The sequence below is a fragment of the Lysinibacillus odysseyi 34hs-1 = NBRC 100172 genome (genome assembly GCF_001591965.1).
GTDB lineage: Bacteria > Bacillota > Bacilli > Bacillales_A > Planococcaceae > Lysinibacillus_B > Lysinibacillus_B odysseyi.
In genome coordinates this window covers 1-53,246 of record NZ_BCVX01000013.1, presented here as the reverse complement: position 1 = coordinate 53,246, position 53,246 = coordinate 1, and the positions used below count along the sequence as shown (strand labels likewise).

Genomic DNA, 53,246 nt, shown 5'->3' with positions numbered 1-53,246 from the left:
TTCTATTTTCATGCTATTATAAATTGTGATTTTTTGTCCTCAATAGCGATAGATCTCATGGACGCAAACATACCGTTTCGTCTTTTTTGTTTGTACATTACTATGTAGGATAATGAGAACTTTCTATTTCGAGAAATAACTAGGCCTTCATGTTGATTAAAAAGTAGTTAGATGAACTTGCTTTGGCAGTCATGAATGCACTTTTCGGATTATGTAAGGAGTTTTTTAATGGAATTATCTGATGCTTATATCGAAACCTTTATTCAGCCTCGAAGTGAATTGCTGCTGGAAATGGAACAGTTTGCCGCGGAGCATCATGTACCTATTATGCAGCTTTCTGGAATCGAAGCATTAAATCAATTATTACGAATCCAAAAACCGACAAGAATTTTGGAAATAGGAACAGCAATCGGCTATTCAGCTATGCGTATGGCACTGGCGCTGCCGGATGCAAAAATTGTTACAATTGAGCGGGATGCCGAACGCGTGGCACATGCACGTGCTTTTATCGAGCGTTCCGAGGTAGCTGACCGCATTACTATTGTAGAAGGCGATGCATTAGAGGTAGAAGTCGGACAGTTTCATGCAGCGTATGACGCTGTGTTTATTGATGCGGCAAAAGGCCAGTATCAAAAGTTTTTTGAGAAATATTCGCCGCTCGTACCGTCAGGCGGAGTACTGTACATTGATAATATGTACATGCATGGATTATCAGATTTAGATATTAAAGAAGTGCCAAGAAGAAAAAGAACGATGATTCGAAACTTAAAGACGTTTACGGATTGGGTCATGCAGCATCCGGATTATACGAGTGCTTTTTTCCCGGTTGGTGACGGCTTGTTAATTTGTTTGAAGAGGTGACAAGGGTGAAGAAACCAGAACTATTAGTAACACCGCAAACGGTCGCACATATACAAGATTTGCTTGAAGCCGGTGCAGATGCGTTTGTAATAGGGGAACAGAAATTTGGCCTGCGCTTGGCAGGAGAGTTTACTGTCGGACAGGTAGAAGAGGCGACAAAACTAATTCATGCTGCAGGGAAAAAGGTATACGTAGCGGTGAATGCACTATTCCACAATGACCGGCTGGATGATTTAGAACTATACTTAAAAGAAATGCAGCGAATTGGCGTGGATGCCTTACTTTTCGGTGACCCGGCTGTTGTAGTGGCTGTACGAGAATTAGGAATTACGATACCGCTGCATTGGAATCCCGAAACGATTGCTACGAACTGGTTCCAAGTGAACTATTGGGGTCAGCGCGGCAGTAAGCGTGCTGTTTTAGCGCGTGAGCTATCCTTGGATGAGGTGCTTGAAATCAAGGAAAACGCAAAAACAGAAATTGAAGTGCAAGTCCATGGCATGACGTGCATGTTCCAGTCGAAACGTTCTCTATTAGGGAACTACTTCCTGTACCGTGATCAAGTAATGGAAGTAGAAAACCGCAAAGAAAACAAAAATATGTTCCTTCATGATAAAGAACGTAAAAATAAATACCCGATTTACGAAGATGTAAACGGAACGCATATTTTTTCACCAAATGATATGTGCATTATCGACGAGTTAGGTGAGCTGTTCGAGGCGGGGATTGACTCGTTAAAATTTGATGGTATCCTTCATTCTTATGAATACATCGTCAAGGTAACAGGACTTTACCGTCAAGCAATCGATGCATACTTCGATCAAGGTGAAGAGGCATATGAGGATATTAAAGATGATTTACTTGCACAAATTGAAGAAATTCAACCAGCATTGCGCCCGCTCGATACTGGCTTCATCTTTAAGGAAACAGTTTACTAGAAGGGAGCAGCTTATATGCTACAGTTAATTCAAAACGAAAAAATTCGTGAAATAAAAGATGGCCGGCGTGTCATTGTGAAAAAACCTGAGCTGCTTGCTCCAGCCGGCAGCTTGGAAAAATTAAAAATAGCTGTTCATTATGGGGCGGATGCAGTGTTTATCGGCGGCCAGGAATTTGGTCTGCGTTCGAATGCTGATAACTTCACGATTGAAGAAATGCGTGAAGGGGTAGAGTTTGCAAAGAAATATGGTGCTGTTGTATACGTTACAACAAACATTTTTGCCCACAATGAAAATATGGACGGGCTGGAAGAATATTTGGAAGCAATTGAGGGAGCCGGCGTTACAGGCATTATCGTGGCAGATCCATTGATTATTGAAACATGCCGCCGCGTTGCACCAAAGCTTGAGATTCACCTTTCCACACAGCAGTCCTTATCCAATTGGAAAGCAGTGAAGTATTGGAAGGAAGAAGGTCTTCACCGTGTCGTATTAGCACGGGAAGTAGGCGCGGAAGAAATGCGGAAGATGAAAGAAGAAGTGGACATCGAGATCGAAGCATTTGTTCACGGAGCAATGTGTATTGCCTATTCAGGCCGATGCGTTCTATCCAACCATATGACTGCCCGCGACTCAAACCGCGGCGGCTGCTGTCAGTCTTGCCGCTGGGACTATGATTTGTATGAAAATAAAGATGGTGAAGAAGTGCCGCTGTTTGAAGAAGGCGATGCACCATTTGCTATGAGTCCAAAAGACTTGAAATTAATCGAATCTATTCCGCATATGATTGAGCTTGGTATTGATTCATTAAAAGTGGAAGGCCGGATGAAATCAATTCACTATGTAGCGACAGTTATTTCTGTTTACCGTAAAGTAATTGATGCCTATTGTGCTGATCCGGAACATTTCCAAATTAAAAAAGAGTGGCTGGAAGAGCTATCCCGCTGTGCCATCCGTGCAACAGCTTCCTCATTCTTCGAGTCTGAACCAACATACAAGCAGCAAATGTTCGGATTCCACGCTTCAAAACCAAAATGGGACTTTGCCGGTCTTGTGCTTGATTATGATGCAGAGACACAAATGGTGACGCTTGAACAGCGCAACTACTTCAAGCCTGGTGATACGGTTGAATTTTTTGGTCCGGATATTGAAACATTCCAAATGGTTGTAGAGCAAATATGGGATGAAGAAGGCAATGAACTAGATGTTGCCCGCCATCCTCTGCAAATTATTAAATTTAAAGTAGATCAGCCGCTTCATGCATATAACATGATGCGAAAGGAGAACAAAAAGTAATGAATAAGCGTCCAGTAGTCATCGGGATCGCCGGTGGGTCATGTTCAGGTAAAACAAGTGTGACGCGCTCCATCTATGAAGTTTTCCGCGAACATTCTGTAGTGGTTATCGAGCAGGATTATTATTATAAAGATCAAAGCCATATGACATTTGAGGAGCGGCTGGAGACAAACTATGACCACCCGCTGGCTTTTGATACAGACTTGTTGATCGACCATGTAAACAAACTTTTGAACCGTCAGGCAATTGACAAGCCGGTATATGATTATGTACATCATACACGTGCTGAAGAAGTCATTCATGTCGAGCCAAAAGATGTGATTATTGTGGAGGGTATTCTTGTATTAGAAGACGAACGTCTACGTGAATTGATGGATATAAAATTATTTGTCGATACTGATCCGGATCTTCGCATCATTCGAAGAATCCAGCGCGATATTAAAGAACGCGGACGTACAGCGGATTCAGTCATTGAACAATATTTGACGGCAGTTCGCCCAATGCATAATATGTTTATCGAGCCGACAAAGCGGTATGCCGATGTCATTATCCCGGAAGGTGGAGATAATGGGGTTGCAATCGATTTGATGGTTACAAAAATTAAAACAATTCTTGAAACTGACTCGATTGTATAATATGATGTATTGGTATTGACAATATTTACATTCATTATATTGGAATAAAGACCAAATAATGATTCATAAGCATACTCATAAAATTCGACTATAAGTATCGGTGGCAGCGCATGTCTTTTTGGACGTGCGTTGTCATATACATAGCTAATAGTCGGGTTTTATGTTATGTATAACTATTTCTAAAAGAAAACGGTTGCATTTTAAACTTTAAGGTGTATAGTAATGTTTTCAAGGAAGATGAAGGAGTGAGCATTTTGTCAAATGAAAAACAATACCCAATGACATTGGACGGAAAAGCGAAGTTAGAGGAAGAATTAGAATACTTAAAAACGGTGAAACGTAAAGAAGTGGTAGAGCGTATCAAAACTGCCCGCTCGTTTGGCGATCTTTCCGAGAACTCTGAGTATGATTCCGCTAAAGAAGAGCAAGGCTTTGTAGAAGGTCGTATTTCTACAATTGAATCTATGCTGCGCAATGCCCTAATTATTACAGATGAGCAGGATGATACTACAGAGCTTTTAGTATCGCTTGGCCGCACGGTAACATTCGATTTGCTTGAAGATGGAGAACCGGAGGGTGAGCCGGAATCCTATAAAATCGTCGGCTCTGCAGAAGCGGACCCTTCAGAAGGCCGTATCTCAAACGATTCACCGATGGCTAAAGCATTAATGGGCCATAAATTAAATGATAAAGTAAAAATTTCGACGCCGGGTGGAGAAATGGAAGTCGTAATTTTAGAAATTAAATAATAGAATAAGTTGTTTCCGTTTATTTGCGGGAACAACTTTTTTTATTGTCAGTCCTATGATAAGGAAGGTTTTTTGAAACGCTTCATCCAAGTTGATAAATGTCATTTGGATAAAAGGCCAGGTATGCTGCGAGTAGGCATAGACTATTAAGTATTGGTAAAATAGCATCAGGAAGGGGGACTATATATGAGTAAAAAAGAGAAGGAACGTCTAGATCCTTCACAGCCTGCTACACGGACAAATCGACGTAAAGAAAAAATGGACCGTACATTGAATTATTTAATAGGGATTGTATCTGTATTGATTGTTATTAGTGTAATCGTCATTTTTACAGGGAACGAAGATGAGGAAGCAGCAAAAGAGCCTGCAGAGGAAACGCCGGTTGAATCCCAGCCTATAGAAGAAGAGGAGAATGCGGTGGAGGAAGATGAGGAAGTAGAATCAGAGCCGGCTCCACAAGATGAAGAAGAAGCCGAAGAGCCGACAGAAAGTGAAACTAATGCCCCAAAGGTTTCATCTTCCGATCAACCGGCAGTGGATGAAGTATGGACAAATGACGCATGGAAGCCATATGCTACAGCTCAGACTGGCGAACATACTTCCACATTTACAGAAGGCGATATTGATTATGAGGAGAAGTTAAAAGCTATTTACTCAGTCATCCCGCTTGACCAACAGGAGAGCATTCTTTGGTCTATCAGAAACAATGGCAATGCTAAATCGGCCGTAGCTGTCCTCTCTTCAAAAGATAAAGCGCAAAAGTACCGGGTAGCAATCGAATGGATAGATGACCAAGGGTGGAAGCCGCAGCAAGTAGAAGTGTTAAATACACTAGAAGGGGCATATTAGCTTGACATATATCTATCTGATTGATTATTTTAAGTAGAGTGTCTTGAAATGGAGGAATTATGAATGAAAATTGCTGTAATCGGAGCAATGGAGCAGGAAGTGGAGCAGCTCCGTGCCACGTTGGAAAACCCAAAAACAGAAACTATCGCAAACAGTGAGTACACAACAGGAATGTATAAGGGAAAAGAAGTTATTCTACTAAAGTCAGGAATTGGCAAGGTAAATGCGGCAATGACTACAACAGTGCTGCTACATACATTCAAACCGGATGTTGTCATTAATACCGGATCGGCAGGCGGATATGACCCGTCACTTGAGGTAGGGGCAGTCGTTATTTCTGACGAAGTGCGCCACCATGATGTTGATGTAACGATTTTTGGCTATGAAATGGGACAGGTGCCGCAAATGCCGGCAGCATTTAAATCGGATATGAAATTGAGGGAAGCTGCACGCGAAGCAGTAACAGAAGTAGGCGAGCATCAGTATGGCATCGGGCTGATCTGTTCAGGGGATGCTTTTATGAATGATCCGGAACGCGTAGAAAAGGTTCGTGCCTATTTCCCTCAAATGAAGGCTGTAGAAATGGAAGCGGCAGCCGTGGCACAAGTATGCCATCAGTTTGATACGCCGTTTGTTGTCATTCGTGCACTGTCAGATATCGCGGGGAAAGAATCGAATGTCAGTTTCGATGAGTTCCTGCCGGTAGCAGCAAAGCATTCAACTGCTGTTGTTTTAAAAGCAATCGAAAAATTATAAGCTATCTAGCTTTGATAATTAATAGAACGAAAAGAATGCAAACGGTAAGAGGAAAACTATTCTACCGAAAAATTCCTGATGGAAATACCGGAGAGTGTTAAAAAAATCACAGCCATTTTTGCCTCTGCATGGTACGATGTAGGAAAATCAACCTGGGGAGGTAAGGGTATGGTCTTTTTCATGACGGTGGCAATGGCAATCACAGCAGTTTTAATGCTGTTTATAACAGCAGATGTAGCAGAATACAAAAATTAATACAATGCGCATTGAAACGGTCGGTTTCAATGCGCATTTTTATTGGCTATAAAAGAGAAAAGCCGGGGAGAGGCCGGTGCAGATCTGCAAGGGGTGTATACGAAGACTTCAAAGAATGCCTAAGTTTGGTGTTTAAATTGCTGATACAGCTTCACAAGAGCCCTTTTTTCGATGCGGGATACATAGCTTCTGGATATATCCAATTGCTTGGCAATTTCCTTTTGCGTTAATGGCTTTACATTATTTAACCCGTAACGCAGCGTGATAATTTCCAGCTCCCGAGCATCAAGCACTTTTAAATATTGATAGAGCTGCTGATGCCGTTCTCTTTCCTCGATTTGATCGATTGTAGGCTTTTCATCAAATTGAAGTAAATCTCGTATTTGCAAAGCCTGCCCGTCTTTATCGACACCGATCGGCTCAAATAATGAGACATCCTTTTGGACTTTTTTCTGGGCCCGCAGATGCATCAGAATTTCATTTTCAATACAGCGCGCAGCATACGTGGCAAGCCGTGTTTTTTTATTTGGGGTAAAACTTGCCACAGCCTTCATTAAGCCGATTGTGCCGATGGAAATATAGTCATCGAGCTGCTCGTGTGGCGGATGAAATTTTTTCACGACATGTGCAACAAGCCGCATATTGCGTTCGATTAAATCGAGCCTAGCCTGCTCGTCACCGGCTAAAAAACGATCGAGTACTTGCTTTTCTTCTTCACGCGTAAATGGTTTGGAAAAAGCCTGCCCCTTTAAATAGCCAACTAATGAAGGGAAGTCTAGCCATAGCTGAAGAAGTGATACCATGATGCCCACGAAGCCATCCTTTCCTTTTTCGCAGTATATGTCGAAAAAGCATGGAAAATGAAAAAAAGGTCACGCATAAATCCTTGCGCAACCTTTTTGTTAAATTTTCTTTAATGTAACGGTACTGATCATCAATACTGCCAGGATGGGAAATAAGAACATATAAAAGACCGGTGATAATGCATGGGTAAAGAAAAAAGAGAATGTCAACAGTGTACCTGCAGCTGTAATCGGCAGCCCTACAAAGTAGCCGTTCGAATCCGTTACATTAAAGCGGGCAAGTCGAAAGGCCCCGCATGAAATATAAAGAATCGTCATAAACATACCAGCTCCGCCAAAATCCTTCAATGCAATTTCATACATCAATAATGCCGGTGCCATACCAAACGAAATAATATCCCCCATGGAATCAAGCTGTTTTCCTAATTCGGACTCCTGATTGAATTTCCTCGCCACTTTACCGTCATAGCGATCAAGGAATGCCGCAATAAATATAAATAACACACTATAACTATAAAATTCGTTTAAGCTGGCCATAATGGCCGCTCCGCCAAACGACATGTTAAGTACTGTAATTAAATTAGCAGCGTTCGCTTTTATTTTCTTCAAGGTCATGTCTACCTTATGAAGAAGAAACATTAGAAACACTCCTTTGCACTTTACTATTGTTTTATTATACTCTGAAATGGGTAGGTAAGAAAGGTTGTTCTCCTATCAATTATATGAAAATTACTTTTCAATGTTCCTACAAACTATTATAATAACCTTTTACCTTCTCTCGGCACAAGTCTCCCGCTTTTTAGAGACAGCAGGATGAGTACTAGTTTCAGTCATTTTTCTATGGTACATTCATACCGTGAGAAAAAAGAAAATAATGCCTCCGGCGAGTCATGCGATTCAGATTTGTACCTGCACTAGGACGAATCCAAACCCAATTACGCCGAGGTGTAATTGATTTATAGTTGGAGGAATACCGATGAAAGAGAAAATCTATCGATCCATGATTGAGCTCACTAATGGAAAACAAAGCTCGCTGTTACTGAAGAAGCTTGCAACTTCAGCACTTAGTAAAAAGTTTATTCAAAGCTACACTAAAGTATACGAGATTAACATAGAAGAAGTTTCAAAAAACATGGAGAATTATAAGAGTTTACATGAATTTTTCACCCGGTCGTTAAAAGAAGGTGTACGGCCGGTTGCCCAAGGAGAAAAGGTATTCACCAGCCCAGTGGACGCAAAAATTGAGGCATTCGGCGATATTCGGGATAGTATGACCCTCACGGTGAAAAATAAACCATATTCCTTGGAAGATCTATTTGGCAGCAAGGAGCGTGCAGCGAGATATCGAAACGGAAAATATATTGTGTTTTATTTAAGCCCTGCTGATTACCACCGTATCCATAGCCCGATTGACGGCGATGTAGTCCGCCAATATGTACTTGGCCAAAAATCCTATCCTGTTAACCAGCTAGGTTTGACGTATGGCAAGAAACCAATCAGCCATAATTATCGTATGATTAGTGAGCTTGCATATGCGCAGAATCGCCAGACTGCACTTATAAAAGTAGGGGCGATGTTTGTCAATTCCATTGAGCTGACGAATATAACAACAGTCTGGTCCAAAGGAGAAGAGGTAGGCTATTTTACATTTGGCTCAACAGTAGTCATGCTATTTGAAAAAGATGCAATCGAATTTTGCGAGAATGTCGGAGCCGGCACTACCATTCGGATGGGTCAAGCATTCGCAAATATGCTATAATCAATAATTATGAACGTGAGGGAGATTTAGGCTTGTATAATCATTTATTGCCAGATAAATTTGTATCGACTGTATTCGATATAACACCGGAAAATTTAAAAGAAATGGGCTTTCGTGGAATTATCACGGATTTGGATAATACGCTGATTGAGTGGGACCGGGCAGATGCAACAGAAGAGCTTGCTGCTTGGTTTAAACGGATGCAGGATGCGGGTATCCGCATTGTCATTGCATCCAATAATAATGAAGAACGGGTAAAGAGGTTTGCGGAGCCTTTAAGCATCCCTTATATTTCGCGTGCGCGAAAGCCGTTAGGAAAAGGCTTCTACCAGGCACTTGTCCGCTTGAAACTAAAGCGCGAGGAAGTGGCGATGGTAGGAGACCAATTACTGACAGACGTCATGGGGGCAAAGCGCCAAAAGCTCTATACAATTTTAGTTCGTCCGGTTGCCCAATCGGATGGTTTTGTGACGCGCTTCAATCGCTTTGTCGAGCGCCGTGTGTTTAATGAGTTAAAACGAAAAGGTATTAAGACTTGGGAGGATTTATAAGAATGAATGAAATGCCAAACTGTATTGGCTGTGGAGCAGTGATCCAGACAGAAGACAAAAGTGAGCTTGGATATGCACCACCATCGTCTCTAGAAAAAGAGACGATTATTTGCCAGCGCTGCTTCCGCCTGAAAAACTATAATGAAATCCAGCCGGTAAGCTTAACCGATGATGATTTTTTGCGTATATTAAACGGACTTGGAGAACAGCAAGGGCTGATCGTAAAAATTGTTGATATATTTGATTTCAATGGAAGCTGGCTGCCTGGGCTGCATCGATTCGTCGGGAAAAATCCTGTATTGCTCGTAGCTAATAAAGCGGACTTGCTCCCTAAATCAGTCAAGGCAAACAAAGTAATCAATTGGCTAAAACGAGAAGCGAAGGCACTTGGGCTAAACCCGGTAGATGTCATGCTTGTTTCTGCCCATAAAGGAAACGGGATGACTGAGGTAACCGAGGCGATTGACCATTATCGTAACGGGCAGGACGTGTTTGTTGTTGGCTGTACGAATGTTGGCAAGTCAACCTTTATTAACCGGATTATTAAACAGGCAACCGGTGAGGGAGAAGTAATTACAACTTCCCACTTCCCAGGAACAACGCTGGATATGATTGAAATCCCACTTGACGATGGTTCTGCGCTTTATGATACACCTGGGATTATTAATCACCATCAGATGGCACATTATTTAGACGCAACTGAGTTAAAATATATTATGCCGAAAAAAGAAATCAAGCCAAAGGTGTATCAACAAAATGAGGGACAGACATTGTTCATTGGGGCTTTGGCACGCTTTGATTTCATAAAAGGAGAGCGCTCGGCATTTACCGTGCATGTAGCGAATGATTTGCCAATCCATCGCACAAAGCTTGAAAATGCTGATCAACTATATGCTGAGCATAAAGGTGAGCTTCTGGCTCCTCCGACAGCAGCACATATCGGCCAGCTGCCTGAGCTCGTCCGGCATGAGTTTTCGATCAAGGATGGAAAAACGGATGTTGTATTCTCAGGACTCGGCTGGATTACAGTACAGCACCCGAATGTAGTCGTGGCTGCCTATGCGCCAAAAGGGGTACAAGTATTTATCCGTCCTTCGCTCATTTAATGAGCTGATAGACGTTTTCATAAAAGATAGGCAGCTCCTGCAAGCATTTACTTGTTGGATATAGCCGTCTATATAAACAAAAGCAAAGGTATTGTTGCACATAGTCTTTTGAAAAGGATGAGTTGAGATGAAAAAGTGGTTCGCGGTCATTGGAGATCCAATTGCACAGTCCAAATCTCCAAATATGCATCATATATGGTATGAGGAAGCTGGAGAGGATGCAGCCTATATTCCGATTCATGTAAAAGCAGAGGAGTTGGAGCAGGCAGTCCGGTCGTTAAAACTGCTGGGTGCAAGCGGATGGAATGTGACGATTCCACATAAACAATCGATCATTCCATTTTTAGACGAGTTAGATGAGCTGGCACAGAAAATGGGAGCAGTTAATACCGTGGTCAGGCTGGAAGATGGGAGACTGAAAGGTTATAACACGGATGGCCCAGGCTTTGTTCAGTCGTTGGAAGAGACAATTGGAACAGGCCACCGTCAAGATCCTCTGCTTCTTATTGGGGCAGGAGGAGCAGCGCGTGGTATCGCTTTTGCTCTTCAGCAGGCAGGGTATACATCTATTACAGTAGCAAATCGTACAGCTGCCAAGGCTGAAGCAATTGTTCAGGAGATGGGGGAAGGAAAGGCTTTATCATTGGAAGAGGCAGAAAGCACGCTTGACCTGTATAAAGTGTTTATTCAGACGACGCCGGCAGGTATGAGTACAGGCAATCTCGAACTGCCATTCTCCATGAAAAAGTTTCCCGCAGGCGCAATTGCGGCGGATATTGTGTATAATCCATTAATGACGCCTTTTTTACTTGCGGCTGAAGAAAAAGGAGCAGCAATTGTGAATGGACTTGGCATGTTCGTTCACCAAGGGGCGATTGCTTACCAATACTGGCTTGGTGAGTACCCGAATACAAATGGAATGATTGCCCGTTTGACGGAGCAATTAGGAGGAAAATAATTTTTATGTTAACAGGTAAACAAAAACGTTTTTTACGTGCTGAGGCACATCATCTAGACCCGATTTTCCAAGTGGGAAAAGGGGGAGTAAACGACCAAATGCTACGTCAATTGCGTGACGTATTAGAGGCACGCGAGCTGATTAAAGTGCGTATTTTGGATAATTGTGAAGAAGATAAACATGAAGTGGCCCAAGCATTAGCGGCAGGTACACGTGCAGAATTAGTTCAGTTAATCGGATTGACAGTGATCCTTTATAAGGAATCCCGCAATAATAAGAAAATCGTACTACCAAAAGCAGACAAAAAGTAAGGTGAGTGAGCATGAAGAAGGTCGGTATTCTAGGAGGTACTTTCAACCCTCCTCATATCGGACATTTAATGATGGCGAATGAAGCATATCATGCACTGGGGCTGGAGGAAGTACGTTTTATGCCAAATGCTGTGCCTCCACATAAACAGTCGAGCGGCGCCACTGACGAACAGCGTAAAAAGATGGTGGAACTGGCGATTGAAGATGTTCCGTACTTTATGCTGGAGATGTTTGAATTAGAACGCGGAGGCCTTTCCTATACTTCTGATACGATGAGTACGTTAGTCCAGCAGGAACGGGAAGTTGAATTCTATTTTATCATTGGCGGAGATAGTATTGATCATTTGCATACATGGCATCAGATTGACGATCTTGTACAAATTATAAAGTTTGTAGGAATCAGAAGACCAGGCAGTGATGCAATTACAAAATATCCTGTTTTAATGATAGATGCTCCACAGATCGGCCTTTCATCCACTTTATTACGAGAACGCTTTTCACTAGGAAAGACAGTACAATATTTATTACCAAAGCCGGTGGAGGCTTTTATTCGAAAGGAAGGGTTATATGGAGCGCGAAGCCTTACTTGAATATATCCGACCACGGATGCCAGAAAAGCGCTATATTCATACTATAGGTGTAATGGAGACAGCTATTTTACTGGCAGAGAAATATGGGGTGGATACAAAAAAAGCTGAAATAGCCGCCATCCTTCATGACATGGCAAAATACGAGGAAGTAGAAGGTATGCGGGCTATTGTACGTGAGCAGGGACTGGACACCCGTTTGCTTCCTTGGGGTTCAGAGATCTTACATGGACCGATTGCTGCATACCGGGCGGAGTTTGAGCTGGGAATTAAGGATGAAGCCATCTTGAATGCAATGCGTTACCATACAACGGGGAGAGCCGGTATGAGCCGCCTAGAGCAGATTATCTATATTGCCGATATGATTGAGCCAAATCGCAAATTTCCTGGTGTAGAGCCGCTCCGGCAAATAGCAGAAGAGGATCTGCAAAAGGCGATGAAGGCATGCATCCATCATTCCATTTTATTTTTAGTAACGGCTGAGCTTCCAATCTACCCATTATCAATTGAATGTTACAATGACTATTTAGGAGAGGAACTTTAATATATGAACGAAACTTTATTACAACTTTCTTATAAGGCAGCAGATGATAAGCACGCAGAGGATATCGTAGTATTAAACATGCAGGGGATTTCCCTTCTGGCAGATTACTTTATCATCTGTCACGGAAATTCGGACCGTCAAGTACAGGCAATTGCCCGGGAAATTCAAGAAAAAGCAGTAGAAAACGGCCATGAAGTAAAACGCGTTGAGGGATTTGATTCAGCCCGCTGGATTCTTGTGGATCTTGGAGACGTAGTAGCACATGTTTTCCACAAGGATGAGCGTGCATTCTATAATCTAGAGCGTCTATGGGGAGATGCACCACAGCTAGAAGTGTCTGCTGATGAGTAGCTATCTTAGTTTTGCCTATATTTATGACGAACTGATGACAGACCTGCCGTATGATGAGTATGTTGAGTGGGTAATGCTGCATGCTCCGGCAGGCAGATACCCTGCTTTACTTGATATCGGCTGCGGAACAGGCACTCTTGCCTTGAAATTTGATGAGGTCGGATACAATGTAAGCGGTGTAGATGTATCAGAAGATATGTTAACAATGGCTAATGCAAGAACAGAGGCAGCAGGTAAATCGATTTCATACTTTGCTATGTCAATGGAAGAGCTAGAAGGCTTTGAAGAAATTGATGTAGCAGTGATTCCGGTTGATTCCATCAATTATGTAACAGAGGAAAAAGCTGTATATGAAACGTTAAGCCGCGTATATGGGGCATTACGAGATGGTGGTCAGTTGTTTTTTGATGTGCATTCGTTATGTAAGATGGATGAAATTTTCTTAAATGGCCCATTTACATATGATGACGGCCATGTTACATATATTTGGCACACAGAGCCGGGCAAGTATGAGCATTCCGTTTATCATCAGCTATGCTTTTTTGTAGAAGGACAGGACGGCTTATATGAGCGTTTCGATGAGGAGCATTTCCAGCGTACATTCGCGCCGGAGCAGTATGCCCAGTGGCTGAAGGATATTGGTTTTACTGAAGTCCACGTTACTGCAGACTGGCTGCCGGAAGCGCCAAATGAAGAAAGTGAACGAATTTTCATACGAGCGGTAAAATAGCATCTTTTCAAAAGAAGGCAAATTATGTATATTGGAGGAGACTCCATATGATTTGCCTTCTGAGAAAGGGTGTTTTTTTATTATCAACAATCTCATTGCAAAGTATGGAAAAAGAGTGCTGCTGCCCAGCATTCTTTGTGTCGCTGGATTTATCGTTTTTATCATGATACAACGCGAAGAACAGTCCTCATTTGAATTGATTACTGAAGCAGAGCCGGTACAGGCCGAGCCGCAAGAAGAGCTGCAGGAGGTAAAGGAAGCTACTCAGGTGCTTGTAGATGTAAAGGGAGCTGTAAACTATCCCGGTGTCTATACGTTAACGGAGGAAGACCGGGTAGTAGATGCTATTACTCTTGCAGGCGGTTATGTAGAAGGCGCTGACTCTTCCCTTATTAACCATGCCCAGAAGCTGCAGGATGAAATGGTGATTTATATTCCCGTAAAAGGGGAGGAAACAGAAGCCGCGGTGAAAAATATTACAGTGATGGGCACCGGCAGCAAGTCGGAAATTGCAAAGATAAACATCAATACTGCCGATGAATCGCAATTGACCACATTGCCGGGAATCGGGCCGGCCAAGGCCAAGGCAATTATTTCGTACCGGGAGGAACAAGGAATGTTTCAAACGGTCGAGGGTCTGAAAGAAGTATCAGGTATAGGGGACAAGACGTTTGAGCAGTTAATAGATTTGATTGATATAAAATAAGCAGTATAAGAAATTTTGGAACATTGCCATGCGCGTTCATTTTGACTAAACTAACAATAAGACAACACGGGAGGTAGTCATATGGAGCGAATAACATGGGACCAGTTTTTCATGGCGCAAAGCCATCTATTAGCATTGCGGAGTACATGTGCAAGATTAGCAGTTGGTGCAACGATTGTAAGGGAAAAACGGATCATAGCGGGGGGCTATAATGGCTCTATATCAGGTGATGAACACTGCATTGAACAAGGCTGCTATGTAGTGGACAACCACTGTGTACGGACAATTCATGCGGAAACAAATGCATTATTGCAGTGTGCTAAATATGGTACACCTGCAAATGGCGCAGACCTGTATGTTACACATTTTCCTTGTTTGCCCTGCTCAAAGACAGTCATTCAGGCAGGCATTAAAAATGTATTTTATGCAAAGGATTACAAAAACAATCCATATGCCCTTGAGCTATTTGAAAAAGCAGGTGTCAACGTTGTACATATTCCGTTCGATGAAGCTAAGATTGACTTTTTAAAGGATGAAAAGTTGCAATTAGCAGTCGATATGCTGCAAAAAATGCGTGAGCTTGGTGTCTCGCATGAAGAATTGTTCCCTTATGAGGAGAAGGTGAACCAATTATTTGGTCAATTTAAAGCATAAATGGATTTATTATGCCTTATCGGTTTTAGTCGCTGTACTAGCGGCACATGAATCGGTAGGGTTTTTGTGTTTCTTGGTTGTAATTGGAGCTTTGTGCTTGTATCGGGGTTTCCATACAGTACATTTAATGGCATTAGCTATGACTGGAATTCTCGTATACGGTTATAGCAGCTGGCAGCTCGAAAAGCTAGATCAGCCGCTTGAGCTCCCTGCAGTCCTGACCTCCACAGATACGTACACGATTAATGGACAAACACTCAGAGGTCTCATGAAGGACAGTGAGGGACGCCCCGTTTATATTGTCTATTTATTTCGTTCTGAAGAGGAAAAACAGCAGTATGATTCGGTACCGCTTGCAGGTACAGTTTTCTTGGTGGAAGGATTGTTGGAAGAACCAGCCCCAAAAAACCACCGGTACCATTTTTATATGGGAGATTATTTGAAAAGTAAAGGAGCCATCGGGATTTTAAAAGCAGCTTCGTTAAAGAAGCTGGATCAGCAGGAAGCGCTCTTACAAAAAATTTACGAGCAGCGGTTTCGGCTGAGCCGACATATTGAACGGACATTTCCAGCTTCTCTTTCTGCTGAGGCACAGGCACTGCTCATCGGTGTCAACGAAGGTGTAGAGCCGGAAATAGAGCGGGCCTATCAGAAACTAGGGATCACACATTTATTTGCCATTTCGGGGCTGCATATTGCTCTTGTCTCACTTCTTTTTTTCCAAGGACTCTTGCGGCTTCATGTACGCCGTGAGTTTGCCACGCTCCTGCTGCTTATAGTTCTTCCGGTATATGCCCTGCTGGCAGGAGGTGCGCCATCAGTATGGAGAGCTGTTTTAGTTGTAGAGCTCGTGCTGCTGGCAAAATATTTCCGCTGGCATCTGCCGATGGATGATGCTCTTTCGATCAGTTTTATTCTATTTGTTTTATGGGAGCCCGGCTCTATTTACCAGATAGGTTTTCAGCTTTCTTATTTAGCCACAGCAAGCCTTGTGTTCTCTGGTCCGATACTTGCCAGGGCCACGACATGGTGGGGGCAAGGCTTTCTTATAACCTTTGTCTGCCAGCTGCTTACGTACCCATTACTGCTTGTTCATTTTTACGAGCTTAGCATATCCTCTTTTATTGCAAATATCTTATTTGTACCTCTTTTTTCTTTTGTGATTCTGCCTATCAATATTATCCTTTTAATAATTTCTTTTCTGCCGGGACCTTTTGGCGGCTGGCTGTTTTATTTGTATGAGCCTGCCAGGGAGCTGCTGACAAGTTTGATTTTGTATTTGCAGGACATCCCGTACCATATGTGGGTGGCCGGGAAACCGACAGGCGTATGGCCGTTTATTTTGTATATAAGCGTTTTTATAGTGCTCATACTGCTCATAAAGAAACGGTATCAGCACGCAGCTATCTATCTGCTGATTCCGGCTTTACTGTTTCATTCAAGCAGGTATATAGAGCGGGATGTACTGGTGACATTCATTAATGTAGGACAGGGCGATTCCATCCTCGTTGAGCTGCCTTACAAAAGAGGCGTATATTTAATCGATACAGGCGGGGTTCTTCGATTCAGTCAAGAGCGATGGAAAGAGAGGAGGAATAACTACGAGGTTGGTGCACAGATTGTTGTACCTTATTTGAAGGGAAAGGGCATTGCAGCAATCGATAAGTTAATCATTACCCATGCAGATGCCGATCATGTGGAAGGCGCAGAGGAAGTAATAAAGGAGATACGGGTCGGTGAAATTCATATTACCCCTGACTCTTATAAGAAGAGTGTAATGAATGATTTACTGGATGAGGCTGAAAAACAGCAAATTGTAATAAAGGAACAAATGGCGGGCGGGGAGTGGAAGAAGGGACAGGCGCAGTTTGATTATATATGGCCGAGTGATACGGTATATGAAGGAAATAATGATTCCCTTACACTGCTTATGACATATAAAGGCTTTAAAGGCCTGTTTACAGGTGATTTAGAGGAAGCCGGGGAACTGGCGCTCATCATGCAGGAAGGCTCTAAAATTGCAGGGATAGACGTTTTGAAGGCCGGTCATCACGGTAGTAAAACGTCAAGCAGCGAACGGTTTATTGATCATACGAATCCTACCCTTACTGTTTTTATGGCAGGGAAGGATAATCGATATGGCCATCCCCATGAGGAAGTCGTAAACCGGTTTATAAGTAGAAATTTACGTTATGTGACAACCGGACAGGAAGGCACGATCGAAATCAGCATAAATAAAAATGGTATAACTATGCGTAAGCAATAAAGTAAAAGGGCGTATCTTAAAAGCAGACTGCCTTTAAGATACGCCCTTTTCTTAACAAATAAGAAATGCAAAACGTTTTAAGTGATGACATTGTCCAGGCATTGGCACCTGTTGCTCACACGGTCAGCAATTTATTCACGTGTAAACGCGCTACTGGCTGTTCACCAGTGCCTGCCGCAGTAAAACGGGTGCAAATGCCCTTTTCTTATACGTTAGCTTAACGCATAGCCACTTCTACAATTACTGCGATGATGAACATGATAGCAAAGAATCCGAATGAAATTCCGAAGCCGATTGCTGCATCAGGGAAGTCGTTCCCTTGCATTGCGCGACCTCGGCCCTCGAATGGGTTTTCTGCTACGTAATTTGGATCAGAATGTCCTGCCATAAATATCCCTCCTACTCTCCCATCAATTATAAGTCAACGCCTAGTAAAAATCTATATCCAAACCAATAATTTAACAGTATCAGCAGTCTCAAGTTCGCCTTAAAATATTCACATTCCCCTGTTCAAAAGGTATACTAGATGTTACAGAATCGAGAGGGGGCCACTGTCCGTGAGTTTTACAAAAGTATGGCAAAATATAAAAAACGGGCAACTTGCACCTGTTTACTTACTGGTTGGAGAAGAAAGCTATTTTATAGATGAAACAGTAAAACGATTAAAAAAAGCAATAGGCACTGAAGAAGAAGCGGACATTATGCAATTTGATCTGAATGAACAGCCGCTCGATTACGTCATTGATGAGGCGGATACAATTCCGTTTTTCACAGAGCGTAAACTTATTATCGCCAAAAACGCTTCATTTATGAAAGCAGCGGAAAAGGGCAAGGAGAAAATCGATCATAATATCTCTAGGCTGGAAGCTTGGCTTAGTAATCCAAGCGACACAGCTGTTACGGTCTTTATTGCACCGTATGAAAAGCTGGATGAACGGAAAAAAGTGACAAAGCTGATGAAACTAAAAGCGCTCGTTTTAGACGCTGTCACGCCACAGGATAATGATTTATACAGCTGGATTAAAACTGAAGTAAACGGATATGGTAAGGATATTTCAGATGAGGCTGCCGTAAAGCTTGTGGAAATGGTTGGCGCGAATATGCTGCAACTGCAAATGGAAATTGAGAAGCTCTCCTTATATTTAGGCAAAGAAATTGAAATTACCGCAACGCTTATAGAAGAGCTGGTAGCTAAAACACTTGAACACGATGCATTTAAAATGCTGAATGCCTATTTGTCTCGTAACCAGAAAGAGGCACTGGCTATTTATCATGATCTGCTGCGGCAGAAGGAAGAGCCGATTGCACTTGTCGGGTTACTTGCTTCCAATATACGAACAATGAGCAATGTTTTTTATTTAAGTAAAAAAGGCTATGCCCAGCATCAAATTGCCAAGCAGCTGAAAATTCATCCTTACCGGGTGAAAATGATGTTAGAACAACGGCACAAACCGTCAGAACAGAGGTTACTTCAGGCTTTATACAGTTTAGCCGATGTCGATCTGCAGCTGAAATCTGTAAGCGGCAACCGGGAACGCTTTCTTGAGATGTTCCTGCTGAAACCATTGTAAGAAGTTTCCGTTAGAAGGTTTCGGGTATATAAAAGATAGCTGATGTTAGAAGGAGGCTATATGTATGCAAAACGAAACTGGGGTTATATATGTGGCTCATTCCACACAAGAAATGCTGGATAAGCTGACAGAATTTGAAGAGATGCAAGTAGCAAATCGTATGATCCATATCATTACAAGGGATGCAAGGGAATTTGCCAGCTTGAAATGGGATGCACATATTCGAACACATGAAACTGACAATTGGCTTGCTAATTTGTTTGGCGGGGATGATGATACAGGGCTGAACATGATCGGCCTGTCAGAAGCCGAAAAGGCGGAGTACAAAAGGGAGCTGGAAGAAGGAGCCATTATCATGTACATGGAAGGCGATATATCGTTTGAGCCTGAAAAAGTACATGGGGACCTTGCCGTAAAGCGAGATGAATCACCGGATTTTGTCGAGCAGCCTTTGTCACAGCCTCGCCTGCAGCGATATGATGAAGAGTAGCAAATATAGTGGCACGGACATTCGTACTGACTTTAGGAGATATGAATATGAATAAGCTGTTCGGTTATACTAAATAGAACAGCTTATTTTCGTGCTCTCTCCAACAAATAAGTAAAAAGGCCGGATGCAAAGGCATCCGACCTTACTGTTCATTATTGCGCTTTTTTAGCTAAACGAGATTTTTTACGAGCAGCTGCGTTTTTATGGATAAGACCTTTAGAAACAGCTTTATCAAGAGCTTTAGAAGCAGCACCTACTAATTCTTGTGCGTTTTCAGCACCTGTAGCGATTGCTTGTTCAGCTTTCTTTACAGTTGTACGCATAGCTGATTTTGCTTGAGAGTTTGCAGCGTTTGCTTTTTCGGCAACTTTTACGCGTTTGATAGCAGATTTAATGTTTGGCATAACTTTCACCTCCTAATAATTAGGTACGAGATGAGTATTCTCACTTATTTCATGTGTCAATACAACAAAAATCATTCTACCAAAGGAAGAAGAGAATTGCAACATATAAATGCAAAGAATATTTACTTGACAGTTAGAACATACTGATTTTTGAGGTGAAACCATGACAGAAGTAAATTGGAGCAGAACCGATTTAATTGATGAATCCGAGCAAGTTGTACAGCATCAATCGAAGGAAAAAAAACGTACCCTGGAAAAAACGGCTGGCGTAATAATAGAAGAATGGGACGAACAGCGTGTAAAGATTGCCAGGGTTAACGTAAATAAAGAAGGAGAGGCCGAAATACAAAAGAAGGCAGGTACCTATACAACCTTATCTATCCCTTCCTTAACAGTGGATGATGATGATGGGCTGCAACAGCTTGAAAAAATTCTGGCCAAACATTTAAAATCCATCCATGAGCCGCTTAAACTAACAAAAGAAGATAAAATTTTAGTGATAGGCCTTGGCAATAAAACCATTACACCCGATGCAGTTGGACCGGTAGCAATCGATTCCATGCAAAAGCACTTTGAAGAGGAGCCCAATGAGCAGTTTATCATGTATGCTCCGGGGGTCACAGGGCAGTCCGGCTTTGAAACGAAAGAATTTGTTGAGGCTTTGGTAGATAAAATCCAGCCTGGTTTAGTCATCGCCATTGATGCGCTCGCAACACGTTCAAGTGAACGTCTATGCCGTACTATTCAATTGACCGATACGGGGATTCACCCCGGCTCAGGTGTGGGGAACAAGCGGGCTGAAATTTCAAGAGAATCCCTCGGTGTCCCGGTGACTGCGATCGGTATCCCTACGGTAGTAGAAGCAACAGTGCTTTTAGCGGATGCCATTGATACTGTTTTTCGTACGATTGCTGCAAAGATTGGGGAAAAAAATGCACCATCAAGTAAACTCTCCGTCACACCATGGCAGCCTAGCTCCACTACGCCTATTGATTATAATTTATTGAAGCCGATATTTGGTGAATGGTCTACATGGACAAAAGGAGATCGCATCCAGCTTCTGCAGGAAACGTTCCAAAATAGAGAGCGCCTGATTGTTACGCCAAAGGAATGTGATATCTGGCTAATGCACTATGCAATGCTTGTCAGCAATAGCTTGTTCCGCTGGATTAAAGCTATGTAAGGCGTTCTAAATGCACCATCTCTTCCATAAGATAGGGGGGAGGAGATGGTGCGATGAATAATATAAAACGATTTCTACTTTTTCTGTTAATACTATTTTTAATGCCGATTATTACCGGGCAACTACCGTTTCCAAATAATAAGTATGAATCGGTCCAAGTGCCAAAAGAGCAGAAACTAGTTTACGCCTCTACCGAGTTAGCAGTACCGGAGAAGAAAGTATTACTCGTATTTACACACTCCCATGAAGCATATAAGCCTATAGTGGAAGCAAGTACCGGCATGAAGGAAGTCTATAATGAGCAGCTGAATATTTTCTCCCTCAGTAAAGTAATGGAGGAATATTTGACTTTCCAAGGCATGCAGCCCAAAACCTTGCCGGTTGATTTAATGACGGAATTAAAAAATCAAGGAAAAACAATTTCACATGCTTATAAGGTAGCACGGCCTTTTATCGCAGATGAGATTGCCCTCCAGCCATACGATATGATTCTTGATGTACACCGGGACTCAGCCGGTAAGAAAACGACAACGCTGACAGTCGGTGATACTTCTTATGCAAAAATGGCATTTGTAGTAGGGATGGAGCATGCGAATTACAAAAGCAATCTAGCATACGCCGAGAAGCTTCATGCTACATTAAATGGTCTTGTGCCGGGTATTTCCCGAAAAGTCATGAAAAAAGAGGGCGAAGGCGTAGACGGTATTTATAATCAGGATCTTTCCCCTCAAATGGTGCTTGTGGAAATAGGCGGGATCGATAATACAGAGGAAGAAGTAACGCGCACAATTTCGGTCCTATCAGAAGCGGTGGCTAAAGTACTGCAGGAAAGCTGATTTTCATATCTCTAAGGAGAAGACGGCTTAGTGTTTAAGCAGACCGGGTAGGAATCATCATGTCAAAATATAAATAAGACCTAAAAACATATGATTCAAATAAGAAAGCAAGGCATGGAAGCGGCGATGTCCGAATTCATGCCTTTTTTCATTTATCGCATAGATCAATTTACTAAACGATAAGATAACAGCGCTGCCCTTAGGATGTAGGAGCTGCGAAAGGGCAGTAAAGCTCCTTTTATTAAGTGCATTTGCTTATGCTGGTATAGCAGAATAAACAATCGCCAAACACAGACTGGGCTGTCAAGCATACTTTTTTTAGAACAAACCCTACATTACTGAATGAAAAGGCTGATTTACTAGGATTCCTTTTGTTCGAATGTTGTAGTTTTGCTGATGTTCATAGTATAATTCAGTATAGTTTAAATTCATTCAGCCAAATTTTCCATTGAGACAGCAGTGGAACCAAATGTAGTTTGGCTATTTTTTATGGAGGAGCAGTGCCTGCTGAATGAGTTTATTGCCTCCGGTGGATGTCATGGATTTTGAGGAGAGCGGCGAAACGATCCTGATTATGGAAAGAGGAGCCTGTATCAGAACTAACTCAAAGGCCAGGCACAATTACGCCGAGGCGTAATTGATATAGGAGTGGACAAATACATGAACCGAGAACAACGTTTAAAACGCCAAGAGAATATTCGTAACTTCTCTATTATCGCGCATATTGACCACGGGAAGTCTACGCTGGCCGACCGTATTTTGGAGCAGACAAAATCTATTACACAGCGTGAAATGAAATCCCAGCTGTTGGATTCAATGGATTTAGAGCGTGAACGCGGCATTACGATTAAATTAAATGCCGTTCAATTGAAATATACAGCCAAGGACGGGGAGACATATACGTTCCACTTAATTGATACACCAGGACACGTCGACTTCACATACGAAGTATCACGTTCGCTAGCTGCCTGTGAAGGGGCCATTCTCGTAGTGGATGCAGCCCAAGGGATTGAAGCACAAACACTGGCAAACGTATACCTTGCACTGGATAACGACCTAGAAATCCTGCCTGTCATTAATAAAATAGACTTGCCGGCTGCTGATCCGGAGCGTGTGCGTCAGGAAGTGGAAGATGTCATCGGCCTTGATGCTTCCGAGGCGGTGCTTGCCTCTGCAAAAGCGGGTATTGGAATTGAGGATATTTTAGAGCAGATCGTGGAAAAAGTCCCTGCACCAACAGGCGATCCGGATGCTCCGCTGCAAGCATTGATTTTTGACTCCGTTTATGACGCATATAAAGGGGTTATTATCTCAATCCGTATTATGAATGGTACAGTAAAACCGGGCGACAAAATTAAAATGATGGCGACAGGTGCAGAATTTGAAGTTATCGAAGTTGGGATCCATACACCAAAAGCTGTCCCTCAGACCGAGTTGACAGTAGGGGATGTAGGGTATTTAACAGCTTCTATTAAAAATGTATCAGATACACGTGTAGGGGATACCGTAACATCGGCCGCGAAGCCTGCTGACGAGCCGCTGCCAGGCTACCGTAAGTTAAACCCGATGGTATATTGCGGTCTTTACCCGATCGATACAGCAAAATACAATGATCTTCGTGAAGCATTGGAAAAGCTTGAGTTGAATGACTCGGCATTGCAATATGAGCCGGAAACATCACAAGCATTAGGATTCGGTTTCCGCTGCGGATTCCTCGGTCTATTGCATATGGAAATCATTCAAGAGCGTATTGAGCGTGAATTCAATATTGATTTGATTACGACGGCACCTTCTGTAATCTATGAGGTGCATATGACAGACGGTGAATCAATTAAAGTCGATAACCCATCAATGATGCCAGATCCGCAGAAAATCGACCGTATTGAAGAACCGTATGTGAAAGCAACCATTATGGTCCCGAATGATTATGTTGGGGCAGTAATGGAGCTTTGCCAGCTAAAGCGTGGTAATTTCATGACAATGGATTATATCGATACGACACGTGTATCTATTCAGTATGAAATCCCGCTTTCGGAAATAGTTTACGATTTCTTTGATCATCTGAAATCTAATACAAAAGGCTATGCCTCATTTGACTATGAGCTGATTGGCTACAAACCATCGAAGCTTGTGAAAATGGATATTCTATTAAATGCCGAACAGGTTGATGCCCTGAGCTTCATCGTACACCGTGATTTTGCGTATGACCGCGGAAAAGTGATTGTAGAGAAGCTGAAAGAGCTTATTCCGCGCCAGCAATTCGAAGTGCCGGTACAAGCAGCGATCGGTCAAAAAATCATCGCCCGTTCGACAATCAAGGCGATCCGTAAAAACGTATTAGCAAAATGTTACGGTGGGGATATTTCTCGTAAACGTAAACTGCTGGATAAGCAAAAAGAAGGTAAGAAACGTATGAAACAGGTTGGCTCTGTAGAAGTGCCGCAGGAAGCATTTATGGCTGTTCTGAAGATGGACGATACAAAGAAATAGTTACTATCAACGGTTACAAGCGTTTTAACTAATGTTGTAAAGTTGGAAAAGGTGGCGCATGCCACCGATATGCCACCGCTTTAAAAATATCGGGGGTAATTATAAGTCTTGAGCGAGGGAGTCGAATATATCAGCGGCGTCTCTCGCCATCTTTTCTGTTAAATGGACATACCGATCTTCTGTAACGGCTGATCTGCTATGTCCTAATCTTTTTTGGACCGTTTTAATAGGTGTACCATTTTCAATCAACATTGTAGCGTGTGTATGGCGTAAAGAATGGTAATTGAATTCGATTCCGAGTTTACCCTTAATAAGCTCTCTCGTTTGATATTTAATGACGCTAGGTGTGTAATGCAGGCCGTTTTCCTTTTTGCATACAAAATCATGTTCAGGATCTTGGCGATAAAACTCACCGTATTTTAATTTATTTTCTTTTTGATTCATCTTTGCTTTTTTCAAGATACTCATAAGAGCATTTCCCACTGGAATCGTTCGATACCCAGAGACAGACTTTGGTGATGAAACCACCCAAATGTCTTTTCCTTCAATCTTCCTCTTTGTAAGCTGTTGCTCAATTTCAATCGTCATTTCATCAAAATTTACATGCTTCCATTCCAATCCGCATAATTCTCCTACACGCAAACCACAATGCAATCCGATGTGAAAAGGTAAATAAAATGGATGGTCCTCTGTTATGCGCTGGTTTAACAGTCGCAAATTCTCTTTAGACTGAATTTTTAAATCTTCTTTTGTAGGCTTCCTATCTTTGTCTTTCATTAATTCGACATAAAGCATAGGGTTTTCGCTAATGTATTTATAAGGGTATACAGCCTGATTTAATGCCTTATTCAAAATCCCCCTAATAATACTCAATGTTTGGCGAGCTAATCCTTCGCGCACCTTCATGTTCATATATTGTTGCAGCACATGAGGAGTCAAAGATTTTAGTTTGTACTTCCCTAGGTGAGGAAGAATGTGATTTTTAATCGTTAAACGATAGTTATCTTGTGTATTTGGCTTTAAACGCAATTCAACGTATTCTTCCTGCCAAAACATTAAAAAGTCGTGTAGAGTCATCTCAGTGGGCTTAAAAACGGTGCCTGCATTTTCGTATTCTAAAATTCTCCTTCTTAATACAGCTTCAGCCTCTGCTTTCGTCTGAGCTCCTTCTGCACTCCTTTCTATTTTCTTTCGCTTGCCATCCACAATACCCAAATCAAAGTAGTAGTACCATGTATTTTTACGCTTGCGAACTCCGCCTTTCATTTTGTTTCTCCTTTCTTTTTTCCTTATCAATTACTATTGAGAGCATCACCTCCTTTAATGGGAAAATATGTTCTGTTTTTAGGGTAAAAAAATAAACATATACTTTTATTACTTACTAATTTTTTTACTCATAACCCTCTCGGTTAGTTGATATGCATGGATTAAAGAGAAAGCAAGTAATCTGGAATCTTCCCTTGAAAGTTCAACGCCATCCACAATATAATTGTCACCATTAAAATAGATAGCGATTATTTTTTCTAATCTTTCTGCAATGTCAATGATTTTCAATTTAATCACTCCTGGATCATTACTTCTTCCTAAACTGCTTCAAAAGATGGCTTTTCAATCCAATCAAACATTTCAAGAACCCCTAATGGTTCAAAGTAAATCGTATACTGTTCTATAACGACACATAAACCGTATTTACTTTTATACCAATCAAGGGCAGCCTGCAAAAAATCTTCTGTTACACCGAGAAAATCAGCCAATTCATAGCGATTTGATATATGAAGCCTATGTGCTTGTACAATTTTCGAGAAGGGGATGAGCCTTTCAAACGCCCAGCGACGGGCACGTAATTCTTGTTTGCGATTTTCTATATTGGATTGATCAAGGATATCACCAACAGACGTATGATGGTGGCCGAGTTCCTCAGCCAACACGCATGCTTTTTCTGTGCGTGTCAGCATATGTTTATTGATCCATATAATATTGTTCCCGTATAACCCCTTTAGTCGTGACGGCATATATTTTTCGTAAATCTCTATATTGTTTAGTGATGCTTCTACTGTTAGCTGTTCATATATCATGTGACCACCCCTATTATTTGCGCTTCATTTTTACAAACTCTTTAAAACGTTCAATCTCCTCCAATTCTTCTTCAGTCCATTCTTCTCCATCGTGATGAGCTGCGAAAGTTTGAACTGTATTATCTTCAATAAGATTCTTAACATCTGTACGACAAAGTAAGTAGTCTATCGATACATCAAAGTAATCAGCTACTTTTTGTATTTTGTCTAAACTAGGTGCCACTCGTTTCCATTGATAGATTGTATTATGTGGTATTTCTAACTCTTCCTCTAATCGTTTAACAGTAATCCCTCTACTTTTACATAGTTCCTTAACACGTTCCAACGTTGTCATATCAATGTTTCCTTTCAATGTTCAAAGTTACTAATAAATATATTAGTTTTATAGTTGACAACTAATACTTATTTTAGTAAAGTGAACATAAGCTATTTTATTAGCTAAAAAAGAGTATAAAAAAGACTACCTATCAATACACATTTTGACGTTGGGGAACGGGCGAAATGTAATGTTACAGGCTTTTCTAAAGTCTTATTTAGCTATGTCTATATACTAATAAATATATTAGTTAGTGTCAACACAATTAGCTAATAAATTAGCTTATTTTTTCCAATTGGTAAATGCGCTGTGGTACCGAGCCAATGACGGTATGCATTTTGAAAGAAAAAGGAGGTTGTAGAACATGCCAGAAGATTTGGGGGCGCAAGTTCGTTCAGAACTATTTAAACGAAAGATGAGTCAGAAGGATCTCGCTGAAATGGTAGGTATTAGTAATGCTTACTTGTCAGATATCATCCGTGGCCGTAAAGACGGTCCAAAGGCTCAAGAACATATTAAGCACATTCGTAAAATCTTATGTATTTAAGAAAGAGGTGAACTATCTTGAATGAACTTTTAGATGTTACAGAAGTTGCTAAAAGACTTAAATGTAACAGAAACAAAGTATATGACCTCATTAAAAGTGGATTGCTACAAGGTCTGAAACTTGGTCGAATGAAAGTCTCCACTATTGAATTAGAAAGCTTCCTAGTCCGTAACGCAGGAAAGGATATATCGGACCCTTACAATGTCAAAGAAATTGAAAGAGGTGAATGCTCATGAAAATTTTCAAAGTCCGCGAATGGCTGGCAATGTCTCCGGTAGAACGTCAAGCAGAGATCCGTAAAGCAATGAACAAGGTAGGTGTGTTCAAAAAATGAAACGTCCACGCAAATTATCAGTAGCAGAACGCCAATATCTTCAATCTATGAAACTAGCAGCTGAGAATTGGTTGATTAGTAAGAAGATGAGTGATGAATGGGTGTTGGTTCATCGGATGACAGATATTACGAAAACAGTTCCAGCACCGTAAAGGAGGTGAAGGCGAATGAAGGAATTTATCAACGCGATTGTAAAAATGGCGCGCGAAGTCGCTATAGAACATCACGGTTTTGTTGAAGAAGACGGCTTCCTATTCTCGCCCTCCACAATCTTACTTGTAGGAGAAATTGAGGAATCGAATCGACAACACCTAATTGATCAGGCGCTTGCATCAGGCAATAAGGACATGTTCCTGGAGCTTATTAAAAATTAAGGAGGATTGTTATGTACCCAGTATTAGTTGTGGAAGGCGTAGCTTACCAAAAGTTAAGCATTGAATGGAATGAAGAAGGAGTTGAATCTGCTTCTTACATTGATGAAAACGGAAAGTATCAAAAAGTTTACGATGTAACGAGCATTTTAGGTGGCGATAATCGGATGGATTTAAACCAGGCAATCCAATGGCATAAACGTTATGAACCGATCGTTGAATCCTTAAATAAACGTATTGATGCCCATGAAGAATGGTTGGCCGACTTGGAAAGGGACCATATGAAGCTCACCAAGAACAGGGACGGTTTGCCTTTTGTAGATGTTGAAATTGAAAAAGTGGTAACTCAACACACCAAACTAGAGCAGCTAGTTGATGGCCTGCATGAAGCATTAGGAATTATCACAGGTGAGTTTATGGTTGAGGATGTTGATTTATCAGGTGGTGATAATTATGCATGATATCGAGCATCCAGACATTACCCATGTAAATCGTACAGGCTACACACGGGATCAATGGAGAGCCATCCACAGGAATGAGGTGGAGGACGAACGCGATAGATCAGAATGGGATGACCATGAAGAGGAATAAAAAAACTCGCTAGAAGCGCCAACTTCTAACGAGTACTACTGAAATAAAAAGTCAGTGATATTATATCACATTTTGGAGGTCAATATGTCAAATAAATTAATTGATCGTTTAGAGGAACTTGCAGATGAAATGAAAGTAATCGTTCACCAATTGCGTGTGCCTTCCACAATTCAAGCTGTGGAGGACGTTATCGAATTTGAAGGTCAGCAGTATAAGAAGGTTGACCGTGAAGCGCGCGAGGGTGATGTGATTGTACAAGACGTAGCTCATTCAGCTTGGTTATACAAAGGAAAGCCTTACAAAATGGTATCCGATGAAGAAGTGAAACTAGAAAATGGTTGCGTTTCAAAATTATATACAGGTTGGGGTGGTCGCACACCCGAAACAGTAGACGTCTACGAATTAATTGTGGAGGACAAACAAAAAATCCGAGGCATCACAATCGGAATAGATGCTCCAAAATCAGCAAATCAATTACGTGCTGAGGTTATTGAAAAGGCGAAGGGGTTTGTTGAGGAAGCAATCAATCAAGGTAAATATGGTAGTCCAATGAGTGAGTTAGGTAACGAAACATATCAATATAAGTTCTTCAGTATTGATTTCGATGTAAATGATAGGGAAGTAAAAGTGTCTGTTTATCAAAATCGAAGCCATGATAAAAGGATGAAACAAGAACCATTGCATGTAAATACGGCAAAATGCAACCCATCAGACGTATTCAACGAACACATCGGAAAAGCCATCGCGTTAGGTAGAGCGCTCGGTCTGGATGTAAGTGAGTTTGAGAATGCTGTGCAGCCGAAGGAATTGGTTACGGGTCACCTTATTGAAGTTAAGTACCGGAAATATTCGGATAAGCAAATTCGAACAATCGTGACTCATGAGGACGAAGTTAAAAGTACATCTAACACAGCTGACTTTATAGAAAAAGAAACATTTTGGCACCAAATCATCAATGATACAAACGCCGAATACGAGGTGAACGCATAATGGCAACTATTTACGAAATCGCCGATAAATATAAACTCATTCAACAAATGATTGAAGAAGGTGCACCGGAAGAAGTATTCATTGAAGCGTTGAACGCTATTGACGGTGAGCTTGCTGAAAAGCTTGAAAATTACGCAATGATTATTGTAAATCGTCAGGCGAATATTGATGGTAAAAAAGCAGAAGCAAAACGTTTACTTGATAGCGCCAAATCAGAAGAGAATGCCATCAAACGCATGAAAGAAAATATGCAGTTCGCAATGGTGACAGCTGGTCAAACAAAAGTGAAAGGCGAGAAATTCAACTTCACCGTTCAAAAGAATCCACCTTCATTAAAAGTTGTGGACGAAACATTAGTGCCGGAAATTTTCTTTGAACAACCGCAACCGGTGTTAAATAAAAAGCTGTTATTAAGTGCATTAAAAGACGGTCACAAATATGAAGGTGTAGAAATTGAACAAGGGGAATCGATTCGGATTCGATAGGAGGATATCATGAGCAGACAATCTGAAGTATTTACATGTAATCGCCTGCTGGGAGTAGAGGCGACATTACGAAGTATAAATGAATTTTGTGAAGGTAAGAAGGTCATCGGCATCGATGCGCATGACACGCTGACTAAAACAACATTTACCGTTGTTGTAGAAGAAGTTGGAGAGGGTGCTATTCTTCCTCAAGCTATCCCTGGGAAAGGCTACGGATCAAGCCGATACCGTGGCGTCCATTGGGATAAAAAGGCGAATAAATGGCGAGCTATGTTATCGCACAAAGGCAAGCGATATACGGTAGGCCGTTACCATGATGAAATATCAGCAGCAAAGGCATATGACGCGAAGGCACTTGAAATCGTCGGTCCGGATGCGTACTTAAATTTCCCACTGGAGGTAACAAAGTAAATGGCAAAAAAATTATTGCATGAAAAAATTCGTTGGTACGCAGATACACATAAAGAGGCCGAGGAAGTAGTTGCTGAAGCTAAAGAAAATGAGTTATTAACAATGCAAAAAATCCATGAAAAGCATAATTCAAAAGGTTTTTACTACCTTGTGGATTTGGAATTTACGCATAGTACGGCCAAAGAGGAAATGGAGAAACGCCCTGAAAAAAGCGATGTTCCAGACGGCCAAATGAATATGGATGAAGTCGAGCAGCAGGAAGAAGAATTTGATCCGGATAGCATCCAATTCGAAAAGGAGATAGAAGGTGAAACACCTCAGGTTGAAGCTACAGAATCGGACTTGCCATTTTAATAGATAAGGAGTGTGGAAGGCATGGAAATTACAAACGCTGCTGATATCCAAAAGGACACAAGTACGTATCTTCTATACGCTAATCCGGGAATCGGCAAAACACATACGGCGCATTATCTGGAAGGGAAGACGCTATACATTCCAATCGACCGTTCTGAAACGCCGTTAAAAGGAAATGCCAATATCGATGTCGTGAAATTCGACACATACAACGCTTGGGAAGCTTGGAACGAGCTGCTGAAATGGTTAGGAAATGCTGACTTATCGAAATACGATACTTTATTTTTCGATAACGTCTCCGAGCTAGTTCGTTCAATGTTAGCCAACTTGGGGCGTAACGGAAATAACAATCGAGTTCCTTCCCAAGGGAACTATCAACAGATTGACTTCTTCCTAATGGACAGTGCCCGTTTCATTCAAACATTAGGAAAACGGATTGTCTTTACTGCATGGGAAACAACAGATAAATGGGACTTGCCAAGCGGACAGCAAATCAACCGGGCCTACCCTGATATCCGTGAGAAGATCCGGAATAACTTTATGGGGCTTTGCCAGGTAGTGGGACGATTAACGATCAATCCGGAGACGGAAAAACGAGGATTTATCCTACAGCCGTCCGATTACATTTACGCCAAAAATCAACTTGATGGGCGTAAGGCATGCGCACAAGAAAATATTTTCAAAATCGGCTATGAGCCATCCACAGAAGGAGAGAAATAATATATGTCATTCTTTAAATTTGATGAATCTAACGCTTCAACAGCATTTGAATTAGTTGCAGAAGGTAAATACGAGGCAGTCATTGTAAACGCAGAGGCAGGTAATACACAGGCTGGTAAACCAAAATTATCGGTGGACTTTGAGATTCGTAGTGATGTTAATCAAAATCATCAAGGCGCAAAAATTCTATACAATACCTTCACTTTCGAACATGAAGTGTCAGTCAAAATCGTGAACAGCTTATTGAAAGCATGTGGCTTCTCTAATAACCATGTATTCAATTCACCACAAGAAATGGCGCAGCAGCTGTTTAATAAACACCTAGAAATCACAGTGAAGCATGAAGAATATACGAAGGATGGAGAAAAGCGTAAGGCTGCTAAAGCGAAGTATTACGATGCTTCAAAAGTGAATCCTCCACAATCAGCAGGGCCAGCAATTACGGTCGGCGATTCTGATTTACCGTTCTAAATAAAACTAAATAGAGAGCTCTTTTTCTGGGGCTCTCTTTTCTTATATTCAAAAACGAGGTGATTGCATGTCGAAACGTAATAAATCATTTGTACTCACAACGAGCAATAGCAAAACAATGATACGTCATGACGAGCTTACACGGATTTTAAATGCTACGGAAATTGCACAGTGGCATCATATTACTAATAAAATTCGGGAGTTCGATAGAAACGAGAACGAAAGACAATTTTTGAAAAATAAAGGCATCAACGATTAGGTGATGAAATGAACAACATTAATTTTAATGACATACCCAGCGAATTAAAGGCGCTGCCCCAATGGATTCTGTGGAAGAAAGAAAAGCGCAATGGTAAAGATACAAAAATTCCATATCAAGTAGATGGCAATGAAGCACGTTCAAATGATCGCCGTACATGGTCCACATTCGCAACAGCCGTGAAATTCTACATGAATGGTGGTTATGACGGAATCGGCTTCGTCTTCAGTCGCCAGGACAATTACATCGGCATCGATATCGATAAGTGTGTTGTGGATGGCAAACCGAACACCTTTGCAACGGAAATCATTGATACGCTTGATTCCTATACGGAATTTTCTCCATCTGGAAACGGGCTGCACATCATCATTAAAGGTGGCCTTCCACAGTCTGTATTAGGTACTGGACGTAAAAATGTAAAGCACGGATTAGAAATTTACTCATACGGTCGGTATTTCAGTTTCACTGGAAACGTTGAAAGCAACGATCGTATCTATGAGCGAACGGAAGAGCTCGGGGAAGTGTTCGAAAAATATTTTGACGACAGCGACATCCAAGGGCGCGTCAATCTTGCTGAGTTCGAGAAAGATGAAATTAAACTTTCGAATGAAGCTCTTTGGGAGAAAATGTTTCGCTCCAAAAACGGTGATGAAATTCGGGCTATGTATGATGGACAAATTATTAAAACAGACAACAAAGGCGAACCTGACCATTCATCTACAGATATAGCTTTATGTAATCATTTAGCGTTCTTCACAGGGAAGTCAGCCACTCGCATGGACACTATGTTTCGAGAAACGGGTCTTATGCGTGACAAATGGGATATCATCCATCATTCGACGGGAGAAACATACGGCGAGCGAACGATTGCAGAAGCTATTACTTCCACTACTACCACTGTGTTGGACCATAAGAATGAAGCCGAGTACGCCGAGTTTTCTTTTGACTTCCACAGTGGTGATGCAGCAGTGGAGGAACAGCCGGCCGAACCAAAGAAAAAGTTTCGATTAACCGAGTTGGGGAACGCTGAACGCATCGCGCACGAATACGGCCATGTCATCAAATATGTATCGGATATGGGCTGGATGATCTGGGACGGTAAGCGTTGGAAAATCGATAACAAAAAAGAAATTGAACGCATTTGTAATAAGGTTCTACGTGGCATGTACAAGTCGGAGGATGAAGCCGAGCAGAAATGGGCGCGTATGTGCGAACGCCGGAACATCCGGATGAATAGTATTAAGGATTTAATGCCGTTGGTGCCAGGTGAACGTGAACAGTTTGATCAGCATAGATATTTATTCAACGTAGAAAACGGTGTAATCAATCTAAAAGATGGTAAGTTGCAGCCTCATGATCGAGAGCTTGGTTTAACCAAAATTACGAATATCGTATTTGAAGAAAAAGCTCAATGTCCGACATGGCTGGCGTTCCTTGAACAAATATTTCAAGGGGATCAGGAACTCATTGAATACATGCAAAGATTAATCGGTTACAGCTTGACTGGTGAAATATCGGAACAAATTATGGTCTTCCTAATCGGTGGAGGGTCCAATGGGAAATCAACATTCATCAATACCATCAAGGACCTGATGGGCGAGTACGGTAAGCAGGCCAAGTCGGATACCTTTATTAAGAAAAAAGAGACCGGAGCCAATAATGACATCGCACGATTGGTAGGTAGTCGGTTCGTTTCAGCTATCGAATCGGAAGATGGCGAACAACTATCCGAAGCATTTGTAAAACAAATTACAGGTGGAGAACCGGTACTTGCTCGCTTCCTACGCCAGGAGTATTTCGAGTTTATTCCGGAATTTAAAGTTTTCTTTACTACGAATCATAAGCCGGTGATCAAGGGAGTCGATGAAGGGATTTGGCGTCGTGTAAAACTCATTCCATTTAATTTGAATCTCCCACCTGATAAGCGAGACAAAAGGCTACCTGAAAAATTATCGCTTGAAATGCCAGGAATATTGAATTGGGCGATTGAAGGCTGCTTGAAATGGCAGCAGTCGGGGTTGAAGGAGCCGAAGGTCGTTAAGAAGGCAACTGGCGATTATAAAGAGGATATGGATATTCTAGGACCATTTTTATTCGAACGTTGTTATAAAAATGAATCTCAAAAAATTGAAGCGAAGGAATTATACAAAGTTTATTCCGATTGGTGCTATCAAAATGGGGAGCATGCATTACCAAATCGAAAATTTTATCGGACACTCGAAGCACAAGGATTTAAGCGTGAACGAGGGGCAGGAAATAAATTTTTCGTCCATGGTGTTACTTTAACGGAGCGCAAAAGTAGTTTTTCGCAACAAGAATTACTGAAAAACGATGAAAATCAGAAGGAAGAGTTAAAAAGTAACTCTTTTAAAATTACGTAGAAACTCAATGGTATCAAGGGTTTGAATAGAGTTTGATAGTGTTTTAGTTACTTTAGTTATTGTTTGGGGAGTTTATAAAAAAAATAAAAAAATAAAAATATATATATTAGGAGCAGTAATACCCCTAGAGCAGTAACTTTTGTAACTAAATGCTCGAAACCCTTGAGACTGTAAGGTTTAAGGCTTATTCGAAAAGTAACTCATAGGTAATTGCAGTTGTTTTTCAGTAACCGAAAGGTGTTGAAGAATATGGAAAATTTCCTAAACGAAAATATCAGGACTGTAAAGTTTTCAAATATACCAGCCAAAGAAATATATGAACGTTATTTAAAATATTGCGAAATGCATTCCGTTAAGCCTTTGACTTTTATTCTTTTTAATAAAGAAATGGTCAAATTCGGATTCGGAAAATGCAGAGGTACAAGAGGTATTTTGCAATTTAAGGATGTGTATTTACTCAAATGCAAGTATTAATGGTACTCTCACAAATTTGGAAATCCGGTGCTGAAATTTACAGGGATGAATCGGATAATCGATTGGCCTTGAAAAATGCCAAGAAGATACCTGAAGAAGTATTGAAAGCTGCAGAGCCGATTTTCCCGGATATTGAAAAATGGTTCGCTTCATGGGAGCAGGCTGAAGCTGTCGATATAACGATAATGAAAATGCTCCATCTCTTCTGTGGATGGCAAAGCAATCAAAAAATAAATGAATGGTTAAGTAATGACCTTGAATCACTCGATATGCTTGATCGTTGGTGCAAGGCATTAGATAGAAACGGTTGGAAGAATATCTATGATGACTTTCGACAATACGAAAATGAAGAATCAAATAAATTGAAGCAGGCGCTGTACGACCGGGCGAAGGTTTATTTCAAGAAGGGGGCTTAATGATGAGGGAGATTAAATTTCGAGCGTGGGATAAGAAACTGAAGGAAATTTTTCCTGTACACGAATTAGTATTTAATAAATTCAACGGAGAACCTAACACGATAAAGGGTTACACGGATGATGAAAAAGATGTATGGAATGTGCATGGTGGTCACTTTATGAAGTACGCCAATGAAAATAGGTATGTGCTTATGCAATACACAGGTCTCAAGGATAAGAACGGCAAGGAGATTTTTGAGGGGGATATTGTTCAGCAAAACTACAGAGATTTGTATAACCAAAGACAAGCGTTTACAGGCGAAGTGGTTTATGCGGATTGCGTCTATTGGTTGAAAAATGGTGATGAATACACCTTCTTGTATGACGAACACAGAATATATGATTCTGTAGTCATCGGCAACATCCACGAAAACCCTGAACTATTAGAAGGTGTTGCCGAGTGATCCATTACCAATACAACGCCAAAGAACTCGATGCAATCCTAAATACACTCACAATCATCATTGATACCCGTGAAAAAGTAAACGACCATATTCTTTCATACTTCCAACAGAAAAAAATCCCGTATCTTATTCGAGGATTAAAAACAGGCGATTATGGCTGCATGATTCCGGCAAACGAAGAGTTGGGCATCAAAAGGGATATTTACCTGTCTAGCCGTATTGAACGCAAAGCACATATAGATGAAATCACAGGAAATCTTCAAAAGGATACAAAGACAGCATTTGAAAATGAATTAATCCGTTCAAAGGACATTCCCTTCACTCTAATTGTGGAGGACCAGGACGGCTACGGAAAAATGATAAGAGGTCAATATCGTTCTAAATATAAACCCGAATCATTATTAGGATTGTTGAACAGTTTCAAAGCTCGTTACAATTTCGAAATCGTATATCTGGATAAAAAATATACCGGTAACTGGATCTATCATCATTTTCTTTACCAGGCAAGACATTACCTAAAGGTAGGTGTTTTTTAATGAATGAAAGACCGGAATCAGCACATTATCACTCTGGTTCAATTGATGTGTGGGCCTTCGCTGATGAAAACTTTAACCAAGATGAAGTGATTGGTTTCCATCGAATCAACGCTATTAAATACATTGCGCGCTATGGCAGGAAGAACGGAAAGAACATTAATGATTTAAAGAAAGCTATTGTATCACTTGAGAAATTAATTGAATTGGAGGAAGCAAAATGAGCACTCCAAATCGCAAAGTGGTCAAGGGGAGAAATGAAAAGGAATTACGCAAATATGTAAAAGATCACGAAAGACGTGGCTGGCGCAGAGTCGGTAAAACATGCGAACTACACGGGATTTATAAATCAGAATATATGCAGGTAATGGAATATGGGAGGATGGTGCAGTAATGAGGGAGATTAAATTTAGAGCATGGTTGGAAAATAAAATGCTTTCGCATGAAGATTTGGTGGATATGGATCAAGAATTTTATGCAATGTATACGATTTTAACGGAACCACAAGAAGATATGGTTTTTATGCAATACACAGGCCTCAAAGATAAGAACGGCAAGGAGATTTTTGAGGGGGATATCGTAAGGATCTACAGTGGTCGAATTAAAGGTTCTGTGAAGTTTCAAAATGCTATGTTCGATGTCATTGAGGAAGGTGGCAATACATCTTATTTAGCAGAACATGATGAAGACATTGAGATTATCGGCAACATCCACGAAAACCCTGAACTGTTGGAGAAAGCGAAATGAAAGAATACGCCGTTTATAAAGGGGATGAGCTCCTAGGTATCGGCACGGCTGAAGAATTGGCAGAAAAATTCAATGTACGGCCTCAAACCATTAGATTCTGGTCTGCTCCATCCTATCAGAAAAGAGGAACAGGTGAACGGGGTGGGTATAAAATCGCTATCCTACTGGAGGATGATGAAGATGATGAGTAATCAAAGTCGGCAGGCATTACTGGACGAGCTTGAATATCTCATTGAAACAAACGGCAGTCGCGTTCGAATAGACGCGATTCGCCGGCATCTCATGAATGACAATAAAAATAGAAAGCAGGCTAAAAATGAACATTCAAAAACTATATGATATGCAGCGTACACTTGACCAACATATTTTAGATAAGCATGAAGAATTAAAAGGGCAGGACAATCTTGACTGGAAGGTGCTTGCGTTGCAGGTTGAACTAGGCGAGTGCGCTAATGAATGGCGAGGGTTTAAGAAATGGAGCAATGACCGGAAGCCACGGACGAATAAAGAAGTAAAATGTCATGCGTGTGAAGGAACGGGGTGGATTGAAAATCTTCAGTATGCTGGGAGAAAGAGTGACGGTCCAGCTGAATGGGAATGCGAATTTTGTAAAGGGGAAGGATTTATAGAAAAAAATCCACTTCTTGAAGAATACGTAGATTGCTTACACTTCATTTTAAGTATTGGAGTTGAAAAGGACTGGACCTTTGAAAAAGTGGACTTATTAAATAGTGATGAATCACTAGAAATTCAATTTAGTGAAGCGTTTTTAGCAGTATCCCATTTTTACGTGAATAAGTGGTTATCAAACTACGAACGTTTGCTTATAGTTTTTCTTTCACTCGGGAAATCACTCGGCCTCACATGGAAACAAATCGAACAAGCCTATTTTGATAAGAATAAGGTTAATCATGAACGACAGCTAACCGGCTACTAATAATTGTGGAGGGCATCAACATGAGTAAATTTGCATGGCTAAAAGATTACCGGGAAATTGAAATGGATATCATTTATCTCGAAAATAATTTGGAGCGTACTAAAAAACATTTAGACCGTTTTGTTTCCGGTGATTTGCAAAATGTAAAATTGACTGCCGAATCAGACGGAGCAAAACTGGAAGAACACATCGAACGTATTGAATGGGAACTTGCATACAAAATGAATGATCTCCACGATATCAAACGTATGGTACAGAAATTTGAACAGGTAGATCACCAGATATTATACGGCCGTTACATTGAAGGAAAAACATTTGATGAAATCGCAGACGATATCGGATACAGCAAGGGCACTGTTTACAATAAGCACGCTGCACTGATGAAGACTATCGGGTATTTGGATGAGTTGTCGGTATAAGAAACAATTTTGCGAAGTAACGAGGTGACGATATGGAATTTAATTTAGAGCAATTAAAGATGATTCATTTTTGGAGTAACGTCGCAAAAGGTGAGTTCACTTTAGATGACGAACATGAAAAACTCATCCGAGAAATTGAGGAATATCTTAAATCTTGGGGAGAAATTTAATGAGCATTCCGGAAAAAAATAGGTTACTTCTTTCGTTACATGATTCGTTAATTTAATTTTCATTAAATCAAAATGAAATTAATGAATCTATTGAAAATCCATTATATGATGATATTGTAGTCTTTTGCATACAGCTCACTATCTCGCGCGTATTTACACACAAGCTTCTTCACTCGTGGGATGGTGAGCAAAAATGTATTAATGCTATTAAACTCTGGCTCCTTTACAATGATAGATAAACTGGAGGTGTCTTGAGTGGAAAATAAAATTTATTTAATTTACAAGTTGACCGGAGTAATGGTCAATCAAGGTAATTTTGATGAACGTTTCGTAACAGACGAATTAGTAATTGGTTATTTTGAAGGGACAGAAGAAGAGGTTCAAAAATTATGTAAGAGATATGAACGAGAATCAAATCAATATATTGTGCCTGAAGATAACGAACATATTTACTATCCACAATTTCATTATTGGGATTTACCCAAACTACCGTAATACACCAAAGTCTCGCTCAATTGAGTGGGGCTTTTTATTATGCGCTCATAGCTCAATGGCAGAGCAAGGCTATGTTTATAGACCATGAGATACAGGTTCGATTCCTGTTGGGCGCCTTACCAATATCATTATCTGTGGAAGGCGAGGAGAACGTCATGAGTAGATTCAATGTAAAACGTAGCTACAAGCAATTAATGGCTGAACGTAATGCGTTAGAACATTTTATCGCACACAAGAAAGCAACGACACATACTGGCGAATTAACAGTAAGACAAGCTGCTGAACTACGTTCTGATGAAGCTTTACTCAAAGAAATCAATCAAGACATCGAAAGAGCGCGTGAAGTACTTCAGAGGGATTATGAAGATGTTTACGGAAGGTCGAGGTGAACACCGTGCGTATGTTCGATTTATTAACGCCTAGCGTTCGTTCTGAGCTTACTAAACTATCAAATGGTATAAATCATCATCCAAATATTAAAACCTCTCACAAGCAATTTAAAGAGCGTTTAACGAGGCGTGAGGTTGAGGAGTTAATGGGAACGAATCGGGATAGGTATCACAGAGTAAACGGAAAGGTTAGGAGGAAGTAGGATGACAAATAAATGTTTCAACTATCCAGAGTGTAACAACAAAGCAATAACCGAATATTGCGCACCATGTTTAATGAATGGTGGCATAGTACCGAAAGATTACATCCGTTCTGAATTAGAAAATAGTTTCACATATCACGCACCAAAGAACGACCAACCACAACGATATGAAGCTATCAGAAATAAAGCTAAAGAGTTGGCACACATGCTTGATGAACTATGTCCAGATAGCCATGAGAAGTCTATTGCTCAAACAAACCTAGAGCAAGCAGTGATGTGGGCGAATAAATCTATTGCTTGTAACGAATGATTGTGGAGGGATAACGTATGGAACCTTTATTAATATTCCTGTCTTGTCTGTTCTGCTATATTCTCGGGCACATACGAGGGAGTATATCTTGTATGAGGGAATTAAAACGAAGTGGTTCACTAAAGTAATTGTGGAGGGAAGGTGAAGAGGAAATGAAATTACATTCAATCGATATTGATTCATCAAAGATGGCGCGTAAGTTAAGAGCAATCGCAAAGCACGCCAAACAATTAGCGAGGGAACTCGAAGCTATTGAAAATGAATGGCAATGTGATTGTGGATGCACAAGATATGTAGATGAAAGTCTTATAAATAGTGGAACAGATGAAGTCATATGCGCAAAACGTATTTGCAATGATTGTGGTGAAGCTTATGTTATTCCAGATGAACCAACAGTGAGTGATGCTTGATGTCTGAATACAAAACCATCGAACAGAAACGTAAATTCTACAAATCAACTGGATGGAAGAAGTTACGACAACTTGCATTAGAACGTGACAATCATGAATGCCAATGGTGTAAGAAGGATGGCAAGGTTACTCACAAAGATGCAGCGACATTAGAGATTGACCACGTTAAAGAGATAGAAGATTATCCCGAATTAGCATACGACTTAGAAAATCTCAGGACGCTATGCAAACATCATCATAACAAACGACACAATCGTTTCGATGGCAAAGCAACAAAGGGAATTAATTGGGATGACGAAAAATGGTAAAGGAGAATAGATATGAATCCATATTTAAAACGATTAGTAGACAATCGAATTGAATTTCTAAACATGGAAGAACAGGAAGTAAAGGAGTCCATTGCTTATACAAAAGAAATGTTAGCAAAGCAAGAAGAAAAACTAAAAGAAATTCAAACGGAAAAAGAAACATTGCAAAAATAATTGTACCCCCGGGTCAAAACTTTTTAAAAAATTTTTTCAAATGGGGACCGGTGCGGGGCCTAACTCGCAAATGTTTTTTATAAATTCGCGCACGTAAGGGGTGCAGATAGGGGGGAGGGGGTAAGATGGCTGAAATGTTAGATCAATTAAAAGAGCAGCTTCTAGCGAGGATCGATACAGATGATTTACTCGAAGTTGATAAAGTGAATCGGTATATCAAGTTACGCGAATTGGATATGGCCTGTAATGAAGCGATTGAAAAAGAAGGGGCAACCATAACTATTGAAAATGGATCCCAACGATTTATTAAGGCGCATCCAGCTATGAATGAGAAGAGCAAATTAAATTCACAAATGATCGCTTTGGAAAAGAGCATTAACTTCATTAATGGAAATTTAGTGCCGTCCCCTTCATCTGCATCTGTGGAAGGGAAACAAGGTGAGTACGAACCTAGTGATTTAATTTGAACAGTCAAAAATATGTAGATGAATATATCCGTCTGTATGAGACGGGACAAATAAAACTAAACAAAGAACGAAAGCTATTAATCAAGTTTGTTCAAAAGAACATCCTCAATAATGATGAAGTTTATTTTGATGACGAACTGATTGAGAATTGTATTGCATTTGGTGAGAAGTGGTACTTCCCCTTGACTGCCTTCCAAAGATTCTTAATAGCATTCGTTTTTTTATTTTGGAAAAAGAACAACCGTGTGGTCTTTCGTAAATTCCTTTGGATGCTCGGACGCGGTGGCGGTAAGAACGGTTTGATTACTGTTATATCAAATTTTCTTATCAGCGAATTGCACGGTATCGATGACTACAACATTTCGATTGTAGCGAATAGTGAGGAGCAGGCAAAGACATCCGTTGATGAAGCTTATAAATGCGTGAAGAAATATGAGGTGCTGCAGCGAGCGTTCAAAGCAACCTTGACCAAAATTGTTTCAAAGAAAACTAATTCGATATTCACTTTCAGGACATCTAATGGCGGAACAAAAGATGGACTGCGAGACGGTGCCGTTATCTTTGATGAAATCCATCAGTATGAGGATAACAAAGATGTACGCGTTCATATATCTGGTCTTGGTAAGAAACCGAATCCACGAGAGTTCTACATAGGAACAGACGGATACGTTCGTGATGGATTCCTGGACAAGTTGAAAGAAAAAGCTATGAAAGTTCTTAATGGTGAAGCGCGTTGGAATTCATTGTTCCCATTTATCTGCAAGCTAGATGATGAATCCGAGATGGATAGTCCTGAACTTTGGGAAAAAGCAAATCCGATGTTGTGTGAACCACGTAGCGATTATGCTCAAGGTCTTTTCGATACGATTTATGAAGAGTATGAAGAGCTGGAAGAAGATCCATCCAACTTTGAAGAGTTTATGACAAAGAGAATGAACTTACCGAAAGTTGATTTAGAAAAATCGGTAGCAACTTGGGAAGAAATCGAAGCAACTAATCGTGATCTGCCTGACCTTCTTAATGAAGAATGTATCGGCTGTTTAGATTACGCTTCTATTCGTGACTTTGCTGCATGCGGTCTTTTATTCAGAGATGAAGAAGAAAATTATCTCTTCAAAACTCATTCTTATGTGCGCAAGGAATTTGTAGACAAGCATTATGCGTATTCGAAAAAGCAAAATGACAATTTGAAAAACCAAAAGAAGCTGGCTCCTATCCGTGAGTGGGAAGAACAGGGGTTACTTTCGGTTGTGGAAGGCCCTACGATAGACCCTCACATAATTGTTCAATGGTTTGTAGATATGCGAGAACACTATGTAATCAAAAAAATCATCGCAGATAACTTCCGAATGGAAATTCTAAAACCATTATTTGAAGCGGAAGGATTTGAAGTGGAAGTAATTAAGAATCCACGTGCCATCCACAGTTTGTTAGCACCACGAATCGAAACGGCTTTTGCTAATCATAAAATTTTATTCGGCAATAATCCTTTGATGCGCTGGTATACAAACAACGTTCTGGTCACTATCGATAAGCGCGGCAATAAAGAATATCAAAAGAAAGAGCCGGTTAAACGTAAGACAGATGGTTTCCAGGCATTTGTACATGGAATGTATAGAGCTGATGAAATCAGTGTGGGAAGCAGCTTTGCATTTGCTGACATTGATTTTTAAGAGGGAGGTGAGAAATTGGGATTTTTAGATGCAGTTTTTAAACGGAATAGTGAGATAGAATTCTTATTCGATTTTGATATTTTTAAAGAAACATCCAATCGAATACAAATGAAAAAGTTAGCCATCAATACATGCGTTTCTTTTTTAGCACGAACTATTGCCCAGTCGGAATTTCGATTGAAGAAAAATGGCAAGTATCAAAAGGATGAATTGTACTATCGCTTAAATGTACGGCCTAATAAAAATCAAACAGCATCAACCTTTTGGCAAACAGTTGTTGATAAATTGATCCACGAAAATGAATGCTTGATTATCCAGTCGGATGATGAAGATTTGCTTATAGCAGATTCATTTACACATACCGAGTACGCAGTTTTTGAAGATACTTTTACTCAGGTAGTTGTAAAAGATTACGAGTTTAAAAGAACATTTAAGCAAAGTGAAGTTATGCATTTACGTTACACCAATGAAAATCTTACACCATTAATCGATAGCCTTTATAAAGATTATGGTGATTTATTTGGTCGTATTTTAGGTTCACAAAAACGTAAAAATCAAATCCGTTCAACCGTTAATGTAGATGCCAATACTTCAAAAAACAAAGAATCCATGTCGAGGCTTCAAGAATTTATTAACAAAATGTACGGGGCTATTGGTGAAAAGGAAGTTGCTATCGTTCCCCAACAACCAGGGTTTGAATACAAGGAACACTATAGTGGCAGTGGTAATGGTATTCAATCTGTAGATGAAATAAACAAAGTAACAGATGGTTTCTTAGATAAAGTGGCAATGGCAATCGGCATCCCGACCGGATTACTTTATGGCGAAATGGCTGACATAAGTGGCGAGATGCAGAACTATCTCACATTCACTATTAAACCTTTCCTCAAAAAAATCAAGGATGAAGTTAATGCGAAGTTTATCGAGAAGGAAGATTACTTAAATGGCACTCATTTAGACGTAAAAGTAGTTTCATATCAAAGCATTTTCGATATTGCAGATAGTGTCGACAAGTTGATTTCGAGTGGTGCATTTACAGGTAATGAAATTCGAGAAGAAGCTGGATGGGAACCTTCGGAGGATGATAACTTGAACAAACATTACATTACAAAGAACTATACAGAAATGAATTCATCAGGAGGAGGTGAGAATGAATAATGCGTAAGTTTACAAAACAAGATTATTTTAAAACATTTAAAAACCAGTCCTACATTGAACAATTACAAAAAGTAGAACGTAAATTTGAGACCTTCCACAACGAAGCAACGAATGCTACTGAAATTACGATTTACGGTATCATCGGTGATTCATGGTGGGAAGATTCGGTTTCGGCTTCAGACATTGACAATGCTTTAAAATCTATTAGTGGTGATATCGTAATTAATCTTAACTCCCCAGGTGGCGATGCGTTCGATGGAATTGCAATTTACAATCGATTGAAAAAGCATAATGGTAAAGTCATAATCAATGTTGATGGCTGGGCTTGTTCAGCTGCTTCTGTATTAATGATGGCAGGCGATGAAGTAAACATAGGTTTAGGTGCTATGGTTATGATTCATGAAGCGAGTTCACTTGTTTGGGGAACTAAAACGGAAATGCGTAAAGAAGCTGATGTTTTAGATGAACTCGAAGAAGGTATCATAGACATTTACATGACAAAAGCGAATATTAGTCGAGAAGAAATTCGTAATATGGTTGATGCTGAAACTTGGTTTGGTGCTCAAAAAGCCATTGAAATTGGCTTTGCCACATCCTCTGCTTCATCAACTGTGGAGGACAATGAAGAAATCACAAATTTAAATGCAAAAATGCAAGCAATGCAAACTGAGTTAGATCAATTGAAAAACAAGGAACCAGAAAAGCCTGTAGCATCTGTTAAAAATAACGATGTTCGCAAGGCTTTTTTAAATATCTAAAAATCGGAGGAATATAAAAATGGTCATTAAATTTAACAAATCAGAAGCTTTCCAAAATGCGAAAGCAAAATTAACGTCAGTATTGGCAAATGAAGCTGCTACTCAAGAAGAACAAACGCAAGCATTCGAAAATTATTTCGATGTACTACAAACAGAGGTTACAAATGCGGTTGCAGCACAAGTAAATAATGAAATGTTAGACCGTTCAGTTTTGCAACAACGCGGACAAAACGTTCTAACTTCAGAGGAAATGAAATTCTTCAATGCCGTTGTAACTAGCGGTGGTTTTTCAGATGATACTATCCTGCCTAAAACAACTGTTAATCGTGTGTTTGAAGATCTGGAAAACGAACATCCATTACTTGCTGCAATTGGTCTTCAAGACTTGGGGGCGGTTACTCGTTATATTGATTCTGACCCGACAAAAGCTTTTGCATGGGGTAATCTATTCGAGGGTATCGCTGGTCAAGTATCTACAGCTTTCAGTGATAAAGAGGTTGGTCAACTTAAATTGACGGCGTTTGCTGCTATTCCAAATGACATGCTTGAACTTGGTCCAGTATGGATTGAACAATACGTTCGTACTCTTTTGGTAGAGTCATATTCAACTGGTTTAGAGTATGGCTTTGTAAATGGTCGCGGAGCAACTCAGAAAGAGCCAATCGGACTTATGAAAGATGTTAGTGCAGAGGGTGCCGTTACTGACAAAGTATCTTCTGGCACATTAACATTCGCTCCTTCAGAGCGCGGGGAAGTAGTAGCAGGCGAATTATATAATGTCGTTTCTGCATTATCTACTGATTCAAAAGGAAAGAAAGTTAAAGTGGCAGGAAAAGTTGTAATGGTTGTAAATCCAACTGACGCTTTAGCTGTACAATTCCGTAATACAATTCAAACAGCTAACGGCGCATGGGTAACAGCATTACCTTACAACATTCAAGTTGTAGAATCTGATCAAATCCCATCAAATAAAGCTTTATTCTTTGTTAAAGGTCGCTATGCTGCTCGTTTAGCTGGTGGTGTGAAGATTAAGAAGTTTGATCAAACGCTAGCAATTGAAGATGCAACACTTTACACACTTAAACAATTCGCAAACGGGGAACCACGCGATAATAAAGCTGCTTTGGTTTATGACTTGAATATTGATTTTAACGCAGCACCGGTAGTAGAGACTCCTTAATTTAAGGGGTCTTCAATTATTTATAGGAGGGATATAAATGCCTGAATACAAAGTAGTGAGACGATTCAAGGAAACAAAGCATGATGGTCATGTGTACGAGGTCGGTGATATTTATCCTGCGGAGGGCAAGAAAGCGACTAAAGCGCGACTGGAAGAATTGTCGACGAAGAAAAACAAGTATGAGCAAATTTTTATTGAGGAAGTAGCTCCTAAAGACAAGGAGTGATCTAAATGGCTGAAGTAATTACACAGGAACTTATCGAGGAATTTAAGTTGCGGATGAGGCTTGGTGATGATGAGGATGACAATTTAAGACGCATCTTAAAAGCCTCTTTAGAGGACTTACAGGACGTTTGCGGTGATTATGATATAAACACTAGCGGACGTTTTAAAGAGCTTGTTTTCGAGCGTTCTCGGTATGTTTACAATGATGCGCTTGAATACTTCCATGAGAATTTTTTAACTCAAATCAATAATTTGAGCATCGCCAAGGCGCTTGAATCCTCTTCCTCATCTGTGGAGGGCGAAGGCAATGAAGCAATTTAAATACAATGAAAACAATCATAGTGGCTTGTACCGTCATCGCATATTAATTCGCAAGCGTACAACGACTGTCGATGAGTTGCTGCAGGAAATTGAGGTCTTTGAAGATTACGGATACTACTGGGCTATGACCAAGACGCTGAAGGGCAGCGAATTTATCGCAGCGGCCAAAGAGCAAACGGAAAACACAGTCCGATTTGTAGTCCGATATGCAAAGTCTCTCGATGAATTTATTGCAGCAGAGAAAACGACATTCGAGGTCGTCCACAATGGAATTACCTACGACGTACAGAGTGCGATGAATGATGATTTCATAAATCAAACGGTCACGATTGTAGCGGAAGGGCGTGGGTAGATGACAAATATCAATAACCTGGCATCTGAAATCACACGTCAATTGCAACGTTATGCAAATGTAGTGAAAGAAAAGGTTGATGAAGCTGGCGAGGAAGTATCTGAGCAGGGTGTACAAAAATTAAAACAGACTAGTCCGAAACGAAAAGTTAAAGGCGGTACGTACTCTAAAGGTTGGCGGATGAAAAAAGTTGGTACGAAATGGGTTACTTACAACAAGATTTATCAACTTACTCATTTGCTTGAGAAGGGTCATGCCAAGGTTAACGGCGGTCGTGTTGATCCAATAGTTCACATGAAGCCTGTCGAGGAGGAAATGGTTGAAGAATTTACCCGTAAGGTAGAGGAGGCGGCGCGGCAATGAAGCTGACACTACCACAGTTGGCGCAGAAGTTGAACACCATCTATCCTACGGCATATTCCCATTTTAAGAGCGCCCAGCCATTGCCTTTCATTTGTTATCTAGTCGTGAGTAGCGATACCTTTGCAGCAGACAATACGGTTCTAACAGAATCGACTTATGTAGATATCGAGCTGTACACGACCACAAAAAATTTAGAGGCTGAGAAGAAAATCAAAGATATGTTAAAAGAAAACGAACTCCCTTGGAGCTACGATGAAATTTTCATCGAAGACGAGGGAGTTTTTAAATGCACATTTTCAACAAAATTAATCAATTAGGAGGCTATATATTATGGCAGAAAACAAAGTGCAATTTGGTATTAAGAATGTTTACTATGCAGTTGTCACTGAGGGAGCAGACGGGACATTGACTTATGGAACGCCGATTCACTTCCCGGGTGCTACAGCAATCACACTAGATCCACGAGGTGAGCAATCAGACTTCTATGCCGATGATCGCGTGTACTACACGACTTCCACAAATAGCGGCTACGAAGGCACACTGACAGTCGCTAATTTGATTCAATCATTCCGTGTGGATGTATTAGGTGATGAGTTAAGTGAGGATGGCATCCTAACAGAAACTTCTAATGCCAAACCGAAGCGTATTGCTTTGTTGTTCGAGTTTGATGGCGATGTGAAAGCTACTCGTCATGCTCTATACAACGTAACAGTTTCACGCCCTGGCATGTCCGGTGAAACGAAAACGGATACGACGGAACCAGGTACACAAGAATTATCATTCGTTGCAGCACCGACAGCAGAGGGTATTGTAAAACGCTCCACTACTGTTGAGACAGCTCCAGCTGTTTACAATGCATGGTATTCATCAGTATTGGTCCCGGAAGTAACACCGGTACCTTAATCAAATCTGTGGAGGGCAAGTAAATGGAAATTACATTAACGATAGATGGTAAAGAAATTCCGTTCAAATCAACGGGAGCGGCTGTAAAGCGTTATATGGCGCAATTTCAACGTGATTTATTAAAAGACATTATGAAAATGGGCGTAGCGAATATTGATTTCGATAACATGACAGAGGAACAGGCCATTGAATGGATGCGTGATCATATTGATTTCAATATGTTTTACGATGTCGCCTGGGTATACGCTAAAACAGCTAATCCGGCAATCCCTGAACCTTTCACTTGGCTGGATTCTTTCGATGAGTTTCCTATTTTAGATGTCATCGAACCTTTACAAGAGTTATTGATAAAAACAATCGGCTCTAAAAAAAAGTAGAGGCCTCCTCCACGCAGAGTGAAGGAATTTCTACAGAAACTTTTTTAGTCCTCTGTAAAGAGTGCGGGTTAGATCATACAGATTTAGATAATATGACGTTCGGTATGGCATTGGATTATATCGATGAATATTTCGAAATGAAGAATCCAAATAAAAAGAAAAAGGCTGTTCGGAAGGCTTCTCAAGCCGATTTCGACAGCTTCTAAAGCTCGCATTTATTTGCGGGCTTTTTATTTTATGTAAAAGTGTGGTGAGGAAATGGCAAACGGAAACATCCGAGGCATAACGATTGAAATCGGTGGCGATACAACCGGTCTCGAGAACGCCTTGAAAGACGTTAATAAGCAGAGTAAGGACTTGCAAACCGAATTAAAGGAAGTAGAGCGCGGTTTAAAATTAGATCCCGGCAATGTCGAGCTTGTGAGACAAAAACAACAGCTCTTAACACAATCAATTGAAGCAACTAGTGACAAATTGCATGTATTGCGGCAGGCACAGGGGCAAGTAGAAGCACAGTTTAGGCGCGGTGAAATCGGCGAGGAACAATACAGGGCGTTTAGACGCGAGCTTGTTAATACCGAAAATAATATGCGTAGCTTGCAAGGGCAATTGAACTCCATGCAATCCGAACAACAACGGTTATCAGAAACTACACGCTCTTTAGGGGCGTTTTTTGATGCGACTGGAACAGACGTTGAACAATTCGCAGGAACGTTAGGAACACGCCTTACACAGGCTATACGGAACGGTACAGCGAGCGCTGACCAGATGGAACGTGCTTTACGTTTAATGGGGCGCCAAGCTCTTGGAGCTAGCACAGATATTGATGAAATGCGCAGGGTATTGAACCAGATTAATAACGGCGGTTCCATTAACGCGATTCGCAATGAGCTACAGCAAATGAATACTGTGGTTGTAACGACACAAAGCGAATTAAAAGAAATTGATAAGCTTTTAAAATTCAACCCAAATAATGTTGAACTGCTTACTCAAAAACAAGCTTTGTTAACTCGTTCTATTCAGGATACTTCTACAGAGTTGCAGCAACTACAACAGCGACAATCGCAGGTTGAAGCGCAATTCCGAAGTGGGCAAATAGGAGAAGAACAGTATCGAGCATTCCGACGTGAAATAGAACAAACTGAACAATCTTTAGTTGGCTATCAAAATCAATTAAATACCATGCAGCAGGAACAACAACAGGTTCAAACCTCTACACGCCATTTACAGACGTTATTCGATGCAACAGGTACCAGCGTAGATCAATTCGCCGATGCAATAGGTAATGATTTAGTACGAGCTATTCAGGAGGGCCGAGCGTCTACTGCGCAGATCGAGCAGGCCATACGTCAAATCGGTCAGCGAGCAGTCGGTGCAGAGGTGGATATTGATCAATTACGTGAGGCCCTGCGAAACGTCGATAATGGGGCCAATTTAGATCAAATCCAGGCGGACATAGATCGAATTAGACAATCGGCTAACGAAGCCGAACAATCTGTGGAAGGCTTGGGCAGTCAATTAGGAACGGTTATAGGTGGGTTAGCTGCAGGCGGAGGTATTGCAGGGGCTGTTGACCAGGCGTTGGATGTAGCAAGTTTAAAAACAAAAATCGATGTCACGTTTGAAGTTCCCGAAGAGTCTAAAGCAACTATTCGAGATACAGTAAAGACCATTACAGCATACATCGAAGACCAAGAAGCAGCGCTTGAAGGCACAAGACGTCAATGGGCACTAAATAAAGATGCATCTGATGAAATGAATGTATCAATTGCTGTAGGCGCTGGAGCAGTCGCTAAAGCATATTCTCAGATTGATTTTGTAGAGCTTGTACAGGAAGTAAACGAGTTTGCTGCAGCTTTAGAAATTTCGAATCAAGAAGCGCTTGCATTAACTAACGCAATTTTAAAAGCAGGATTCCCACCGGAACAAATAGATACAGCAGCAGAATACGGTTTGCAAATGAAGCAAATCGGATTCAATACAGCTCAAATTCAAGCGATTTTCGAGGCCGGCATTGATACAAAAACATGGAATATTGATAACTTAAATGACGGTGTAAAAGAAGCTAATCTTCAAATGAAAGCCTTTGGTAACGAAGTTCCTAAAGCATTAGGAGAACTTTTATCTCAAACTGATGTCTCATCAAAGAAATTTCAAGAATGGGGTAAGTCAGTTGCGGGCGGAGGTGTAGAAGGCGCTAAAGCTATGGCTGAAATGGTCACATGGCTAGATGGCATAGAAGATGCTACCTTGAAAAATGAAATTGCGACCGCAGCCTTTGGTACGAAATGGGAAGACCAAGGACAAAATATGATTTCTGTCTTCCAAGGTCTTGCCGGAGCTCAAGATCAAACGGTACAAAATCAGGAAAAGTTTAATCAACTGATGGAGGGTATAAATACCGATCCAGCATCCCAATTGAGACAGGCTTTTGCGGATTTACAAACAGCATTAGCACCTCTCTTAATTGCCATTGCGGAAATAGTCACTTCCGTAGCGAAATGGGTTTCCGAAAATGCAACGTTAGGCGCAGCCATTGTAGCTATTGTCGCAACTATTGGTATTTTAACAGGGGCCTTTGCCGTCCTGATGCCTGCCATAGCCGGATTGATATCTGCATGGCCGGTGTTAGCTGCAGCATTCGGATCAATAGGAGCGCCCATCCTAATTGCTGTCGGGGCCATAGCCGGGTTAGGAGCAGCGTTTGTCGCATTGTGGAAGAATAGCGAAACCTTCCGAAATAATTTAACCACCGTATTTGAAGCGATAAAAAATGTGGCGGTCACCGTATTTGAAGCGGTGGCTTCTTTTATTGATGAAAAAATAGCTCAGATTAAGGGATTCTGGGATGCAGAGGGCGCGCAAATTTTACAGGCGGCCGAGAATATCTTTAAGGGCATTATGGCCGTTATTGAGTTTATCATGCCAGCGGTTAAGTTTATCGTTGAAGTTGCGTGGACGGCTATAAAGCAAGTAATTACAGGGGCACTCGATATCATTATGGGTGCTGTCAAAGTATTCAGTGGTCTATTTACCGGCGACTTCGGCAAAATGTGGGAAGGCATTAAAGATATCTTCAGTGGCGCTATTCAATTAATTATTGGGTGGATATCTCTTTCGTTCTTTGGTGGTATACGTACATTGCTTACAAATCTCGCTAAAACTGGTCTCAGTCTTATGAAAGGCATGTGGGATAACATCCTGGGCGTTTTCAAAAGTGTGGGAGGCAGCATAAAGAATCTAACAAGCAATACTCTTTCGGTGGTCGTCAATTTCTTTAAAAATTTTGTCACCAACGTGAAAACGCTGATGGGGAATGCCAAACAAGCAATTGTTACTACTTGGAACGAAGCCGTAACATTTCTTAAAAATATCAACCTTATGCAAATCGGTAAGGATATTATAAACGGACTTGTTAAAGGTATTGGGGCCATGGCAGATACGGTTGTTGATAAAGTGAAAGAGTTAGCCCAGAGTATCCCGGATTGGGCGAAAAAAGTATTAGGCATTCACTCTCCATCACGTGTCATGATGGAACTGGGCGAATGGGTTGGTATTGGTCTTGCTAATGGTATCAAATCCACCGAACAGCTCAATCAGCAAGTGATGCAAAGTGTTACAGATGGCATTCTGGCAGTGAAAAAGTCTTACAAGGACCAAGCCGTAAAAATTGACCAGGACCTAGCGAAGGCCATTAAAAACACGAACGAAAAGGCTAACAAGGATATTGCCAAAATCCAGAAGACAGCTGCTAGTAAGAAACGTGCTTTAACGAGTGACGAAATCGCGAAGATTTATAAACTACGTAGCCAGGCAGCAGAGAGCATTTTGAAGCTGGAGGAAAAGGCTGCATCTGACCGTTCAAAACTTGCAGTAAATGAAAAGAAGGAAATCGAAAATAAATATAAAGATTTGTTAGGAAGCATTAAATCGTTTATCAGCGATAAGAAGTCACTGGACCAACTTTCCATGAAGGATGAAGTCTTGGTATGGGAACAGTCTTTATCGTTGTTTGAAGGTTCCAATGATCAGCGTATTGCGGCTCAAAAGGAATATAAAACTGCATTGCAGGCTTTAAATGATGAAATAGTTTCCAT

79 protein-coding genes and 1 tRNA gene are annotated in these 53,246 nt (G+C 40.8%); 72 read left to right on the top strand and 8 right to left on the bottom strand.

Annotated features, from left to right (window positions below; all coding sequences use genetic code 11):
- Positions 1-228 precede the first annotated feature (228 nt).
- The 8 genes from BOD01S_RS18895 to BOD01S_RS23095 all read left to right on the top strand — a co-directional run bounded on the left by BOD01S_RS18895 (position 229) and on the right by BOD01S_RS23095 (position 6,339).
- A complete protein-coding gene (locus BOD01S_RS18895; protein ID WP_036156703.1) occupies positions 229-861 on the top strand; it encodes an O-methyltransferase in 633 nt (210 codons plus the stop codon).
- A gap of 5 nt (positions 862-866) precedes the next feature.
- Positions 867-1,799 (top strand): peptidase U32 family protein, encoded by a 933-nt coding sequence (locus BOD01S_RS18890; protein WP_036156705.1) that lies wholly within the window; start codon positions 867-869, stop codon positions 1,797-1,799.
- A gap of 15 nt (positions 1,800-1,814) precedes the next feature.
- The gene (locus tag BOD01S_RS18885; RefSeq protein WP_036156707.1) at positions 1,815-3,095 is read left to right on the top strand and encodes a peptidase U32 family protein; all 1,281 of its coding nucleotides are present in this window, start codon (positions 1,815-1,817) and stop codon (positions 3,093-3,095) included.
- Positions 3,095-3,730 (top strand): uridine kinase, encoded by a 636-nt coding sequence (udk, locus tag BOD01S_RS18880; RefSeq protein WP_036156709.1) that lies wholly within the window; start codon positions 3,095-3,097, stop codon positions 3,728-3,730. The genes BOD01S_RS18885 and udk overlap by 1 nt, the downstream gene beginning before the upstream one ends.
- A gap of 254 nt (positions 3,731-3,984) precedes the next feature.
- The gene (gene greA / locus BOD01S_RS18875) at positions 3,985-4,479 is read left to right on the top strand and encodes a transcription elongation factor GreA (RefSeq protein WP_036156712.1); all 495 of its coding nucleotides are present in this window, start codon (positions 3,985-3,987) and stop codon (positions 4,477-4,479) included.
- A 186-nt stretch (positions 4,480-4,665) separates the two neighbouring features.
- Complete coding sequence (locus BOD01S_RS18870; RefSeq protein WP_036156714.1) at positions 4,666-5,328, top strand: YrrS family protein; 663 nt, start codon at positions 4,666-4,668, stop codon at positions 5,326-5,328.
- A gap of 63 nt (positions 5,329-5,391) precedes the next feature.
- Positions 5,392-6,084 (top strand): 5'-methylthioadenosine/S-adenosylhomocysteine nucleosidase, encoded by a 693-nt coding sequence (mtnN, locus tag BOD01S_RS18865; protein WP_036156716.1) that lies wholly within the window; start codon positions 5,392-5,394, stop codon positions 6,082-6,084.
- A gap of 78 nt (positions 6,085-6,162) precedes the next feature.
- A complete protein-coding gene (locus tag BOD01S_RS23095; RefSeq protein WP_156117049.1) occupies positions 6,163-6,339 on the top strand; it encodes a hypothetical protein in 177 nt (58 codons plus the stop codon).
- 119 nt (positions 6,340-6,458) lie between these two features.
- Here BOD01S_RS23095 and sigK read toward each other — a convergent pair whose 3' ends face one another.
- Together sigK and pssA are read right to left on the bottom strand one after the other, a co-directional pair.
- Entirely contained in the window at positions 6,459-7,142 is a 684-nt protein-coding gene (gene sigK, locus BOD01S_RS18860) for an RNA polymerase sporulation sigma factor SigK (RefSeq protein WP_036156825.1), read from the bottom strand.
- 99 nt (positions 7,143-7,241) lie between these two features.
- Positions 7,242-7,781, bottom strand: a complete 540-nt coding sequence (gene pssA / locus BOD01S_RS18855; protein ID WP_036156719.1) for a CDP-diacylglycerol--serine O-phosphatidyltransferase — start codon at positions 7,779-7,781, stop codon at positions 7,242-7,244.
- A 337-nt stretch (positions 7,782-8,118) separates the two neighbouring features.
- Here pssA and BOD01S_RS18850 point away from each other — a divergent pair, with 337 nt between their 5' ends.
- From BOD01S_RS18850 to BOD01S_RS23420, 13 genes are all read left to right on the top strand, one after another.
- Positions 8,119-8,901 carry a phosphatidylserine decarboxylase gene (locus BOD01S_RS18850; RefSeq protein ID WP_036156721.1) on the top strand — a complete coding sequence of 261 codons (783 nt, stop codon included), beginning with the start codon at positions 8,119-8,121 and terminating at the stop codon, positions 8,899-8,901.
- Between the two features lie 32 nt (positions 8,902-8,933).
- On the top strand, positions 8,934-9,452 hold the full coding sequence (locus BOD01S_RS18845) for a YqeG family HAD IIIA-type phosphatase (RefSeq protein ID WP_036156722.1): 519 nt from the start codon (positions 8,934-8,936) through the stop codon (positions 9,450-9,452).
- A 2-nt stretch (positions 9,453-9,454) separates the two neighbouring features.
- Positions 9,455-10,558, top strand: a complete 1,104-nt coding sequence (gene yqeH, locus BOD01S_RS18840; protein WP_036156724.1) for a ribosome biogenesis GTPase YqeH — start codon at positions 9,455-9,457, stop codon at positions 10,556-10,558.
- Positions 10,559-10,685: 127 nt separating this feature from the next.
- Positions 10,686-11,516 carry a shikimate dehydrogenase gene (gene aroE / locus BOD01S_RS18835; protein WP_036156726.1) on the top strand — a complete coding sequence of 277 codons (831 nt, stop codon included), beginning with the start codon at positions 10,686-10,688 and terminating at the stop codon, positions 11,514-11,516.
- 5 nt (positions 11,517-11,521) lie between these two features.
- Positions 11,522-11,827 (top strand): ribosome assembly RNA-binding protein YhbY, encoded by a 306-nt coding sequence (yhbY, locus tag BOD01S_RS18830; protein ID WP_036156728.1) that lies wholly within the window; start codon positions 11,522-11,524, stop codon positions 11,825-11,827.
- A gap of 11 nt (positions 11,828-11,838) precedes the next feature.
- On the top strand, positions 11,839-12,417 hold the full coding sequence (locus BOD01S_RS18825; protein WP_036156730.1) for a nicotinate-nucleotide adenylyltransferase: 579 nt from the start codon (positions 11,839-11,841) through the stop codon (positions 12,415-12,417).
- Positions 12,395-12,958, top strand: coding sequence for a bis(5'-nucleosyl)-tetraphosphatase (symmetrical) YqeK (gene yqeK, locus BOD01S_RS18820; protein ID WP_036156732.1), 564 nt, complete (start codon positions 12,395-12,397; stop codon positions 12,956-12,958). Before BOD01S_RS18825 ends, yqeK begins: the two co-directional genes overlap by 23 nt.
- Before the next feature lie 3 nt (positions 12,959-12,961).
- Positions 12,962-13,309 carry a ribosome silencing factor gene (gene rsfS / locus BOD01S_RS18815; protein WP_036156734.1) on the top strand — a complete coding sequence of 116 codons (348 nt, stop codon included), beginning with the start codon at positions 12,962-12,964 and terminating at the stop codon, positions 13,307-13,309.
- On the top strand, positions 13,302-14,039 hold the full coding sequence (locus BOD01S_RS18810) for a class I SAM-dependent DNA methyltransferase (protein ID WP_036156736.1): 738 nt from the start codon (positions 13,302-13,304) through the stop codon (positions 14,037-14,039). The genes rsfS and BOD01S_RS18810 overlap by 8 nt, the downstream gene beginning before the upstream one ends.
- Before the next feature lie 31 nt (positions 14,040-14,070).
- A complete protein-coding gene (locus BOD01S_RS18805; protein ID WP_244887329.1) occupies positions 14,071-14,745 on the top strand; it encodes a helix-hairpin-helix domain-containing protein in 675 nt (224 codons plus the stop codon).
- A gap of 81 nt (positions 14,746-14,826) precedes the next feature.
- The gene (locus BOD01S_RS18800) at positions 14,827-15,399 is read left to right on the top strand and encodes a ComE operon protein 2 (RefSeq protein ID WP_036156738.1); all 573 of its coding nucleotides are present in this window, start codon (positions 14,827-14,829) and stop codon (positions 15,397-15,399) included.
- On the top strand, positions 15,380-17,665 hold the full coding sequence (locus BOD01S_RS18795; RefSeq protein ID WP_233153089.1) for a DNA internalization-related competence protein ComEC/Rec2: 2,286 nt from the start codon (positions 15,380-15,382) through the stop codon (positions 17,663-17,665). The genes BOD01S_RS18800 and BOD01S_RS18795 overlap by 20 nt, the downstream gene beginning before the upstream one ends.
- Before the next feature lie 65 nt (positions 17,666-17,730).
- Positions 17,731-17,886, top strand: a complete 156-nt coding sequence (locus BOD01S_RS23420) for a hypothetical protein (protein WP_156117050.1) — start codon at positions 17,731-17,733, stop codon at positions 17,884-17,886.
- Here BOD01S_RS23420 and BOD01S_RS22715 read toward each other — a convergent pair.
- Positions 17,883-18,053 carry a YqzM family protein gene (locus BOD01S_RS22715; RefSeq protein ID WP_081978022.1) on the bottom strand — a complete coding sequence of 57 codons (171 nt, stop codon included), beginning with the start codon at positions 18,051-18,053 and terminating at the stop codon, positions 17,883-17,885. The two genes, BOD01S_RS23420 and BOD01S_RS22715, sit on opposite strands and share 4 nt — an antisense overlap.
- A gap of 169 nt (positions 18,054-18,222) precedes the next feature.
- Here BOD01S_RS22715 and holA point away from each other — a divergent pair, with 169 nt between their 5' ends.
- Positions 18,223-19,236, top strand: coding sequence for a DNA polymerase III subunit delta (gene holA, locus BOD01S_RS18790; RefSeq protein ID WP_036156740.1), 1,014 nt, complete (start codon positions 18,223-18,225; stop codon positions 19,234-19,236).
- A 64-nt stretch (positions 19,237-19,300) separates the two neighbouring features.
- The gene (locus tag BOD01S_RS18785) at positions 19,301-19,726 is read left to right on the top strand and encodes a general stress protein (RefSeq protein WP_036156741.1); all 426 of its coding nucleotides are present in this window, start codon (positions 19,301-19,303) and stop codon (positions 19,724-19,726) included.
- Positions 19,727-19,878: 152 nt separating this feature from the next.
- Here the strand turns inward: BOD01S_RS18785 and rpsT are convergent, their stop codons facing one another.
- Positions 19,879-20,130 (bottom strand): 30S ribosomal protein S20, encoded by a 252-nt coding sequence (rpsT, locus tag BOD01S_RS18780; protein ID WP_036156743.1) that lies wholly within the window; start codon positions 20,128-20,130, stop codon positions 19,879-19,881.
- Positions 20,131-20,293: 163 nt separating this feature from the next.
- On the opposite strand from rpsT, the gene gpr reads away from it, so the two are divergent.
- The 3 genes from gpr (at position 20,294) to lepA (ending at position 24,639) form a co-directional block, all read left to right on the top strand.
- A complete protein-coding gene (gene gpr, locus BOD01S_RS18775; RefSeq protein WP_036156745.1) occupies positions 20,294-21,313 on the top strand; it encodes a GPR endopeptidase in 1,020 nt (339 codons plus the stop codon).
- 53 nt (positions 21,314-21,366) lie between these two features.
- Positions 21,367-22,149: a stage II sporulation protein P gene (spoIIP, locus tag BOD01S_RS18770; protein WP_036156747.1), complete on the top strand. Its 783-nt coding sequence runs from the start codon at positions 21,367-21,369 to the stop codon at positions 22,147-22,149.
- A gap of 660 nt (positions 22,150-22,809) precedes the next feature.
- Positions 22,810-24,639, top strand: coding sequence for a translation elongation factor 4 (gene lepA / locus BOD01S_RS18765; protein WP_036156749.1), 1,830 nt, complete (start codon positions 22,810-22,812; stop codon positions 24,637-24,639).
- Positions 24,640-24,738: 99 nt separating this feature from the next.
- Here the strand turns inward: lepA and BOD01S_RS18760 are convergent, their stop codons facing one another.
- The 4 genes from BOD01S_RS18760 to BOD01S_RS18745 form a co-directional block, all read right to left on the bottom strand.
- Positions 24,739-25,905, bottom strand: coding sequence for a tyrosine-type recombinase/integrase (locus tag BOD01S_RS18760; RefSeq protein WP_036156751.1), 1,167 nt, complete (start codon positions 25,903-25,905; stop codon positions 24,739-24,741).
- A gap of 108 nt (positions 25,906-26,013) precedes the next feature.
- Entirely contained in the window at positions 26,014-26,193 is a 180-nt protein-coding gene (locus BOD01S_RS18755; protein ID WP_036156752.1) for a hypothetical protein, read from the bottom strand.
- 29 nt (positions 26,194-26,222) lie between these two features.
- A complete protein-coding gene (locus BOD01S_RS18750) occupies positions 26,223-26,714 on the bottom strand; it encodes an ImmA/IrrE family metallo-endopeptidase (RefSeq protein ID WP_036156754.1) in 492 nt (163 codons plus the stop codon).
- A gap of 13 nt (positions 26,715-26,727) precedes the next feature.
- Positions 26,728-27,048, bottom strand: coding sequence for a helix-turn-helix domain-containing protein (locus BOD01S_RS18745; RefSeq protein WP_036156756.1), 321 nt, complete (start codon positions 27,046-27,048; stop codon positions 26,728-26,730).
- A 346-nt stretch (positions 27,049-27,394) separates the two neighbouring features.
- Here BOD01S_RS18745 and BOD01S_RS18740 point away from each other — a divergent pair, with 346 nt between their 5' ends.
- From BOD01S_RS18740 to BOD01S_RS18540, 46 genes are all read left to right on the top strand, one after another.
- Positions 27,395-27,577, top strand: a complete 183-nt coding sequence (locus BOD01S_RS18740; protein WP_036156758.1) for a helix-turn-helix domain-containing protein — start codon at positions 27,395-27,397, stop codon at positions 27,575-27,577.
- 17 nt (positions 27,578-27,594) lie between these two features.
- On the top strand, positions 27,595-27,813 hold the full coding sequence (locus BOD01S_RS18735) for a helix-turn-helix domain-containing protein (protein WP_036156760.1): 219 nt from the start codon (positions 27,595-27,597) through the stop codon (positions 27,811-27,813).
- A gap of 94 nt (positions 27,814-27,907) precedes the next feature.
- Complete coding sequence (locus BOD01S_RS23090) at positions 27,908-28,063, top strand: DUF6906 family protein (protein WP_156117051.1); 156 nt, start codon at positions 27,908-27,910, stop codon at positions 28,061-28,063.
- Positions 28,064-28,078: 15 nt separating this feature from the next.
- Positions 28,079-28,285, top strand: coding sequence for an IDEAL domain-containing protein (locus tag BOD01S_RS18730; RefSeq protein WP_063180389.1), 207 nt, complete (start codon positions 28,079-28,081; stop codon positions 28,283-28,285).
- Positions 28,286-28,296: 11 nt separating this feature from the next.
- Positions 28,297-28,743 carry a hypothetical protein gene (locus BOD01S_RS18725; protein WP_063180387.1) on the top strand — a complete coding sequence of 149 codons (447 nt, stop codon included), beginning with the start codon at positions 28,297-28,299 and terminating at the stop codon, positions 28,741-28,743.
- Positions 28,736-28,873 (top strand): hypothetical protein, encoded by a 138-nt coding sequence (locus BOD01S_RS23085; protein ID WP_156475395.1) that lies wholly within the window; start codon positions 28,736-28,738, stop codon positions 28,871-28,873. Before BOD01S_RS18725 ends, BOD01S_RS23085 begins: the two co-directional genes overlap by 8 nt.
- An 84-nt stretch (positions 28,874-28,957) precedes the next feature.
- Complete coding sequence (locus tag BOD01S_RS18720; protein ID WP_036150184.1) at positions 28,958-29,863, top strand: hypothetical protein; 906 nt, start codon at positions 28,958-28,960, stop codon at positions 29,861-29,863.
- Positions 29,863-30,348 carry a siphovirus Gp157 family protein gene (locus tag BOD01S_RS18715; RefSeq protein ID WP_036150183.1) on the top strand — a complete coding sequence of 162 codons (486 nt, stop codon included), beginning with the start codon at positions 29,863-29,865 and terminating at the stop codon, positions 30,346-30,348. The genes BOD01S_RS18720 and BOD01S_RS18715 overlap by 1 nt, the downstream gene beginning before the upstream one ends.
- Positions 30,349-30,357: 9 nt before the next feature.
- Complete coding sequence (locus BOD01S_RS18710) at positions 30,358-30,759, top strand: AP2 domain-containing protein (RefSeq protein WP_052124654.1); 402 nt, start codon at positions 30,358-30,360, stop codon at positions 30,757-30,759.
- A complete protein-coding gene (locus BOD01S_RS18705; protein WP_174523106.1) occupies positions 30,760-31,113 on the top strand; it encodes an organic solvent tolerance protein OstA in 354 nt (117 codons plus the stop codon).
- A gap of 21 nt (positions 31,114-31,134) precedes the next feature.
- Positions 31,135-31,833, top strand: coding sequence for an AAA family ATPase (locus BOD01S_RS18700; RefSeq protein WP_036150182.1), 699 nt, complete (start codon positions 31,135-31,137; stop codon positions 31,831-31,833).
- Positions 31,834-31,836: 3 nt separating this feature from the next.
- Entirely contained in the window at positions 31,837-32,304 is a 468-nt protein-coding gene (locus BOD01S_RS18695; protein ID WP_036150180.1) for a DUF669 domain-containing protein, read from the top strand.
- Positions 32,305-32,371: 67 nt separating this feature from the next.
- Complete coding sequence (locus BOD01S_RS18690; RefSeq protein ID WP_036150178.1) at positions 32,372-32,563, top strand: hypothetical protein; 192 nt, start codon at positions 32,372-32,374, stop codon at positions 32,561-32,563.
- An 8-nt stretch (positions 32,564-32,571) separates the two neighbouring features.
- Positions 32,572-34,944, top strand: coding sequence for a phage/plasmid primase, P4 family (locus BOD01S_RS18685; RefSeq protein WP_036150176.1), 2,373 nt, complete (start codon positions 32,572-32,574; stop codon positions 34,942-34,944).
- Between the two features lie 249 nt (positions 34,945-35,193).
- The gene (locus BOD01S_RS24010) at positions 35,194-35,418 is read left to right on the top strand and encodes a primase-like DNA-binding domain-containing protein (RefSeq protein WP_036150174.1); all 225 of its coding nucleotides are present in this window, start codon (positions 35,194-35,196) and stop codon (positions 35,416-35,418) included.
- Positions 35,406-35,834 (top strand): hypothetical protein, encoded by a 429-nt coding sequence (locus BOD01S_RS18675; RefSeq protein ID WP_036150172.1) that lies wholly within the window; start codon positions 35,406-35,408, stop codon positions 35,832-35,834. Before BOD01S_RS24010 ends, BOD01S_RS18675 begins: the two co-directional genes overlap by 13 nt.
- Positions 35,834-36,277, top strand: a complete 444-nt coding sequence (locus BOD01S_RS18670) for a YopX family protein (RefSeq protein ID WP_081977843.1) — start codon at positions 35,834-35,836, stop codon at positions 36,275-36,277. Before BOD01S_RS18675 ends, BOD01S_RS18670 begins: the two co-directional genes overlap by 1 nt.
- A complete protein-coding gene (locus BOD01S_RS18665; RefSeq protein ID WP_063180384.1) occupies positions 36,274-36,813 on the top strand; it encodes an ERCC4 domain-containing protein in 540 nt (179 codons plus the stop codon). The genes BOD01S_RS18670 and BOD01S_RS18665 overlap by 4 nt, the downstream gene beginning before the upstream one ends.
- The gene (locus BOD01S_RS18660; protein WP_036150131.1) at positions 36,813-37,034 is read left to right on the top strand and encodes a DUF3310 domain-containing protein; all 222 of its coding nucleotides are present in this window, start codon (positions 36,813-36,815) and stop codon (positions 37,032-37,034) included. The genes BOD01S_RS18665 and BOD01S_RS18660 overlap by 1 nt, the downstream gene beginning before the upstream one ends.
- Positions 37,031-37,204, top strand: a complete 174-nt coding sequence (locus tag BOD01S_RS23080) for a hypothetical protein (RefSeq protein ID WP_156116989.1) — start codon at positions 37,031-37,033, stop codon at positions 37,202-37,204. The genes BOD01S_RS18660 and BOD01S_RS23080 overlap by 4 nt, the downstream gene beginning before the upstream one ends.
- On the top strand, positions 37,204-37,557 hold the full coding sequence (locus BOD01S_RS18655; protein WP_036150129.1) for a YopX family protein: 354 nt from the start codon (positions 37,204-37,206) through the stop codon (positions 37,555-37,557). Before BOD01S_RS23080 ends, BOD01S_RS18655 begins: the two co-directional genes overlap by 1 nt.
- Positions 37,554-37,748: a hypothetical protein gene (locus tag BOD01S_RS18650; RefSeq protein WP_036150127.1), complete on the top strand. Its 195-nt coding sequence runs from the start codon at positions 37,554-37,556 to the stop codon at positions 37,746-37,748. The genes BOD01S_RS18655 and BOD01S_RS18650 overlap by 4 nt, the downstream gene beginning before the upstream one ends.
- A complete protein-coding gene (locus BOD01S_RS23075; protein ID WP_156116988.1) occupies positions 37,738-37,896 on the top strand; it encodes a hypothetical protein in 159 nt (52 codons plus the stop codon). The genes BOD01S_RS18650 and BOD01S_RS23075 overlap by 11 nt, the downstream gene beginning before the upstream one ends.
- Entirely contained in the window at positions 37,874-38,494 is a 621-nt protein-coding gene (locus BOD01S_RS18645; RefSeq protein ID WP_036150125.1) for a dUTP diphosphatase, read from the top strand. Before BOD01S_RS23075 ends, BOD01S_RS18645 begins: the two co-directional genes overlap by 23 nt.
- 20 nt (positions 38,495-38,514) lie before the next feature.
- Complete coding sequence (locus BOD01S_RS18640) at positions 38,515-38,913, top strand: phage protein (protein WP_036150123.1); 399 nt, start codon at positions 38,515-38,517, stop codon at positions 38,911-38,913.
- Positions 38,914-38,945: 32 nt separating this feature from the next.
- The gene (locus tag BOD01S_RS23070) at positions 38,946-39,083 is read left to right on the top strand and encodes a hypothetical protein (protein ID WP_156116987.1); all 138 of its coding nucleotides are present in this window, start codon (positions 38,946-38,948) and stop codon (positions 39,081-39,083) included.
- Between the two features lie 255 nt (positions 39,084-39,338).
- A complete protein-coding gene (locus BOD01S_RS18635) occupies positions 39,339-39,578 on the top strand; it encodes a hypothetical protein (RefSeq protein WP_036150122.1) in 240 nt (79 codons plus the stop codon).
- A 41-nt stretch (positions 39,579-39,619) separates the two neighbouring features.
- Positions 39,620-39,694 (top strand) — tRNA-Tyr (locus tag BOD01S_RS18630).
- A gap of 39 nt (positions 39,695-39,733) precedes the next feature.
- A complete protein-coding gene (locus BOD01S_RS18625) occupies positions 39,734-39,967 on the top strand; it encodes a hypothetical protein (RefSeq protein ID WP_082800131.1) in 234 nt (77 codons plus the stop codon).
- A 204-nt stretch (positions 39,968-40,171) separates the two neighbouring features.
- Complete coding sequence (locus BOD01S_RS18615) at positions 40,172-40,480, top strand: Acb2/Tad1 domain-containing protein (protein WP_233153212.1); 309 nt, start codon at positions 40,172-40,174, stop codon at positions 40,478-40,480.
- Between the two features lie 152 nt (positions 40,481-40,632).
- On the top strand, positions 40,633-40,890 hold the full coding sequence (locus tag BOD01S_RS18610; RefSeq protein WP_036150236.1) for a hypothetical protein: 258 nt from the start codon (positions 40,633-40,635) through the stop codon (positions 40,888-40,890).
- A complete protein-coding gene (locus BOD01S_RS18605; protein WP_036150237.1) occupies positions 40,890-41,198 on the top strand; it encodes an HNH endonuclease in 309 nt (102 codons plus the stop codon). Before BOD01S_RS18610 ends, BOD01S_RS18605 begins: the two co-directional genes overlap by 1 nt.
- Positions 41,199-41,210: 12 nt before the next feature.
- On the top strand, positions 41,211-41,372 hold the full coding sequence (locus tag BOD01S_RS23065) for a hypothetical protein (RefSeq protein ID WP_156116994.1): 162 nt from the start codon (positions 41,211-41,213) through the stop codon (positions 41,370-41,372).
- Positions 41,373-41,497: 125 nt separating this feature from the next.
- Positions 41,498-41,839: a P27 family phage terminase small subunit gene (locus BOD01S_RS18600; RefSeq protein WP_233153214.1), complete on the top strand. Its 342-nt coding sequence runs from the start codon at positions 41,498-41,500 to the stop codon at positions 41,837-41,839.
- Entirely contained in the window at positions 41,836-43,512 is a 1,677-nt protein-coding gene (locus tag BOD01S_RS18595; RefSeq protein WP_036150238.1) for a terminase TerL endonuclease subunit, read from the top strand. Before BOD01S_RS18600 ends, BOD01S_RS18595 begins: the two co-directional genes overlap by 4 nt.
- 15 nt (positions 43,513-43,527) lie before the next feature.
- Positions 43,528-44,670: a phage portal protein gene (locus tag BOD01S_RS18590; protein ID WP_036150240.1), complete on the top strand. Its 1,143-nt coding sequence runs from the start codon at positions 43,528-43,530 to the stop codon at positions 44,668-44,670.
- The gene (locus BOD01S_RS18585; protein WP_036150242.1) at positions 44,670-45,428 is read left to right on the top strand and encodes a head maturation protease, ClpP-related; all 759 of its coding nucleotides are present in this window, start codon (positions 44,670-44,672) and stop codon (positions 45,426-45,428) included. Before BOD01S_RS18590 ends, BOD01S_RS18585 begins: the two co-directional genes overlap by 1 nt.
- A 19-nt stretch (positions 45,429-45,447) precedes the next feature.
- A complete protein-coding gene (locus BOD01S_RS18580) occupies positions 45,448-46,608 on the top strand; it encodes a phage major capsid protein (RefSeq protein WP_036150244.1) in 1,161 nt (386 codons plus the stop codon).
- A 37-nt stretch (positions 46,609-46,645) separates the two neighbouring features.
- A complete protein-coding gene (locus BOD01S_RS18575) occupies positions 46,646-46,834 on the top strand; it encodes a hypothetical protein (protein WP_036150246.1) in 189 nt (62 codons plus the stop codon).
- A 5-nt stretch (positions 46,835-46,839) separates the two neighbouring features.
- Positions 46,840-47,154: a hypothetical protein gene (locus BOD01S_RS18570; RefSeq protein WP_036150248.1), complete on the top strand. Its 315-nt coding sequence runs from the start codon at positions 46,840-46,842 to the stop codon at positions 47,152-47,154.
- Entirely contained in the window at positions 47,141-47,506 is a 366-nt protein-coding gene (locus tag BOD01S_RS18565; RefSeq protein ID WP_036150249.1) for a phage head closure protein, read from the top strand. The genes BOD01S_RS18570 and BOD01S_RS18565 overlap by 14 nt, the downstream gene beginning before the upstream one ends.
- 9 nt (positions 47,507-47,515) lie before the next feature.
- Positions 47,516-47,869: a hypothetical protein gene (locus BOD01S_RS18560; RefSeq protein WP_063180392.1), complete on the top strand. Its 354-nt coding sequence runs from the start codon at positions 47,516-47,518 to the stop codon at positions 47,867-47,869.
- A complete protein-coding gene (locus tag BOD01S_RS18555) occupies positions 47,866-48,186 on the top strand; it encodes a hypothetical protein (RefSeq protein ID WP_052124660.1) in 321 nt (106 codons plus the stop codon). Before BOD01S_RS18560 ends, BOD01S_RS18555 begins: the two co-directional genes overlap by 4 nt.
- Positions 48,187-48,199: 13 nt before the next feature.
- A complete protein-coding gene (locus tag BOD01S_RS18550; protein WP_036150251.1) occupies positions 48,200-48,772 on the top strand; it encodes a major tail protein in 573 nt (190 codons plus the stop codon).
- 23 nt (positions 48,773-48,795) lie between these two features.
- On the top strand, positions 48,796-49,149 hold the full coding sequence (locus tag BOD01S_RS18545) for a hypothetical protein (protein ID WP_036150252.1): 354 nt from the start codon (positions 48,796-48,798) through the stop codon (positions 49,147-49,149).
- A gap of 258 nt (positions 49,150-49,407) precedes the next feature.
- Positions 49,408-53,246, top strand: a 3,839-nt coding sequence (locus BOD01S_RS18540; protein WP_063180375.1) for a hypothetical protein, incomplete at its 3' end; no start/stop codon positions are given.

What these genes read in the sequence shown, in the direction of transcription:
- BOD01S_RS18895 (WP_036156703.1), top strand. Translation starts at nt 229, where the DNA reads ATGGAATTATCTGATGCTTATATCGAAACCTTTATTCAGCCTCGAAGT.
- BOD01S_RS18885 (WP_036156707.1), top strand. Translation starts at nt 1,815, where the DNA reads ATGCTACAGTTAATTCAAAACGAAAAAATTCGTGAAATAAAAGATGGC.
- udk (WP_036156709.1), top strand. Translation starts at nt 3,095, where the DNA reads ATGAATAAGCGTCCAGTAGTCATCGGGATCGCCGGTGGGTCATGTTCA.
- BOD01S_RS18870 (WP_036156714.1), top strand. Translation starts at nt 4,666, where the DNA reads ATGAGTAAAAAAGAGAAGGAACGTCTAGATCCTTCACAGCCTGCTACA.
- mtnN (WP_036156716.1), top strand. Translation starts at nt 5,392, where the DNA reads ATGAAAATTGCTGTAATCGGAGCAATGGAGCAGGAAGTGGAGCAGCTC.
- BOD01S_RS23095 (WP_156117049.1), top strand. Translation starts at nt 6,163, where the DNA reads ATGGAAATACCGGAGAGTGTTAAAAAAATCACAGCCATTTTTGCCTCT.
- sigK (WP_036156825.1), bottom strand. Translation starts at nt 7,142, where the DNA reads ATGGTATCACTTCTTCAGCTATGGCTAGACTTCCCTTCATTAGTTGGC.
- pssA (WP_036156719.1), bottom strand. Translation starts at nt 7,781, where the DNA reads ATGTTTCTTCTTCATAAGGTAGACATGACCTTGAAGAAAATAAAAGCG.
- BOD01S_RS18850 (WP_036156721.1), top strand. Translation starts at nt 8,119, where the DNA reads ATGAAAGAGAAAATCTATCGATCCATGATTGAGCTCACTAATGGAAAA.
- yqeH (WP_036156724.1), top strand. Translation starts at nt 9,455, where the DNA reads ATGAATGAAATGCCAAACTGTATTGGCTGTGGAGCAGTGATCCAGACA.
- aroE (WP_036156726.1), top strand. Translation starts at nt 10,686, where the DNA reads ATGAAAAAGTGGTTCGCGGTCATTGGAGATCCAATTGCACAGTCCAAA.
- yhbY (WP_036156728.1), top strand. Translation starts at nt 11,522, where the DNA reads ATGTTAACAGGTAAACAAAAACGTTTTTTACGTGCTGAGGCACATCAT.
- BOD01S_RS18825 (WP_036156730.1), top strand. Translation starts at nt 11,839, where the DNA reads ATGAAGAAGGTCGGTATTCTAGGAGGTACTTTCAACCCTCCTCATATC.
- yqeK (WP_036156732.1), top strand. Translation starts at nt 12,395, where the DNA reads ATGGAGCGCGAAGCCTTACTTGAATATATCCGACCACGGATGCCAGAA.
- rsfS (WP_036156734.1), top strand. Translation starts at nt 12,962, where the DNA reads ATGAACGAAACTTTATTACAACTTTCTTATAAGGCAGCAGATGATAAG.
- BOD01S_RS18810 (WP_036156736.1), top strand. Translation starts at nt 13,302, where the DNA reads ATGAGTAGCTATCTTAGTTTTGCCTATATTTATGACGAACTGATGACA.
- BOD01S_RS18800 (WP_036156738.1), top strand. Translation starts at nt 14,827, where the DNA reads ATGGAGCGAATAACATGGGACCAGTTTTTCATGGCGCAAAGCCATCTA.
- BOD01S_RS23420 (WP_156117050.1), top strand. Translation starts at nt 17,731, where the DNA reads ATGCAAAACGTTTTAAGTGATGACATTGTCCAGGCATTGGCACCTGTT.
- BOD01S_RS22715 (WP_081978022.1), bottom strand. Translation starts at nt 18,053, where the DNA reads ATGGCAGGACATTCTGATCCAAATTACGTAGCAGAAAACCCATTCGAG.
- BOD01S_RS18785 (WP_036156741.1), top strand. Translation starts at nt 19,301, where the DNA reads ATGCAAAACGAAACTGGGGTTATATATGTGGCTCATTCCACACAAGAA.
- rpsT (WP_036156743.1), bottom strand. Translation starts at nt 20,130, where the DNA reads ATGCCAAACATTAAATCTGCTATCAAACGCGTAAAAGTTGCCGAAAAA.
- gpr (WP_036156745.1), top strand. Translation starts at nt 20,294, where the DNA reads ATGACAGAAGTAAATTGGAGCAGAACCGATTTAATTGATGAATCCGAG.
- spoIIP (WP_036156747.1), top strand. Translation starts at nt 21,367, where the DNA reads ATGAATAATATAAAACGATTTCTACTTTTTCTGTTAATACTATTTTTA.
- lepA (WP_036156749.1), top strand. Translation starts at nt 22,810, where the DNA reads ATGAACCGAGAACAACGTTTAAAACGCCAAGAGAATATTCGTAACTTC.
- BOD01S_RS18760 (WP_036156751.1), bottom strand. Translation starts at nt 25,905, where the DNA reads ATGAAAGGCGGAGTTCGCAAGCGTAAAAATACATGGTACTACTACTTT.
- BOD01S_RS18750 (WP_036156754.1), bottom strand. Translation starts at nt 26,714, where the DNA reads ATGATATATGAACAGCTAACAGTAGAAGCATCACTAAACAATATAGAG.
- BOD01S_RS18745 (WP_036156756.1), bottom strand. Translation starts at nt 27,048, where the DNA reads ATGACAACGTTGGAACGTGTTAAGGAACTATGTAAAAGTAGAGGGATT.
- BOD01S_RS18740 (WP_036156758.1), top strand. Translation starts at nt 27,395, where the DNA reads ATGCCAGAAGATTTGGGGGCGCAAGTTCGTTCAGAACTATTTAAACGA.
- BOD01S_RS23090 (WP_156117051.1), top strand. Translation starts at nt 27,908, where the DNA reads ATGAAACGTCCACGCAAATTATCAGTAGCAGAACGCCAATATCTTCAA.
- BOD01S_RS18730 (WP_063180389.1), top strand. Translation starts at nt 28,079, where the DNA reads ATGAAGGAATTTATCAACGCGATTGTAAAAATGGCGCGCGAAGTCGCT.
- BOD01S_RS18725 (WP_063180387.1), top strand. Translation starts at nt 28,297, where the DNA reads ATGTACCCAGTATTAGTTGTGGAAGGCGTAGCTTACCAAAAGTTAAGC.
- BOD01S_RS23085 (WP_156475395.1), top strand. Translation starts at nt 28,736, where the DNA reads ATGCATGATATCGAGCATCCAGACATTACCCATGTAAATCGTACAGGC.
- BOD01S_RS18720 (WP_036150184.1), top strand. Translation starts at nt 28,958, where the DNA reads ATGTCAAATAAATTAATTGATCGTTTAGAGGAACTTGCAGATGAAATG.
- BOD01S_RS18715 (WP_036150183.1), top strand. Translation starts at nt 29,863, where the DNA reads ATGGCAACTATTTACGAAATCGCCGATAAATATAAACTCATTCAACAA.
- BOD01S_RS18710 (WP_052124654.1), top strand. Translation starts at nt 30,358, where the DNA reads ATGAGCAGACAATCTGAAGTATTTACATGTAATCGCCTGCTGGGAGTA.
- BOD01S_RS18705 (WP_174523106.1), top strand. Translation starts at nt 30,760, where the DNA reads ATGGCAAAAAAATTATTGCATGAAAAAATTCGTTGGTACGCAGATACA.
- BOD01S_RS18700 (WP_036150182.1), top strand. Translation starts at nt 31,135, where the DNA reads ATGGAAATTACAAACGCTGCTGATATCCAAAAGGACACAAGTACGTAT.
- BOD01S_RS18695 (WP_036150180.1), top strand. Translation starts at nt 31,837, where the DNA reads ATGTCATTCTTTAAATTTGATGAATCTAACGCTTCAACAGCATTTGAA.
- BOD01S_RS18690 (WP_036150178.1), top strand. Translation starts at nt 32,372, where the DNA reads ATGTCGAAACGTAATAAATCATTTGTACTCACAACGAGCAATAGCAAA.
- BOD01S_RS18685 (WP_036150176.1), top strand. Translation starts at nt 32,572, where the DNA reads ATGAACAACATTAATTTTAATGACATACCCAGCGAATTAAAGGCGCTG.
- BOD01S_RS24010 (WP_036150174.1), top strand. Translation starts at nt 35,194, where the DNA reads ATGGAAAATTTCCTAAACGAAAATATCAGGACTGTAAAGTTTTCAAAT.
- BOD01S_RS18675 (WP_036150172.1), top strand. Translation starts at nt 35,406, where the DNA reads ATGCAAGTATTAATGGTACTCTCACAAATTTGGAAATCCGGTGCTGAA.
- BOD01S_RS18670 (WP_081977843.1), top strand. Translation starts at nt 35,834, where the DNA reads ATGATGAGGGAGATTAAATTTCGAGCGTGGGATAAGAAACTGAAGGAA.
- BOD01S_RS18660 (WP_036150131.1), top strand. Translation starts at nt 36,813, where the DNA reads ATGAATGAAAGACCGGAATCAGCACATTATCACTCTGGTTCAATTGAT.
- BOD01S_RS23080 (WP_156116989.1), top strand. Translation starts at nt 37,031, where the DNA reads ATGAGCACTCCAAATCGCAAAGTGGTCAAGGGGAGAAATGAAAAGGAA.
- BOD01S_RS18655 (WP_036150129.1), top strand. Translation starts at nt 37,204, where the DNA reads ATGAGGGAGATTAAATTTAGAGCATGGTTGGAAAATAAAATGCTTTCG.
- BOD01S_RS18650 (WP_036150127.1), top strand. Translation starts at nt 37,554, where the DNA reads ATGAAAGAATACGCCGTTTATAAAGGGGATGAGCTCCTAGGTATCGGC.
- BOD01S_RS23075 (WP_156116988.1), top strand. Translation starts at nt 37,738, where the DNA reads ATGATGAGTAATCAAAGTCGGCAGGCATTACTGGACGAGCTTGAATAT.
- BOD01S_RS18645 (WP_036150125.1), top strand. Translation starts at nt 37,874, where the DNA reads ATGAACATTCAAAAACTATATGATATGCAGCGTACACTTGACCAACAT.
- BOD01S_RS18640 (WP_036150123.1), top strand. Translation starts at nt 38,515, where the DNA reads ATGAGTAAATTTGCATGGCTAAAAGATTACCGGGAAATTGAAATGGAT.
- BOD01S_RS23070 (WP_156116987.1), top strand. Translation starts at nt 38,946, where the DNA reads ATGGAATTTAATTTAGAGCAATTAAAGATGATTCATTTTTGGAGTAAC.
- BOD01S_RS18625 (WP_082800131.1), top strand. Translation starts at nt 39,734, where the DNA reads ATGAGTAGATTCAATGTAAAACGTAGCTACAAGCAATTAATGGCTGAA.
- BOD01S_RS18615 (WP_233153212.1), top strand. Translation starts at nt 40,172, where the DNA reads ATGACAAATAAATGTTTCAACTATCCAGAGTGTAACAACAAAGCAATA.
- BOD01S_RS18610 (WP_036150236.1), top strand. Translation starts at nt 40,633, where the DNA reads ATGAAATTACATTCAATCGATATTGATTCATCAAAGATGGCGCGTAAG.
- BOD01S_RS18605 (WP_036150237.1), top strand. Translation starts at nt 40,890, where the DNA reads ATGTCTGAATACAAAACCATCGAACAGAAACGTAAATTCTACAAATCA.
- BOD01S_RS23065 (WP_156116994.1), top strand. Translation starts at nt 41,211, where the DNA reads ATGAATCCATATTTAAAACGATTAGTAGACAATCGAATTGAATTTCTA.
- BOD01S_RS18600 (WP_233153214.1), top strand. Translation starts at nt 41,498, where the DNA reads ATGGCTGAAATGTTAGATCAATTAAAAGAGCAGCTTCTAGCGAGGATC.
- BOD01S_RS18585 (WP_036150242.1), top strand. Translation starts at nt 44,670, where the DNA reads ATGCGTAAGTTTACAAAACAAGATTATTTTAAAACATTTAAAAACCAG.
- BOD01S_RS18580 (WP_036150244.1), top strand. Translation starts at nt 45,448, where the DNA reads ATGGTCATTAAATTTAACAAATCAGAAGCTTTCCAAAATGCGAAAGCA.
- BOD01S_RS18575 (WP_036150246.1), top strand. Translation starts at nt 46,646, where the DNA reads ATGCCTGAATACAAAGTAGTGAGACGATTCAAGGAAACAAAGCATGAT.
- BOD01S_RS18570 (WP_036150248.1), top strand. Translation starts at nt 46,840, where the DNA reads ATGGCTGAAGTAATTACACAGGAACTTATCGAGGAATTTAAGTTGCGG.
- BOD01S_RS18565 (WP_036150249.1), top strand. Translation starts at nt 47,141, where the DNA reads ATGAAGCAATTTAAATACAATGAAAACAATCATAGTGGCTTGTACCGT.
- BOD01S_RS18555 (WP_052124660.1), top strand. Translation starts at nt 47,866, where the DNA reads ATGAAGCTGACACTACCACAGTTGGCGCAGAAGTTGAACACCATCTAT.
- BOD01S_RS18550 (WP_036150251.1), top strand. Translation starts at nt 48,200, where the DNA reads ATGGCAGAAAACAAAGTGCAATTTGGTATTAAGAATGTTTACTATGCA.
- BOD01S_RS18545 (WP_036150252.1), top strand. Translation starts at nt 48,796, where the DNA reads ATGGAAATTACATTAACGATAGATGGTAAAGAAATTCCGTTCAAATCA.